The sequence below is a fragment of the Ectobacillus panaciterrae DSM 19096 genome, from assembly GCF_000430785.1.
Taxonomy (GTDB): domain Bacteria; phylum Bacillota; class Bacilli; order Bacillales; family Bacillaceae_G; genus Ectobacillus; species Ectobacillus panaciterrae.
Map to the genome: position 1 here is coordinate 1 of NZ_AUMR01000013.1, position 57,671 is coordinate 57,671.

The following is a 57,671-nucleotide window of genomic DNA, read 5'->3' on the forward strand; positions in this document are numbered from 1 at the left end:
AGAGAAGTACCCAAGTGGCTCAAGGGGCTCCCCTGCTAAGGGAGTAGATCGCTAACGCGGTGCGAGGGTTCGAATCCCTTCTTCTCTGCCACGGCCCGTTGGTCAAGCGGTTAAGACACCGCCCTTTCACGGCGGTAACACGGGTTCGAATCCCGTACGGGTCATTTCAAAAGCCAGCGATTCAATCGCTGGCTTTTTTATCATTTCAGCCCAGAAGACCTCTTCTTCAACTGCGTGAAGGACAGAGACGGGTCATCTATTGAAGATACTTCGGATTGGCGGTATAGCGTACTGCTCCTGTTGAACGGAGGAGGTTCTGGACTCTCTTGTCAGAGTTCAATTGTAAGAAAATCCTTATAGATTTTATAAGAAATTATATATGAGTGAATGATAAATTCGACATGTCCATGTGCTATGTGCAACCAAAAGGGAGTATGGTATGCTTCTTCTCTCTGGTTTACCCTTGTATGAACCACTACAAAGGTTTGACCGCTTCTGCACGTCGCCGGACGATCTCTCCCCACTATCAAAAGATGTTTTTTTTATTCACTTGTATATAGTTCTGTTAGCAGCGTAATAACAATTGTAATGAATTACATGTTTTTTTCTTCTTATATGTGTGAAAAAGTTCACATATCAATCACAATTTGTGACATTTTTCACATGTATGTTGTGCTACAATACAAGTATCAAGAGGTTGACAAACATTCTAAATTAAGAAAAAGAGAAATCATGCTTATGTAAACCATGACAACAAAGGAGAGCGAATCGACATGAAACAAAACATCAATCGTGTTGTTTTAGTAGGTACTGGAGCTGTCGGCTGCAGCTACGCTTATGCGATGATTAACCAAGGAGTAGCAGAAGAGCTTGTCTTGGTAGACGTAAATGAAGCAAAAGCAGAAGGAGAAGCAATGGACTTAAAACACGGTATCCCATTCGCGCCATCTCCAACAAAAATTTGGAGCGGAAGCTATGCCGACTGTAAAGATGCAGATCTTGTTGTTATTACTGCCGGTCTTCCGCAAAAACCAGGTGAAACTCGTCTTGACTTAGTAGAGAAAAATACAAAAATCTTTAAAGAAATTGTACGCGGCATTATGGATAACGGGTTTGACGGTATTTTCTTAATTGCTACAAATCCTGTTGATATTCTGACTTATGTAACTTGGAAAGAATCTGGCTTACCGAAGGAGCGTGTCATCGGTTCTGGCACTACTTTAGATACTGCACGTTTCCGTTATATGTTAAGCGACTACTTCGATGTAGATGCGCGAAATGTTCATGCTTACATTATCGGGGAACATGGCGATACAGAGCTTCCAGTTTGGAGCCATGTTTCTGTAGGTGTTCAAAAGCTGGAAAAATTCTTAAAAGATGAAGAACTCTATAAACAAGAAGAATTAGATGAAATCTTTACGAATGTACGCGATGCGGCATATCACATTATTAATCGAAAAGGTGCGACTTATTACGGAATTGGCATGTCTCTCGTACGTGTGACAAAGGCAATTTTAAATAATGAAAACTGTATTTTGACAGTGTCTGCGCATTTAGACGGTCAATACGGTCATAAAGATGTATACATTGGTGTTCCGGCTGTTATTAACCGCAATGGGGTTCGCGAAGTGATGGAACTTGAATTGCGTGATGATGAGCAGCAAAAATTTGAGCGCTCTGTAAAAGTATTAAAAGAAACAATGGCACCCGTTCTGTAAGCATTCAGAGCAACAGCTTCCTGCGGATTTTCCTATTATCCGCAGGGAGTTTTTTATTTGGTATTTTCTTGCATTTACAAAATATTTTCTTTTTTCTTACATATCCTTTACATTGTTATCTTAATATGAATGTAGCTTCTCTTTTGTATGAAAAATGCATCCTAAAATTTTAATAGGTTACATAATTTTTCTTATTTTTCGAAAAATTATAACGCTATTCTAAAATAAAGCGCTTACATTTAAACGTTCGTCAAAATTCGATATTTTACGTCGAAAACTCTGGATTCAATACATATTTCTCTATAAAAACCGTATGCTTTTTGTTTTTTTAAAAGGATTTTTAAGTTTTTTGTAGAATAATGATAAAGTGTTTTAAACCATGTGTATTTGCGAGGTGAAAGCTGTGATTGTAACTCATCCTACAGAGTATGAACTGCATCTGTTTCATGAGGGAAGTTTGTATGAAAGCTATAAAACATTAGGTGCTCACGTTACAGAAGAGAACGGCATACAGGGGACGCGGTTTACTGTTTGGGCTCCTCATGCTGCAAGAGTCAGCATAGTGGGGGATTTTAATAATTGGAGCGGTCATGAGCATGTAATGAAGAAGCTCAATGATGAGGGAATTTGGTCTGTATTTATTCCGCAAATAGGAGAACAGGAACTGTATAAGTACGAAATTGAGACTTCATATGGAAAAACGCTTTTAAAAGCCGATCCGTATGCATTTTATTCCGAACTGCGGCCTAATACAGCTTCTGTGGTTTACGATATAGGAAACTATAAATGGAATGATCAGAAGTGGTTGCGGAGTAAAAAGCGCAAGCCCATTTATGAAGAGCCTTTGGCAGTATACGAGCTTCATTTCGGTTCATGGAAAAAGAAAGAGGATGATTCGTTTTATACATACCGTGAGATGGCTGATGAGCTTATTCCTTACGTATTAGAGCATCATTTTACACATATTGAAATTATGCCGCTTGTTGAGCATCCGTATGACCGTTCTTGGGGCTATCAAGGGACAGGCTATTATTCTCCAACGAGCCGATACGGCAATCCGGAAGATTTAATGTACTTTATTGATCAATGCCATCAGCAGGGTCTTGGTGTCCTTTTGGACTGGGTGCCGGGACATTATTGTAAGGATGCGCACGGGCTATATATGTTTGATGGAGAGCCTGTATATGAATATATGAATGAACATGTACGGGAGAATTCTGTGTGGGGAACAGCCAACTTCGATTTAGGCAAGCCGGAAGTACAGAGCTTTCTTATTTCTAACGCTTTATTTTGGATGAAATACTATCATATAGATGGCTTTCGGGTTGATGCTGTCGCGAACATGCTCTATTGGAATACAGGCGGACAGCTTAGCAGGAACGACTATGCTGTCGCTTTTCTGCAAAAGCTCAATGAAGCCGTCTTTGAAGCGGATCCGCACATACTCATGATTGCTGAGGACTCAACAGATTGGCCTCTTGTTACAGCTCCTGTCTATGAAGGAGGCCTTGGTTTTAATTATAAATGGAATATGGGATGGATGAATGACATCTTGAAATATATGGAATGTGCGCCTGAATACCGCAAACACATTCACGATAAAGTTACATTTTCACTTTTATATGCTTATTCGGAAAATTTTATTCTTCCTTTGTCGCACGATGAAGTGGTACACGGCAAGAAATCTCTTTTAAACAAAATGCCGGGAGATTATTGGAGAAAGTTTGCACAGCTACGCTTATTATATGGCTATTTAATGGCACATCCCGGTAAAAAGCTGTTATTTATGGGTGGGGAATTTGGACAATTCGATGAATGGAAAGATTTAGAATATTTAGATTGGGATCTGCAAGACTTTGAGATGCACTGCCTTATGCAAGAGTATTTTAAAGAACTGATGGGGATTTATAAACGCTCTAAACCATTCTGGGAACTGGACCATACACAAGAAGGCTTTCAATGGATCGATGCGGATAACCGGGAGCAAAGCATCTTCACGTTTATCCGAAAAGGTAAAAAAGATGACGACTTACTCGTTGTTGTGTGCAATTTTACAGAGCATGTGTATCACAACTATAAAGTCGGGGTGCCTGCTTATTCGAATTACAATGAAATTCTGAACAGCGACGGGACGCAATACGGCGGCTCCGGGCAAATCAATAAGAAAAAGTTGAAAGCGGTTTTACAGCCTTACCATAATCAAGCAGCATATGTTGAAATGACAATACCGCCTTTTGGCGTTTCCATCTTACGGCCAGTGAAAACAAGGAAGGGGAATAAGAGCGATGGCAAAGAAAAAGAAGTGCGTAGCAATGTTATTGGCAGGGGGAAAAGGTAGCCGTTTAAGCGCCCTTACGCAAAATTTGGCAAAGCCGGCAGTGTCATTTGGAGGCAAATATCGCATTATTGATTTTACGTTAAGCAATTGCACAAACTCTGGTATCGAAACAGTAGGTGTGTTAACGCAGTATCAGCCGCTTTTTCTTCATTCATATATCGGCATTGGCAGCGCGTGGGATCTGGACAGAAGCAATGGAGGCGTAACCGTGCTTCCTCCGTACGCAGAAGCATCAGGCGTAAAATGGTATAAAGGAACAGCCAGCGCCATTTATCAAAACCTGAACTACTTAAAGCAATATGACCCGGAATATGTTTTGATTTTGTCCGGGGATCACATTTATAAGATGAACTATGCTAAAATGCTGGACTATCATATTGAAAAAGATGCAGATGTTTCTATTTCTGTTATTGAGGTTCCGTGGGAAGAGGCAAGCCGTTTTGGAATTATGAATACGAATGAAGAGATGGAAGTAACAGAGTTTGAAGAAAAACCGCAGTTTCCGCGAAGCAATTTAGCTTCTATGGGAATCTATATTTTTAAATGGTCCATATTAAAAGAATTCTTGGAAATGGATGCTCGCAATCCTGAATCCAGCAATGATTTTGGAAAAGATGTAATCCCTCTCTTGCTTGAAGAAAATAAAAAGCTTGTTGCATATCCATTTAAGGGGTATTGGAAAGATGTGGGTACAGTTAAGAGCTTGTGGGAAGCGAACATGGACTTATTGAACGAAGACTCAACTCTTAATTTATATGAACGTGACTGGCGCATTTGTTCTGTTAACCCGAATCATCCGCCGCAGTATATCGCACCTGCGGCAAATGTAGAAGAGTCGTTATTGAATGAAGGCTGCGTTGTAGAAGGAGATGTGAAGCATTCTGTCTTATTCCAGGGTGTTTCCGTCGGAGAGGGCAGCTGTATTACAGATTCTGTTATTATGCCGGGCGCCCGTATCGGGAAGAATGTAACGATTGAGCGTGCAATTGTTGCACCAGGTATGGTAATTGAAGATCATACTGTAATTCGTCCATTAAAAAATATAGAAGATGTTATTTTAGTTGCAGAGGAAAATTAAACACGCAAAGGAGACTGAGTGAGATGAATGAATCGATGTTAGGGATTATTAATGCAACAAGTGAGTTTGCTTCTTTAAAAGAATTAACACGGCATCGCTCTTTAGCGGCTCTTCCGTTTGGCGGCCGATACCGCTTGATCGATTTTATGCTGTCTAACATGGTGAATTCCGATATTCACAGTGTTGCCATCTTCACTGGTCATGAAAATCGTTCTCTTATGGATCATCTCGGATCTGGAAAGCAATGGGACTTAGATCGCAAGAGAGACGGATTGTTTGTGTTTACGCCAAATTCTCAATGTGAAAACGAAGATTTCGGTTCTTTCCGCCACTTTTCCAAAAATATTGACTATTTTTTAAGAAGCAAGCAAGAGTATGTGGTCATTACAATGTCTCATATTGTAGCTGCTATTAACTTTAAACAGATTTTAATGCGTCATATTGAAATGGAAGCGGACATTACAGAGGTTCGCCATGAGGGGCGTTCACTGCAAACGTATATTTTAAAAAAGGACTTATTAATGTCATTATTCAAGCAATACAAAGATGAAGGAGATTACAGCATTATTGACGTGGTTAAGGAAAAACGTCATTCTTTGCATATCCACCCTTATGAGTATACTGGATATGTGGCTATAATTAATTCTACAGAGAGTTATTACAAGAACAGCCTTGATATTTTAAAACCAGAGGTATGGAAACAGTTATTTCTATTAAGTGAACCCATTTATACAAAGATAAAAGATGAGCCGCCAACACGTTATGCCAAAGGTGCAAGGGTCAGCAATTCCATGGTGGCGAACGGCAGCATCATTGAAGGGGAAGTAGACAACAGCATCGTCTTCCGTGCTGTAAAAATTGGAAAAGGTTCTGTTATTCGAAACAGCATCATTATGCAGAAAACGCAAGTTGGCGAAAATTGTATCCTGGATGGCGTGATTTTGGATAAAGATGTTAAGATTGAAGATGGAACAGTGCTGACAGGATCGGTACAAGAAATGCCTCGTGTCGTAGAAAAAGGTACAGTGCAAGGAGCGTTGATGAATTCGTGAACATTTTATTTGCAGTATCCGAGTGCGTCCCATTCATTAAGTCCGGGGGACTTGCAGACGTAGCGGGCGCACTCCCAAAAGAATTGAAAAAGCTCGGACTGGATGTAAGAGTTGTGCTGCCAAACTACAGTTTAATTCCCGAACGCTTCCGGCAAAACAGCGAGCTGAAAAAAGTGATTCGCGTGCAGCTTGGATGGCGAAATCAATATTGCGGCATCTTAGAAACTGAGCATGAAGGAATCACATATTACTTGCTTGATAATGAGTACTATTTTAAGAGAGATTCGCTCTACGGTCATTATGATGACGGCGAAAGATTTTCATTTTTTTCTAAAGCTGTGCTAGAGTGCATTCCGCATCTGGATTTCGTTCCAGATGTTCTCCACTGCCATGATTGGCATACAGCGATGGTCAATTTTTTGCTGAAAGAGCAATACCAAGAGAATCCGATGTACGAGCATATAAAAACAGCTTTTACCATTCATAATCTTCAGTTTCAGGGCGTTTATCCACACGTGGTGATGCATGATTTGCTCGGTCTTGGAGATGAGTATTTTACAAGCGAGCAATTAGAATTCTACGGAAATATCAATTTCATGAAGGGCGGCATCATTGCTTCTGATGTGATTACGGCAGTGAGTCCGACGTATAAAGAGGAGATTCAATATCCATTCTTTGGAGAGCATCTCGATGGATTGCTTCGTTACCATCAGCATAAGCTTGTAGGTATTGTTAACGGCATTGATGATACTTTCTATAATCCGAACACGGATCCAGATATCGCGGTTCAATACGATGCAGTCTCTTTGCCTCTCAAACAAAAAAATAAATATGAATTGCAGCGATATTTTGGTCTTCCAGAAAAAGCAGATGTACCAGTCATTGCGATGGTGACTCGATTAACGAAGCAAAAGGGCATCGATTTAGTCCGTCACGTTTTCCATGAAATTATGCAGGAAGATGTACAGTTCATCGTGATTGGCTCCGGCGACAAGGAATACGAAGATTTCTTCCATCATATGGCCTATGAATATCCAGATAAGGTAAAGGTGTACATAGGATTTAACGAAACGTTGGCCCATCATGTTTATGCGGGGGCAGATCTTTTTCTTATGCCTTCCTTATTTGAGCCGTGCGGGCTTGGACAGCTTATCGCTTTACGATACGGCGTGCTGCCGATTGTACGGGAAACAGGCGGCTTAAATGATACGGTACAATCATACAATGAAGTGACAGGAGCAGGGAATGGCTTCAGCTTTGCAAACTTTAATGCGAATGATATGCTGCACACCATTCGCCGTGCTATTTCCTATTATTATCAGAAGGACATTTGGGATGCGTTAGTGAAAAAAGCGATGAGTCAAGATTATAGCTGGAGGCAGTCTGCAGTGAAATATAAAGAGCTGTATGAGGAGCTGACCGGTGTCATGAAGGAGTGAGGAGCATGTTTTCAAATAAAGAAAGCTTTAAATCTGCTTTCTTAGAAAAGTTGGAAACAATGTACGGAAAGAGCTTCAAAGACTCCGCTTTGCGGGATCAATATAACACACTTGGCCATATGGTGCGTGAATATATCAGCTCCCGCTGGATTGCGACAAACGAGAAAAACCGTACTGAAAACAATAAGCAAATGTATTATCTGTCCATTGAATTTTTGCTTGGCCGTCTTCTCGGCAGCAATTTGCTGAATTTAGGTATCCTGGATGTATGCAGAGAGGGATTAGATGAGCTTGGAATCAATTTGGATGAGCTTGAAGAAAATGAAGCGGATGCAGGTCTCGGGAACGGCGGACTGGGCCGTTTGGCTGCATGCTTTTTGGATTCATTAGCTTCTCTTGATTTGCCTGGACATGGCTGCGGCATCCGCTATAAGCATGGCTTGTTTGATCAAAAAATTGTGGACGGCTATCAAGTCGAACTACCTGAACAATGGCTGCGCCACGGCAACGTGTGGGAGCTGCGCCGGCATGATCAAGCAGTGGAAGTCGGCTTCTGGGGGCAAATCGAAGCATCTACAGCAAACGGAAGATTGGAGTTCCGTCATACAAAAGCAGAGACCATTATGGCTGTTCCTTATGACATACCTGTTGTCGGATATGAAACGAACACAGTGAATACACTTCGTCTTTGGAATGCAGAGCCGGTGCCGTTTCCTCCCAATAACAAAAATGTACTCGTCTATAAAAGAGAAACAGAAGCTGTATCTGAGTTTCTTTACCCGGATGATACGCATGATGAGGGGAAAATTTTACGCCTGAAGCAGCAATATTTCTTGGTATCTGCCAGCTTGCAAAACATCATCCGGCTGCATAGAGAACGTAATGGAAGTTTGCGGAATTTGCACGAAAAAGTTGCCATTCATATCAATGATACACATCCGGTTCTTGCAATTCCGGAACTCATGCGCATTTTGCTTGATGAAGAAAAAATGGACTGGGACGAGGCATGGAATATTACAGTTCATACAATTTCCTACACGAATCATACGACGCTGTCGGAAGCTTTGGAAAAATGGCCGACTCATATTTTTCAGCCGCTCTTGCCGCGCATTTTTATGATTGTCGAAGAGATTAATGAACGATTTTGCCGGGAATTATGGAACAAGTATACATATGACTGGAAACGTATTGAAGATATGGCTATTATCGCGCATGGTCTTGTGAAAATGGCGCACCTTGCGATTGTCGGCAGTCACAGCGTCAATGGTGTGGCGCACATTCATACGGAAATTTTAAAGCAACGGGAAATGCATCTGTTTCATGAATTTTATCCGGAAAAGTTCAACAATAAAACAAATGGTATTACACATAGAAGATGGCTGTTAAAGGCAAATCCGCAGCTGTCGAAACTTTTATGCGAGACAATCGGTACGGAGTGGATTGAGAATCCGGCAAAGCTGCAGGCTTTGTCTCATTACAAACAGGATGCTGCGTTTCAAGAGAAATTTTATGAGGTAAAACAGTTCCGAAAAGAATTGCTTGCTAAGCGCATAGAAGAACAAACTGGTATAAGGATAGATACCCATTCCTTGTTTGATGTCCAAGTGAAGCGTCTGCACGCTTATAAACGCCAGCTCTTAAACGTTCTTCATATTATGTACTTGTACAATCGTTTAAAGGAAGATTCCAGTTTTACCATTCAGCCGCGCACCTTTATTTTTGGAGCGAAAGCATCGCCAGGCTATTATTATGCAAAGAAAATCATCAAACTAATCAATGAATTGGCAGAGAAAGTGAATCATGATCCGCAAACAAATGCTTTCTTAAAAGTGATTTTCCTTGAAAATTATCGTGTTTCGTTAGCGGAAGAGATTTTTCCTGCAGCTGACGTTAGCGAACAAATTTCAACGGCCAGCAAGGAAGCTTCAGGTACGGGGAATATGAAGTTCATGATGAACGGAGCGCTTACGGTAGGAACACTGGACGGGGCCAATGTGGAAATTCGTGAAGAGGTGGGAGCAGAAAACATCTTCATTTTTGGTCTTACTGCTGAAGAAGTATCGAATTATTACCAAAACGGCGGATATCGGTCTGCAGACTACTATCATCACGATTGGCGCATTAAGAAGGCCGTAGATCAATTGGTAAACGGATTCTTTCCGGATGCAGGAGATGAATTTGAAGCTATTTATGACTCGCTTCTTATTCAAAACGATGAGTACTTTGTATTGCGGGATTTTGCACCTTACATCGACGTACAGGAAAAAATCGGAAGAGCTTATCAGAATCGTAATTATTGGCTGGACATGAGTATTTCCAATGTAGCACAATCAGGTTTTTTTACAAGCGATCGTACGATTTCTCAGTATGCAAAGGGGATTTGGAACATCAACCCAGTTCAAGTAGTTAGATAAAAAACAGGCGCCCTATGGTGCCTGTTTTTTCATAAGATAAGAAAATATAAAATCGAGGGAATGGCTCTAGCCATCTAAGAACTTCCGCCACCAAAAAGCACTTTTTTAGGGCAGAGAAGCTTAGGTTCTGCACCTGAACGAGCCGGTTCCGCTTTTCTTGGTGTCCAGCTCCACCGGCTAGGCGCTGCCACCAGAGAACCTCCACCGCATAAAGGCAAAAAGCGCCTTTAAGGGTGGAGAACCTCTGGTTCTGCGCCTGAACGAGCCGGTTCCGCTTTTCTTATGTCCATGCTGCAACTGCTGCTGTGTAGGTGGTTATATTGTGGTTCTTTACGATTGAACCGAGATTAGAAGTGAAGGTGAAGCTGTTTTTGACGTGGAAGTATTCCCACTCCTGCTGGGAGACTTTTTTAATTTTCACTTTGCGCGGAGGGAGCAGCGGAACTACGTCAAATAAGTTCACGAAGCGAAAGCTATTGGCGACTTGTAAATTATAGTAGTTCCGAAATGCGATGTCGCCTACTTTAGGGGCGCCAAACGTGTACAGCATATAGTCGGCAAATGATGTGTTTACTCGGGCATCAAGTATGTGGAGTACGGCAAGGGCGCCGCCGAGACTATGGCCAGTCGCAAGCAGCATTTTGTCAGAGGAGAGCTTGGTGAGTGTATTCATAATCGTATCTCTGCACGTCTCGTAAATGGACAAGAAGCCATGGTGTACATTTCCGCTGTTCGCTGTGTAGGGATACACCCGCTGGTTGACAAGAGAATCGGCAACCCAATCCGTATCGGACTGTGTGCCGCGGAATGCAACGATAACAACATCCTCCGATTCTAAAATGAATCCAAACCATTCTGGTTTTCCAAGTGATTTTGCTTGAAATCCCTGGACATATCGAAAGCCTTCAGGGACGGTAAATACGCCATTTTGATTAGCTTGTTCATAAGTCAACTCGCAACAGGCAGCTGACAAAACACCGAGCTCTTTGTTGACGGCTGTTGCTGAAAACAAGACAGGCCCCTCCCTAGTATAGTTTCATCTTAACTCCCGGATTAATAAGAGGAGTTTGAATACTATTCAATATATGAGAGGAGTGTTTGACCTGTTCCCAATAAGAAAAACGAGCACGGAAACGCCCGTGCTCAGTCCCTTTTTAGATGAGCATAGTGCCCATGCTGCGTGTAGTAATGGGCAACCCCTTTTATATATGAGTGAATGATAATTTCGACATGGCCATGTGCTTTTTCAAAAAAGAACAGCTCGAGGCTGTTCTTTTGGATTGGGTGAAATCCGCTGGAAAAGCGACCAGCGGATGTTCGTTGAACCTTATTCTATTCCATCAAATAGGCGGCCGATTCCGCCTAGTACACTGCCTTCTTCTGATTTTACTCCGGCAGCGCCGGCGATGCGCTGTGCCAATCGGCTCAATGTTAAGGATTGAATCCATACTGTACCCGGTCCTTCGAGTGTAGCGAAGAACAAGCCTTCGCCGCCAAAAAGAGCTGTTTTTACATTTCCTACAAATTGAATATCGTAGTTTACATCCTTTGTCATGGCTACAAGACAGCCTGTATCAATGCGCAGCTTTTCTCCTGGCTGAAGGTCTCGTTTACAAATTGTTCCTCCGGCGTGCATGAAGGCAAAGCCGTCACCTTCAAGCTTCTGCATGATAAAGCCTTCGCCGCCAAAGAACCCGGATCCCAGTTTCTTTGTAAATTCGATGCCTACCGATACGCCTTTTGCAGCACAAAGGAATGCATCCTTTTGACAAATGATCTTTTCGCCATATTGTCGTAAATCAACAGGAATGATTTTTCCGGGATAAGAAGCAGCAAAGGATACGCGGCGTTTTGTGTGACTTGTATTTGTAAATACAGTCATAAATAGGCTTTCGCCAGTTGCCATGCGTTTTCCGGCTCCGAGAAGCTTTCCGAATAAACCTTTTTGTCCGGAGCCGTCACCGAAAATAGTTTCCATTGTGATGCCATCCTCCATCATCATCAAGGCTCCTGCCTCTGCCATTACGCTTTCCTGCGGGTCTAGTTCGATTTCTACAAACTGCATATCATCGCCGTGCAATTGATAATCGATTTCGTGAGCGTTCATATTTTTCACCTCATTTAAAAAATTTACAGCCAAAATGGTATGTATAAATTTATTGTACTGAAAATAGAAAAGATAAGAAATAACCATTTTTTAAATTTTTCGAATACAATAGTTTTAGTTTGACGACCCAATCTTTTTCATGCTAAACTTAAGTAACTAATGAACTGCATAGAGTGGCACGGAAATAAGGCAGGTCTCTCATGTTGCACACATGCTCGTTTAGAACCACCCCTTTATCTTCCTCCTTCATATGTAGAGTAATTAGTTTCACTTTTTTTCCATTATTAGGAGGTAAGACAATGCAAGTTGGTAAAGTAAAATGGTTTAACAGCGAAAAAGGCTACGGATTTATTCAAGCAGAAGACGGAAACGATGTATTCGTACATTTCTCCGCAATTCAAGGCGACGGCTTCAAAACTTTAGAAGAAGGTCAAGAAGTTTCTTTCGAAATCGTTGAAGGCAACCGCGGACCTCAAGCTGCTAACGTAACTAAAAAGTAAGCAGATATCGAGCATTCCACCCGAGTGGAATGCTCTTTTTAGTTATAAATTCAGTTCATAAATCGTCCACGACAAATATGTCGCAATGGGTGTCCAACGTACGGCACAAGCAGGACTGCCGACATTACGGTTGATTTTTTCATCATGGTCCCATTATTATCTAGGTCTCATCTATATACATATGACAGCTTGTATAATATGGATTGTATATATAAGTCCACTTTGTTATTCCGACATATCTATCGTTTGCCACGTAGAACAAAAAGGAAACTGCGCTCGCTCCCTTTCTCTCTCCCTGCATGGGCCACGAAAAGGGTTTGACCGCTTCTATGCTTAGTCGGATGCTCTCTCCCCTCTAAAAGAAAAGTTTTTATGTCGATTTTTTTAGTTGTATTTATATAAAAAAAGCATCCCTGGTTTTGAGGAATGCTTTTCTTTAGATTAAGAGAGCATAAAATTTCTTGATGTCTATATACAAGTGAAAAAACATCTTTTTATAGTGGGGAGAGATCGTCCGGCGACGTGCAGAAGCGCTTAAACCTTTGTAGTGGTTCATGCAAGGGTAAACCAGAGAGAAGAAGCATACCATACTCCCTTTTCGTTGCACATAGCACATGAACATGTCGAATTTATCATTCACTCATATATAGCTCCACCGGCTAGGCGCTGCCACCAGAGAACCTCCACCGCATAAAGGCAAAAAGCGCCTTTAAGGGTGGAGAACCTCTGGTTCTGCGCCTGAACGAGCCGGTTCCGCTTTTCTTATGGACGAGGGTTATATTCATCCGGGTTCAGTTCGCCTTGAAAGGTGAGGGTTTCATAATAATCCAGCATGTCTTCGTATTCCTCATGTGCTTGCGTTGCATATACCTGCGGATTCTTTCCATACATGTCAGTGCCGATAAAGTTCTCAAATTCCTCGACATAACCGCGCGGTTCGTCGCCCTCATCATACATATGATTAAATTCTTTCGCATCGCGGCGCTCCAAATCAGATGGTGTCAGAGATGAGCCGTACCATGCTGCATCTTGCCAGGCATCTTCGGCATCGTATCCGACAGCGCTGTCCATATCATATTTGCCAAATGGCGGATCCAACAGCTCTTCCTCAATCGGACGTGCTCCCATTATAAGTTTGTTATGAGTATACTCGATACATGTTGTAGCAGTGGGTATGGCTTCTAAACGTTCTAGCGGAATCTCTTCTCCGGACACTTCGCAAATGCCGTATTGTCCGCTTTCTATACGTTCCAAGGCATGATTTACATCATCCAGCTGCTTATGCCAAAATTCCATAAGCCCCAAATCTTTTTCTCGTTCATATTGCTCTGTTCCCATATCTCCAGGGTGGTTATCATATAGGGAAAGCTCGCCTACGGAGTCACTCTCCGAAGCACGCTCATATTCCTCACGGTTTTGAATGGTTTGTTCCAGTTCTTTCTTTTGCTGTAACAAGATTGATTTAAACTGCTCTGATTGCTGCGGTGTAAGCATTGCATCCACCTCCCATTTCCAAGTTATCTCTAGTAGTATGAGCAACTTGTCCAAAAATATAAGATGGGTGCAAATAGAAAAAACGCGGTAAAAACCGCGTCTTAGAAGAAATAATCCAGCAATAATCCAATTGCGAATAAAAAACCAAAAATGGTATTTGTTTTGGCGGTGGCGACCATTGCCGGCATCATTTCTATCGGTGCAGATTTACCAATAAACCCTTTTACTGCCGCAATAGGCTTTGGTACGCTTAAAAAGACAATGAACAGCCAAAAAGATGCAATGCCTGTAAGTGCAAGAGCCACTGTCCAGCCGTAGGCAACAATAAACATAGCTGCCAGCAGGCGAATCGCATTATTGCGTCCAACGAGAATAGCCAGCGTTTTCCGTCCATTTTCTTTATCGCCATCCAAATCGCGTATGTTATTGGAAAGCAAAATAGCGCCAATTAGGATAGCTGCCGGAATGGATATGAAGATAATCTCAGGTAGCACAGATCCCGTTTGAATAAAGAAAGAAATTGCAATGATTACATATCCCATGAAAAAGCCGGCTGTCAGTTCGCCAAACGGCGTATACGCGATCGGGACAGGACCTCCTGTATAAAGATAACCCGCCGTCATGCTGATGAGTCCGACAAGCGCGATCCACCAGCTCGAATGCATACAGATATACACACCAAGTAGCATGGAAACAGCAAAGAAACTGTACCCTAAATAAAGCACTGTCTTTGGCGAAACACCTTCGCGTACAATGGTGCCGCCGATTCCCACTGATCCTTCGTGGTCCAAACCGCGTTTGTAATCAAAGTATTCGTTAAACATGTTCGTTGCTGCTTGTATGAGAATACAAGCGAGAAGCATCATAAAGAAAAGAGGAAGATCTATCTTTTGAGCACCCTCTACTTGCAGTGCATAAGCTGTTCCAATAAATACCGGAACGAAAGCCGCTGTCAGCGTATGGGGACGAAGCAAATTCCACCAAATCCGCCATTTCGGCTGTTTTGCCTTAAGTTCTGCAAAAGAGGAGTTCGTTTCTATTTTCATATGCATTTGAATCCTCCTGTTCACATAAAGTACACACTTAAGTGTAGGAAAAGCAGTATATAGTGTCAATGCTTATTTTTTAGGAATCCAATACATTTTTCACATAACTGCTAAAGATTGACACACCTTTCATTTGAGGTGTATCTTAAAATCAAGAGTAATTTTGACTATTTTCGCCTAAGTAAGGGGGAGATACGGGTGATTCGAACAAAGCAACAAGGATTGCATCAATCGCTCCTCACTGCTGTAGAAGCTAATACGGAAACAATTGTAAGTGCTGTAAAGAAAGTGGAGTGGATGGATCCACTGCTTTTTTATGCAGCCGGAAAGCAGCTGGGCTGCACGGAGCGATTCTATTGGTCAGACACATCACAGCGTGTAATCTTGGCAGGAGTCGGATCTGCTTTTACTATAGCAAATTCTTCGCAAAAGCGCTTTCAAGACGCTCGCGCTGTTTGGAATAAGCTTTTACGACATATGATTGTTCATCGTCCTGATTATGAATTTGGAACAGGACCGCTTCTGTTCGGAGGATTTGCCTTCGATCCGTTAAAGCAGAGAACGGAGCTTTGGAACACCTTTTCAGATACAGTTTTATGGCTGCCGTCTTTTATGCTGACATTAAAAGATGGAGAGGCTTGGCTTACCGTAAATCAATTGGTGGCAAAAGATGATGACGCGGAAGCTTTGCATGAAAAACTTTTGGAAACAGAACAATTGCTGATGCAGTACAGTAAACGCCCGCTTGCTGAGCAAGCTGTTTCCTTCTTAAGACAACATGAGATTGAACCGGAAGAATGGATGAAGTCCATTAAAAGCGTACAGGAAGAAATGGAGCAGGGCAAGGTGCAAAAGGTTGTGCTGGCTCGGGAAATGCAGCTTACTGCTGATGCAGAAGTGGATTCGGCATCTGTGCTGCAGGCACTGCGCATCGGACAGCCGGACTGCTATATTTTTTCCATCGATTATAAAGGATTATGCTTCTTAGGCGCCACACCGGAACGCCTCATTCAAAAAGAAAACAATGTATTTACATCTATGTGCCTGGCGGGCTCTATCGGACGCGGCAAAACGCCGGAGGAAGATAAGAAAAACGGGGAAGAGCTGCTTTATGATGAGAAAAATCTTGCAGAGCATGGATATGTAGTCAACATGATTCGGGGAGTTATGGATGAGCTATGCGAGGAAGTCAGTATCCCGTATAAGCCGGGGCTGATGAAAACGAAGCATTTACTTCATCTTCATACACCGGTAAAGGGAAAAGGCACATGCGATTTGTTAAAGATGGTAGAAGAGCTTCATCCAACGCCGGCGCTCGGCGGCACACCGCGCGATGAAGCGCTGCAGCTGATTCGAGACCATGAGCTGCTCGACCGGGGATTTTATGGTGCGCCGATCGGATGGATTGACTATGAAGGAAATGGAGAATTTGCAGTCGGTCTCCGTTCCGGACTGCTAAAAGGAACGAATGTATCCTTATTTGCCGGCTGCGGCATCGTAGAGGATTCCAAGCCAGAGTCCGAGTATGAAGAAACGAAGATGAAGTTCAAACCTATGCTCACTGCATTAGGAGGGAATACAACATGAGTTATACAGAAGCGTTATCTTATTATTTAGGGGCGTTTGTCGATGAGCTTGTACGTTTGAACGTGCAAGACGTCGTCATCAGCCCCGGCTCCCGCTCAACGCCGCTTGCTTTGTTAATGGCTGAGCATAGGGATGTTCAAACATATTTACATGTAGATGAGCGTTCAGCTGCTTTCTTTGCGCTTGGCATTGCAAAAGCAAAGAAGCGTCCTGTTGCTCTTCTTTGCACGTCTGGAACCGCTGCAGCGAACTATTTTCCGGCGGTGAGTGAAGCATTTCATTCCCGTATCCCGCTCCTTATTTTGACTGCTGACCGTCCGCATGAGCTGCGCGATGTCGGAGCCCCGCAAGCCATGAATCAGTTGCAGCTATTCGGTTCTTTTGCAAAGCAATTCATCGAAATGGCGCTGCCCGAAGCTTCTGAAGGGATGTATCGGTATGTAAGGACTACAGCAGCCCGCGCTGTTTCCGTAGCGTCAGAGACACCGAGAGGGCCTGTGCATATGAATTTTCCGCTTCGAGAGCCGCTAGTACCTGATTTTTCTCTTGAAGGTTTATGGGAAAAGGGCCGTTTGAACCGGACAGAGCAGTATACTGCAGTTCAAAGCGGAACTCGTCAAGCGGCACCTTCGTATATGCAGCAGCTTCGAGAACGTCTTTCTTCTATGGAAAAAGGGCTTATCGTTGTTGGAGATCAGACCGATGAAGCATTGGCTGAGGCTGTTATAGAGCTTGCAGAAGCACTGCAATATCCAGTACTCGCTGACCCGCTTTCCAAGCTGCGAAGCGGAAAGCATGACAAAATGTACGTTGCAGATTGTTACGACACGTTTTTGCGAAGTGACGTGATCCGGGATGGGTGGAAGCCTGAGGTGCTTATTCGTTTTGGCGCAATGCCGGTTTCCAAAGCGCTTACGCAATATATGCAAAAGCAAACAGACGCGCTGCATATTGTTGTGGATGAAGCTGGAGGATGGCGCGATCCGGCTTTAATCTCTTCAGAAATGGTATATGCCGACGAAGTGCAGTTTTGCAAAACGCTCGCAAGTTCTGTACAAAAGGAGCAGACGTCTTGGCTTCGTTCATGGCTTGAGATCAATCAATTTACGAAAACGCAGCTTCATCATATCCAGTCGTATGATGAAATATTTGAAGGCAAAGTGATAACAGAAATTGTGGAGCTGCTGCCGGACAATGCCGCACTATTTGTAAGTAACAGTATGCCGATTCGGGATACAGACACGTTCTTTTTTAATAATGATAAAGACGTTCAAGTGCTGGCAAATCGCGGAGTAAACGGAATTGATGGTATCATCTCCACCGCGCTGGGGGTAAGCGTAGCACAAGCGCCTCTTGTGCTGGTGACGGGGGATTTAGCGTTTTATCATGATTTGAACGGGCTGCTTGCTGCTAAGCTGCACAAGCTGCATGCGACTATTATTATTATCAACAATGACGGCGGCGGTATCTTCTCCTTCCTTCCTCAATACGGGGAGAAGAAGCATTTTGAAATGATGTTCGGAACGCCGCTCGGCTTGGATTATGAGCATGCTGTGAAAATGTATGAAGGCTCATTCAGCCGTCCGGAGTCTTGGGAGGATTTTCGTCGCCACGTTACTGCAGGTATGGAGACGGACGGTTTGCATGTGGTCGAAATACGGACAGACCGAGAATCTAACCTTCAAATGCATCGTTCTCTTTGGGCCTCTATTTCAGAAGCCATTACGAACAAGGTGAGGGAAGATGAAGATTGATTTGAACGGTGTTTTATATGAATACGAAGCAGCAGGAGAAGGAGAGCCGCTTCTTTTGCTGCACGGATTTACCGGAAGCATGGATACATGGCGGCCGTTTCTTGCATCATGGAGCCGCGAATATCAAGTGATCATGGTTGATTTACTCGGTCACGGCAAAACGGAGAGCCCTGCGAGTACAAAGCGTTTCCGTATTGAACAAGCAGCTTGTGATCTTGTTTCTTTGCTGGAACGGCTTGAAATTGAAAAAGTTCATGTACTTGGATACTCTATGGGAGGGAGGCTTGCGCTCTCATTCGCTTGCTTATATCCAGAACGAGTCAATTCCTTGCTTTTGGAAAATTGTACAGCAGGGCTTGTTTCAGAAGAAGAACGCGCCGCCCGAGTGCAGCAAGACCAAGCGCTCGCTTCCTTTATAGAACAAAAAGGCATTCCTGCTTTTATTGAGAAGTGGGAAAACATTTCGTTGTTTGCCTCGCAAAAGCAGCTGCCTGACGAGACACAAGAAGCAACGCGCAAGCAGCGGCTGCAAAATAGTCCTGTCGGTTTGGCAAACAGCTTGCGAGGAATGGGAACAGGTAGGCAGCCATCATGGTGGAACGAGCTGCATGAGCTTACCATGCCAGTGCTTCTTATAAGCGGAGAATACGATGAAAAGTTTTTTCGAATCCTATCTCGTATGAAGGAACTGATTCCGCGTGCGGATCTTGTACAAATTTCTGGTGCCGGGCATGCAATTCATGTGGAACAACCGGAAAAGTTTGATACAATAGTAAGGGGATTTTTGCAAAACCTAATATATATGGAATGAAGGAGGTACTATGATGACAAGAGAATGGATGCAAGAAGGCAAGTATGAAGATATCATTTACTCTACATACAACGGCATCGCGAAAATTTCTATTAACCGTCCAGAAGTGCATAACGCATTTCGTCCGAAAACAGTTATGGAATTAATCGACGCATTCGCACGTGCCCGTGATGACAAAAATGTGGGCGTTATCATTTTAACAGGTGAAGGCGGACGAGCATTCTGCTCCGGCGGCGATCAAAAGGTACGCGGTCATGGCGGATATGTAGGAGAAGACGAAGTGCCTCGCTTGAATGTATTGGATTTACAGCGCTTAATCCGCGTCATTCCGAAGCCGGTTATCGCAGCAGTTGCCGGATATGCAATCGGCGGCGGTCACGTTCTTCACATCGTATGTGATTTGACAATCGCAGCGGAAAACGCAGTATTCGGACAAACTGGACCAAAAGTGGGAAGCTTCGATGGCGGATATGGCGCAGGTTATTTAGCGCGTATTATCGGCCATAAGAAGGCTCGCGAAATTTGGTACTTATGCCGTCAATACGGTGCACAAGAAGCGCTTGATATGGGCTTAGTCAATAAAGTTGTTCCTCTTGAGCAGCTAGAAGACGAAACAGTGCAATGGGCAGAAGAAATTCTTGAGAAAAGCCCGATGGCACTCCGCTTCTTAAAAGCAGCGTTCAACGCCGATACAGACGGTCTTGCAGGTATTCAGCAATTGGCTGGAGATGCGACGTTATTATACTATACAACAGACGAAGCGAAAGAAGGACGCGATGCATTTAAAGAAAAACGCACGCCGGACTTCGGTCAATTCCCTCGTTTCCCGTGATTGCTTCGGGAGAGCCGGCACTCAGATGAGTGCCGGCTTTTTGAATTGTACGGCAAAGATTTCGTACCGAACGATCCTGATATTTATTGCAGTTCTGCTACCAGCAAGTATAAATAAGCAGACCTGATACAGATGCGTTGGGTCTTGTTTAACATTGGTATATAATAACTGTAGAAAAGTTTGAGAGAAAGCGGGAGATACAATGAATACGATGCCAAACTGGCTGAAGCAGCGTGCTTTTTTAACGCCGGAACGCGCGGCGCTGGAAACGGAAACGGTTCAGCTTACTTTTCGGGAATTGGACGAGCATGCGATGGCTGTAAGCGAGCGTTTGACACAAGCCGGGGTGAAAATGGGAGATCACGTTGCAGTGTTGATGCGCAATAGTATAGAGATGGTATACATCATTCACGCGTTATCTTATATTGGTGCGACCGCTGTATTATTAAATGTCCGTCTGTCACGAGAGGAACTTCTTTGGCAGATGGAGAACGCAGAGGCAGCTTTGCTGCTGGCGGAAGAGGATTTTCGCACGATGCTTGGAGAGGCAGCAATTCCCGCATATACAATGGATGAGCTGAAGAAACTGCCCCAAAAACCGTATGCCGTACAGGAAGAATTCAATTTGGACGATATCATGACCATTATTTATACATCCGGTACGACAGGAAAGCCTAAAGGCGTTATGCTAACATACGGCAACCATTGGTGGAGCGCAGTCGGTTCGGCATTGAACCTAGGGCTGCAAGAAAAGGATTGCTGGCTTGCCTGCCTTCCGTTTTTTCATGTCGGCGGCTTATCCATTTTAATGAAAAGTGCGATATATGGGATGCGTGTGTTGCTTCAGGAAAAAGTCAACCCGAGTCAATTGAATGATGCGATTGAGCATAAAGGTGTGACGATGGTGTCCGTCGTAACGAAGGTGCTGACAGATATGGTCAGGGAGCTCGGAGACAAAACATATCCAAAGACGCTTCGCTGTATACTTCTTGGCGGCGGACCGGCACCGAGACCACTGCTGGAAGCATGTGTACAAAAAGGCATACCTGTCTATCAAACGTACGGCATGACGGAAACCGCGTCGCAGATTTGTACGTTGGCACAAGACTATATGCTGGAGAAGGTCGGCTCGGCCGGAAAGCCTCTTTATCCATGCCAGCTGAAGATCGAAGCAAATGGTCAAACGATGAGGGAGAATCAGGCCGGAGAAATTGTAGTGAAAGGTCCAAACGTAACGAGCGGCTATTTCAAGCGGGAGGATGCAACAAGGGAAAGCATGCAAGACGGCTGGCTGCATACGGGAGATATCGGGTATTTAGATGAAGAGGGATTTTTATATGTTCTCGACCGCCGCAGCGACCTTATTATTTCAGGCGGAGAGAATATTTATCCTGCACAAATTGAAGAAGTGCTTCTGGCGCATCCATCCGTTTTAGAAGCTGGCGTAGTCGGAGAAGAGAATGAAGAATGGGGACAGGTGCCGGTTGCTTTTGTGAAAATAGAAAAAAAAGCGGCGGAAGAAGAGCTATTGGCATTTTGCGGCGAGCATCTGGCCCGATATAAAGTACCGAGACGTATCATATTTGTTGACGCCTTGCCTCGAAACGCATCCAATAAATTGCTGCGCAGAGAGTTAAAAGAGAAGCTGTGATGAGGATTCAAAAAGCAGTTCTGCATCGAACAAGCATGAAGCTTGTGTCTCCGTTCGCGACAAGTTACGGTGCTTACCATGATCGTGAAAGCATTATCGTAGAGCTTTATGATGAAGACGGACGTACGGGATGGGGGGAGGTTGTTGCCTTCTCGCAGCCTTGGTATACGGAAGAAACTGTCCAAACTGCATGGCATATGCTTATGGATTTTTTAGTACCAGCAGTGTTGGCGAGCGAAATTTCTCACCCGAATGAAGTGCCGAAGCTGTTCGCCGGCATAAAACGCAATAATATGGCGAAAGCAGGACTTGAGGGAGCTGTCTGGGATTTATATGCGCAGCGTACGGAACAATCGCTGGCGCGGGCTCTTGGAGGGCGTATAAACGAAATTGAAGTGGGCGTAGTAATCGGGCTGGATACTTTGCCGAATATGCTTCAAAAGATGGAACAGTATGCGGCAGACGGTTATAAACGCTTTAAAGTGAAAATTAAGCCTGAAAATGATTATGAACTCTTGTCGGGAATACGAAAAGTCTTTCCTGACATTCCGCTTATGGCGGACGCGAACTCAGCTTACACATTAGACGACATAGAGAAACTGAAGCGGCTTGATGAATGCAATCTGATGATGATTGAACAGCCCCTTGCGGACAACGATTTCATGGATCACGCAGTGCTTCAGAAAGAGCTTCATACGCCGGTTTGTCTGGATGAAAGCATTCACTCGCTTGAAGATGCGAGAGTGGCGATTCAACTTGGGAGCTGCCGTATTGTGAATATTAAAGCAGGGCGTGTCGGCGGATTGACAGAAGCGATTCGCATTCATGATTACTGTCAGGCACATCATGTACCTGTTTGGTGCGGCGGCATGATTGAGACAGGCATATCAAGAGGACAGAACGTAGCGCTCGCTTCGCTGCCGAACTTTACGATACCTGGCGATATTTCCGCGTCGTCTCGTCATTGGGAGCGTGATCTCATTACACCTGAAGTAACGCTTCAGAACGGAAAGGTGAAGGTTCAAAACGGAATTGGACTCGGATATAAGGTTGATAGAAGCTATTTGAAGCGAATTACGTTACAAACAAGCATTCTTACATAGAAAAGCGCATGACACTTTCGTCATGCGCTTTTCTATGTAAGAATTTCTTTTAAAAAAGAGAACAGCCATTGAAAGAGTTTTCGTTTAATGGGTTTTTGTATCAGTCCACAGCTCAAGCAGCTCCTGCTCCCGTTCAGGCGGCAGTCCAGCTTTTCGTTTGTTGTCTTGGCGTCCCTGCTCCCATTCCCAAATATCATAAATTGTTTCTTCTAATGGACGGAAGGACAATCCTTGTTGGACAGCTTTGTTGATACTGATATCAGAAGCGCCTTTCCATGGCTCCATTTCGCCGGGAAGTGCCGTATTTTCAGGAAGCCACAGCGGCATTTGCACCCATGGCACAACATCATTTTCTAACAAAAATTCCTCTTGCACCCATACAAATTCAGCATCGCTTTCTGTCACCTGTTTGCATGTCTCCAACAGCTGATTCATGGTGAGACTATAGTTCGGACCCGTTACGTTATAAGTGCCTGTTGTTCGCTCTTTGGCCATTTCAAGGATCCAGGTGGCCATATCCCTTACATCAATGAGTTGAACGCGTTTGTCTGGATTTCCAGGACACAGGATGCGTCCGCCCATAGCCACACGTTTTACCCAGTACGGAAGCCGGTCTGTATAGTCAAACGATCCTACAATTTGACCTGCCCGTACATTCAGCACCTTGCCGGGCATTTGTTGCTGAGCTTCCTGTTCGCACAGCGCCTTTAACGGACCGTAATACTCATAAACGGGTCCTGCCGTATCCTTTGTAACCTCGTCTGCCTCCTCGGCAGACATTGTTTGAACCGGATAGCTTTCCGTAATGCCGAGCGGAATCCAATCTTTGTACACAGAGATGCTCGAGATATATGTATAATGGTTGATGTTGTCTCCTAATACCTTAGCGGCCTTGGAGACAGTACGAGGAACAAAACCGCACGTATCAATGACCGCATCCCATTTCCGTCCTTTCAGCGCCTTTAGCGTACCATCCCGGTCCCCAAGTAATATCTCCACATTCCGAAATACTTCATTGTTATTTCCGCGATTGAATAAGGTAACCGCATATCCTCTTCTTAACGCTTCCTGTGCGATATGCCTTCCTAAAAAGCGGGTGCCGCCTAAAATAAGGATTTTCATTATATCCCTCCTTTTTCAAGTATATGAATCAATATACTTGAAAAATCTGTAATTTCCTGCATGTATATGAAAAAGAGAACACTGCGATAGCGTTCTCTTTCATGAAGCACTATTGTCTGAATAATTATGTGAATTAAAAATGAATGAGGCGTTTTTCTTGACTTTGATTTTCAATGGAGGGAACATTATAACAAAGAAGGAGGGTTATTATGAAATTATTGGAAGAAATTTTAACCTATAATAAAAGCTTTGTAGAAAATAAAGAATATGAATCCTTTAAAACAAATAAATATCCGGATAAGCGGCTTGTTATCATTTCCTGCATGGATACACGTCTTGTGGAACTTTTGCCAAAAGCGATGAACATGCGTAACGGAGACGTAAAAATTGTGAAGGTGGCAGGCGCTGTTGTTGCGCATCCGTTCGGCAGTATTATGCGGAGCGTGCTTGTAGCGGTATATGAGCTTGGCGCGGATGAGGTATGCGTAATTGGACATTATGATTGCGGCATGGCTAGTCTGCAAGCGAAAAACACAATCGAAAAAATGAAAGAACGCGGCATCTCAGAAGACAAATTAGCTACTCTTCATTATTCGGGGATAAATTTAGAGAAATTTCTTCATGGATTTTCCTGTGTAGAAGACAGCGTAAAGCATAGTGTAGAAATCATTCGCCATCATCCTCTTATGCCGGGTGATGTGCCGGTGCACGGACTTGTCATTGACCCGAAAACGGGCCGCTTGGATACCATTGCAGACGGATATCAAAACTAAACAGGATTGTCTTTTTTTTCAGGAACAGGATCAAAGCCTCCCGGATGAAAGGGATGACATTTCAAAATGCGTTTCATTGTCATCCATCCGCCTTTTAGAGTGCCATGAACGCGAATCGCTTCCATGCCGTAATGAGAGCATGTCGGGTAAAACCGGCATGACGGCGGCTTCAGCGGTGACAGAAATTTTTGGTAAAATCGAATCAAAGTCATAAAAATCCGCTTCATAAACAGACTCCTTCCTTACATATGTATAAAGTATCATAGCATAATTTGGCTGTGAAAATCACGTTGCATAAATCTTTACTATTAGAGGTATTCAGTATATCATATTAAATATATCGGAATTCCCGTTTTCACTAAAAGGGGTAGAGGGAGAGATGAATATGCCATCAGTAGAAAGCTTTGAATTAGATCATAATATTGTAAAAGCACCGTATGTAAGACATTGCGGCGTTCATAAAGTAGGAAGCGACGGCGTTGTAAATAAATTCGACATTCGTTTTTGCCAGCCGAATAAACAGGCAATGAAGCCGGATGTGATTCATACGCTTGAGCACTTACTAGCTTTTAACCTAAGAAAGTATGTGGTAAAGCATAGCCACTTTGATATTATTGATATTTCTCCGATGGGATGCCAAACAGGCTTTTATCTTGTAGTCAGCGGTACGCCGACAGTTCGTGAGATTATCGATCTTCTAGAAGATACAATACGCGACGCTGCACAAGTAACAGAAGTGCCGGCTGCCAATGAAACGCAGTGCGGACAGGCGAAGCTGCATGACCTTGACGGCGCTAAGCGTATGATGAATTACTGGTTATCCCAAGATAAAGATGAACTGGAAAAGGTATTCGGTTAATCTTCATCTGAAATTTTCTTATTTTCCTGCATATAAGGGCTATCTTCGGCACGATCTACAGAGTGCTTGTAAGAATAGCCCTTATTTATTGTCAAAACAGAAAGCAATAAAATAACAGTAACAACAATGACAGAGATGATTAATACAGTGAACATGTTTATACCCCCTTTGTTTTATATAAATGCAACTAAAAAATTAACATAAAAACTTTTCTTTTAGCGGGGAGAGAGCATCCGACTAAGCATAGAAGCGGTCAAACCCTTTTCGTGGTCCAAGCAGGGGTAAATCATAGAGAGGGAGCGAGCGCAGTTTCCCTTTTGTTCTACGTGGCCAACGATAGATCTGTCGGAATAACAAAGTGGACTTATATAATAGTACCACGGCAGAAGCGCCCTGCATATTTCTAACGGGTATGCACACAATGAAGATAAGGTACGAATCAGCAAGGGGGCTTATGATGGAAAAGAAAACGTATTATATTTCAGTTGCAGAAGGCGGTATTTCGCAGGTGAAAACAGCGAATACATATAGCTTTGCCATTCAAGCGAACGATGATGAAATTGTACAGCTGCGTGAAATTTTTGATGCAGCATATGTAGAAGACGTCCGTACGTTTTGGCGGGCGCATATTCCGTTTTTGGAATACCATCATGATCATTCGAATGACAAATATGATGAACGATTGCAGCGGGCCTATAAAATGATTTATGACCTTGGCGACAATAAAACGAAAGAATTAATTGCGCAGATGGGGATTATTGATGGACTGTAATATTAGGCAGGTTCTCTAGAATATGCTACAATTTGGGGTAAGAATCGGTTTCAAAGTAGGGGAGCAGGTGCATGTACACATTTACGGATTATTATCAAAATACGGTGCAGTTATCATTTGATGATCATCCATTTTCTCGCACACCAAAGCACGTTTGGGTGATTTGCCGCTATCATAATGAATGGCTGCTGACGCATCACCTTCGCCGCGGACTTGAGTTTCCAGGCGGTAAAGTAGAAGAAGGGGAGACATCGGAAGAAGCTGCGGTTCGCGAGGTTCGGGAAGAAACAGGCGGAGTTGTCTCTTATCTAAAATATATAGGGCAGTACAAGGTGTCAGGAAAGGATAAAATCATCATTAAAAACATTTACTTCGCTGAAATTAGTGATGTGTTAGAGCATACGCACTATAATGAAACGAAGGGACATGTACTGCTGCAGGAAATTCCAAAGAGTATAAAGGTAGACCGGCGTTTCAGCTTTATTATGCGCGATGATGTATTAGTGCATAGTCTGAAGCAGGTGCAAAAGAGCCTGCAGGAAATGAAATAAGAAAAAGACCAAGCCCAGAAGGTTTGGTCTTTTTCTTACTTTGCTTTCCGGGTAATTAGTTTTTCAAACCATTCTACAAGCACATACATAACTGTTGCGAACATACAGGTGAGCAGTACGCTCATTAATACGAGTGTAAAATTGAATACTTGAAAGCCGTAGCTTATTAGGTATCCGAGGCCCTGCTTGGATACGAGCAGCTCTCCGAAAATGACTCCTACCCATGATAATCCAACGTTAACCTTCAGTGTGGATACAATGGTTGGAAAAGAAGCGGGGAGTATTACCTGCTGATAGCTCTGCCATTTGCTGGCGCCAAACGTTTGCATGACCTTTATATAATTAGGATCTACCTCAAGAAATGCTGTGTAAATCACGAGAATGGTAATAATGACTGAAATAATAACGCCCATAGCTATAGATGAGGATATGTTTGGACCGAAAACGACAATGATGATAGGACCAAGCGCTACTTTTGGCATGGCATTTAACACAACTAAGTAGGGGTCTAATACGCGCGCTAAAAATGGAGTCCACCAAAGCAGGGTAGCAATTAATGTACCAAGAATCGTGCCGAGCAAAAATCCTGAAAATGTTTCCAACAGCGTGACCCATAAATGAGGAAGCAAGGAGCCGTCTTGCAGCTTGCTCCACAGCAGCTTTAAAATGCTGGACGGAGAACTGAACAGGAGCGGATCAATCCATGCGGCACGGCTGGCAATCTCCCAAAGAATAAAGAAAGCCAGAAGCAAGAACACTTGTAAAAGCGTGATAGCGCGCTTTTTCTTTTTCTCCTTTTTTACATAAGCACGATGAAGAAGCGACAGATTAAGATTTTTGTACTTCAAGACTCTCCAGCTCCTTCCAAATCAACTGAAACAGCTTTGTAAAAGCAGGATGCTGGCGAGCCTGAATTGGAGACATATTGCGAATTTCTTCAGGAACGGCAATCACTTTAGCGATATGCCCTGGTTTTGCACGAAGAAGAAATATACGGTCGCTCATGGCAATGGCTTCTTCAATATCATGTGTCACAAGAATAGAAGTTTTATGAAATTCTTTAAGGAGTGAGCAGACGAGTTCTTCTAATTTGATTTTTGTTTGGTAATCAAGAGCGGAGAATGGCTCATCCAGAAGCAGAATTTTCGGATTGGTAGCCAGCGTTCGAACAAGAGCGGCACGTTGACGCATTCCGCCTGAGAGCTGACGCGGGTAGAGTTGAACCGAGTCAGCCAATCCGACCTGTTCCAGCAATTTGAGCGCATACTGGCGAGTCTCGCGGCTGTAAGTGCCGGTAATACGCAAACCGGTTACGATATTTTCTTCAATTGTTTTCCAAGGAAACAAATAATCCTGCTGCAGCATATATCCGATTGCTGAGCTTGGCTCCGTGACAGCTTCTCCTTCAATTTCAACGCGCCCTTCTAAAGGCTGCAAAAGACCTGCAATTATAGAAAGCAGAGTCGTTTTTCCGCAGCCGCTTGGCCCTAGGAACGAGATAAACTCTCCTTCTTGCATTTCCAACTCAATATTGGCTAATGTGAGGCTGGCTTCTTTCTCAGTGAAAAAGCAGTGGTATACATTTTGGATTGTTAAGAAGCTCATGGGGGCCTCTACTGTTTAATAGCCTTTTCCGCAATGGAAGTATTCACTAAAGTGTCATGCTCTACTTCTTTTGGAAGTTCGCCAGCTTCCTTCATAATCTTTTGCAGGTTGTTCCATTCCTCTTCATCCAAAATCGGGTTTGTTGCATAGGAATTTTGGTTCTTGTAACGTTCAATGACCTTAATCATAATATCCTTTGGCGTATCTTTAAAAAATGGTTCTACGACCTTTGCGATCTCTTCTGGGCTATGTGTATCAACCCATTGCTGCGCTTTATACAAGGCTTTCGTAAACTTCTCTGCAACAGCTGCGTTCTTTTTCAAATAACTTTCCTTTGCCATAAAGGATGTGTAAGGAATCTTTCCAGACTCTGCTCCGAAAGAAGCAACGATATATCCTTTTCCTTCTTTTTCAAAAATGCTGGCCGTCGGTTCAAACAACTGGACATAATCTCCTGTACCGGAAGCAAAAGCATTTGCGATATTTGCAAACTCGATGCTTTGAATGAGATTCAAGTCTTTTTGCGGATTAATGCCGTGCTTCTTCAACACAAACTCGCCTGCCATTTGCGGCATGCCGCCTTTTCGCTGACCAAGAAACGTTGTGCCCTTCAAATCACTCCAATTAAAGGACTCCAGCTTTTTGCGTGATACAAGAAACGTTCCGTCTGTTTGCGTAAGCTGTGCAAAGTTAATGACAGGATCCTTTGCTCCTTGACTGTAGACATAAATTGTAGTTTCAGAACCAACAAGCGCAATATCGATTCCGTTTGATAAAAGAGCCGTCATCGTTTTGTCTCCGCCAGCAGTTGTTTGAAGATCGAGCTCTAATCCCTCTTCTTTAAAATATCCTTTGCCAATCGCTACATACAATGGTGCGTAAAAGAGAGAATGCGTTACTTCTCCAACGCGAACTTTTTGCAGCGCTTCTTTCTTATTACAAGCTGCGAACGTAAAAAAGCTCAACATGAAAACTGTAAATAAAATAAGCAGCTTTCTCAAGGATGCCCACCTCCTAAAAGTGAATCTGTTTTACTGTATGTATGCGAAAGCCCATGTGTGAATGCCTATAAGAAAAAAATGGGCTTTTTCATTACATGCTACTATTTTGTCGAAATATGTCGAGATGTTCCTCTTTCTGTATATAACCACATATACAAAAAACATGGTAATATATTTATAAGATATTTCGTTAAATTTTTAAATATTATAAAAATTATCGAAAGGCAAACCTGTTGAAAAGCAGGGACGCAAAGTCACGGGTCTAAGGTAGAAATACTACGATGGCTGGGCTGCTACTTACGGAGGTAGCTAAAGTTTATGGATCAAGCACAAGCAGTTGCGGTAAAAACAAACGAAGCCTATCTTGACAAGGAGTGGCTGCAATTAGTAACAGAGGCAATGGATATGGGAATATCACGTGAAGAAATCTGCGAGTTTCTTAAGAGTGCTTTTAAAGAAAGATGAAGACGTACATAAAATTGAATAGCGCATACACTAGGAGCAGTCATGTGAACTGCTCTTTTTAAATACAGAACGAAATAAGAGGATATCATCAGGTGTGATGATATCCTCTTTATAACGGTAATGAACATTTGCATTCCGGAGATGAACGAGCCGGTTCTGCTTTTCTTTTGTTATGTTATGCTAAAGGTCCGCCTAGTTTTACTGTTTCTTCGGAGACGTTTGTGAATTTTTTGAAGTTTTCTTTGAACTTGCCAGCAAGCTCCAATGCTTTTGCTTTGTAAGCTTCTTTGTCAGCCCAAGTTTTTTCAGGCGTTAATACTTCATCAGGAACGCCTGGAACGTGAAGCGGAATTTCAAGACCGAAGATATCGTCTTTCATTGTTTCAGCGTTGTTTAATTCGCCGTTAAGAGCTGCTTGCACCATTGCGCGAGTATAAGCAAGATTCATGCGTTTTCCTACGCCGTATTCGCCGCCCGTCCAGCCTGTATTCACTAGGAATACTTGTGCATTGTGCTTGTCGATTTTTTCACCGAGCATTTCCGCGTAACGAGATGCATCAAGCGGCAAGAACGGAGAACCGAAGCATGTGGAGAACGTAGCTTGCGGAGATGTTACGCCGCGCTCTGTTCCAGCCAGCTTGCTTGTGTAGCCGCTTAAGAAATGATACATAGCTTGTTCCTTGGATAGCTTGCTGATTGGAGGCAAGACGCCGAACGCATCAGCCGTCAAGAATACAATTGTGTTTGGATGTCCCGCTACGCTCGGTAGAACGATATTGTCGATTGCGTTAATCGGATACGCCGCACGCGTATTTTCAGTCAGAGATACATCGTTGTAATCTGCGATTCTAGTATTCTCATCAATTACAACGTTTTCCAGAACGGAGCCGAATGTAATCGCATCAAAGATTTGCGGTTCTTTTTCGCGGGAAAGGTTGACGCATTTCGCGTAGCAGCCGCCTTCAATGTTGAATACGCCGTTATCAGACCAGCCGTGCTCATCATCGCCGATCAGCTTGCGGTTCGGATCTGCAGACAAAGTCGTTTTTCCTGTTCCGGATAAGCCGAAGAACAGTGCTACATCACCCTCTTCTCCTACATTTGCAGAGCAGTGCATAGATAGGATGTCTTGCTCAGGAAGCAAGTAGTTCATAATAGAGAAGATAGATTTCTTCATTTCACCCGCGTACTCTGTTCCGCCGATTAAAACGATGCGCTTTTCAAAAGAAACGATGATAAACGTTTCAGAGTTCGTGCCGTCAAGAATCGGATCTGCTTTAAATGTCGGAGCAGATACAATGGTAAATTGCGCGTCATGCTTTGCTAAGTCGTCTTGTGTCGGACGAATAAACAATTGGTGTGCAAATAAATTGTGCCAAGCGTATTCGTTTACAACTTGAATAGGAAGACGGTAGCTGTGATCAGCGCCAGCAAAGCCTTTAAATACGAAAATTTCTTCTTTTTCTTTTAAGTATTCTAATACTTTCGTGTATAATTTATCAAAGTGCTCTTCAGAAATGGGTTGGTTTACAGCGCCCCAATCAATCTTGTTAGCAGTAGATGCTTCTTTTACAGTAAATTTATCTTTAGGAGAACGTCCTGTGTATTTGCCTGTTGCAACAGAAACAGCGCCGGTTGAAGTTAATTGTCCTTCTTCTCTCACTAATACTTTTTCTACCAATTGCGGAACGCTTAATTGAACCTGTGCATTGCTTCCGTTCAATAATTCATGTAATTCAATTTGGACATTCACAGTACTCATATACATACCATCCTTTGTTTATTTTATGAATATTCCTCGCATTACTTATAAAAAGTATAACATATTTACATAAATAATGTATACTATTTCTTGAAATTTGTTTGTGTTCTTGTAATGTATCAACATAATTATTTGAATCAACACAAACAAGAAAAATTATTGGTACAACCTACAAATATAGATTGACAAAATTGAGTTATTTCTATACTATATCATTTGGACGGATACTCTCTTATCCTGAGCTGGCGGAGGGACAGGCCCTATGAAGCCCAGCAACCTCACCGAAGGGTGAAAAGGTGCTGAACCTGTTGCAAGGCGCTCGAGCCTTGAACGATAAGAGTGAAAGGCAAACATGAGCAAATTCAACCTTTCCTCAAAGGGGAAGGTTTTTTATTTTGAGATATTGGGAATTTTAAAAATGTCAGATGACATCCAGAGAGATGAGTTCCGTACATATAATGAAAAGGGAGGTTTACCAATGACAAATAAGCGTCGTCTATTCACATCTGAGTCCGTAACTGAAGGACATCCTGATAAAATTTGTGACCAAATTTCTGACTCCATCTTAGATGCGATTTTAGAAAATGATCCTAATGCACGCGTAGCTTGTGAAACAACAGTAACAACTGGGTTAGTATTGGTAGCTGGAGAAATTACAACTTCTACGTATGTAGATATCCCAAAAATCGTTCGTGAAACAGTTCGCGAAATCGGTTATACTCGTGCAAAGTACGGCTTTGATGCGGAAACTAGTGCGGTATTGACTTCTATCGATGAGCAGTCTGCAGACATCGCAATGGGTGTTGACAAAGCGTTAGAAGCACGCGAAGGTTCTATGACAAATGAAGAAATTGAAGCAATTGGTGCGGGAGACCAAGGCTTAATGTTTGGTTACGCATGTAACGAAACAGAGGAGCTTATGCCTCTTCCAATCTCTCTTGCGCATAAACTGTCCCGCCGTTTAGCAGAAGTTCGCAAGGATGAAACATTAGCGTACTTGCGCCCAGACGGCAAAACGCAAGTAACGGTAGAGTATGATGAGAACAATAAGCCAGTGCGCATGGATACAATTGTTATCTCTACACAGCATGCTCCGGAAGTAACTCATGAACAAATCGAGCGTGATTTAAAAGAACACGTTATTAAACCAATCGTTCCAGCTGCATTAATTGATGACAACACAAAATACTTCATCAACCCGACAGGCCGTTTCGTAATCGGCGGACCTCAAGGCGATGTTGGTTTAACTGGACGCAAAATCATCGTTGATACGTACGGCGGATATGCTCGTCACGGCGGCGGTGCATTCTCCGGTAAAGATCCTACAAAAGTAGACCGCTCTGCAGCATATGCAGCTCGTTACGTTGCGAAAAACATCGTAGCAGCAGGCCTTGCTGATAAAGCAGAAGTACAGCTTGCATACGCAATCGGTGTAGCGCGGCCAGTATCTATCTCTGTTGATACATTCGGAACAGGCAAAGTGTCTGAAGAAGTATTAGTAGAGCTAGTACGCAACAACTTCGACCTTCGTCCGGCAGGCATCATCAAAATGCTTGATCTTCGCCGTCCGATTTACAAGCAAACAGCTGCTTACGGTCACTTCGGCCGCAACGAGCTTGATCTTACTTGGGAACGTACGGACAAAGCTGCAACTTTAAAAGAGCAAGCTGGTCTATAAGATAATAGAGGAAAGCCCTACGCGAAAGCGCAGGGCTTTTTTTGGCAAGAAATTATAAAATTCCGCGGCAATGCTTCTAATATGCAGGGTCGGACTCCAAGTTGTAATTTGTCGATAGAAGACGTTTTATAAGAACCTTTGACTGTTTAAGAAATTGGTGCAGGAAACAGCAGGATGCCGGACTAATATTAAATAAAGAGAAAAAACAAGTTTTGGGAGCGCAGCATCGACAGCAAGACAAGCACCTAGTTCAAAAATCGAACAGAAAGGTAGGAGTTGTACAGTGAATCGAGATATAACTTTACAGCAAATTGCTCAAGATATTCCTGCAGGCATTATTTATGCTACTGATAAAGAGCTGGAGGATTTGCAAAAAATCCTGCAAGAAGCCCTCAAGTTGCGGGAAGGACATAAAAATTTGCAGAAGCTTATTCAAAGCTTCACTGGAAAAGGAATGGCTGGATGAAATGTTTCTTCTATAAGCGTCTGCAGGCTGCTGATAAGATCAGCAGCTTTTTTATTGGAAAGAAGGTGTAAGCTTTGAGGAGAGATGTGTCCAGCTCCATCGGCTAAGCGCAGAGACCAAGGTTCTCTGCGCTTAGTCGGTTCTGCGTTTCTTCTGGAATTTTTTGAGAAAAACAGTTGCAATAATGACACATCTGTCATTATAATAAAAATGACAGATGTGTCATTTATTTTAAAAAAAGGAGGAAATGAAGGTGTCTCCTAAAATTTCCGATGAAGAAAAGCAGCAGCGCCGTCAGCAAATCATTCAAGCAGCGATGGAGGTATTTAAGAAAAAGGGATATGAGCCTGCTACTATGAGAGACATTGTAGAGGAAACCGGTATGAGCCGGGGATGGGTGTACTTATACTTTTCGAGCAAGGAAGAAATTTTCCGTGCAATGGTGGATGCGTTAGATGAACAAAATGATCAGCATGTGCAGCGTTTATTAGAGGAAACAGGTTCTGTATGGGAAGCATTGAATGTGATTCTTACTATACAGGAGCAAGAATTGGAAGGGAATATGGACCCAATGGTACCTGTTCTGTATGAGTATTTTGTGGGTGGATGGAGAGAAGAAACGCGCAGGGCATATTTAATGGAGCGTTACGAAAAACAAAGTAAAAGAATACATTCTTTCTTTCAAGAAGGGATTAAACGAGGAGAATTTCAGCCGGAGCTGGATATCGATTTAATCGCTAAATTTATTTTCGGTTACATGGAAGGTTTGCTTGTTCATGCGCAAGTGTTAGGTGGTAAAAACCTACGTGTAAAAGAACAGATGAATTTTCTTCGCCGCAATTTATACGATCTTTTGCACGTTCAACCCAAATAAAAAGGGGCGTCTTTATGAAAATCTTTAAAAATCAATTGTTTGCAAGATTGTTTTTTGCATCCTGTGCTTCACAGCTTGGCACAACAATTGGAAACATGGCATTTGCGTTTTACTTGCTGGATCGCTTCAGCAAGCAGCCGTACTTAGCGACGCTGGCAGAGCTTATGTATGCTTTACCGACATTGTTCGTATTTTTTGTGGTAGGAGTTGCGGCGGATCGGATGGACCGGAAAAAGATTGCAGAAAACTCTGATTGGATTCGCGCCGGCTTGACGGTGTTATTGCTTGCGGCGGTTTGGTTTCAATCCTTATTCTTTATCTTTCTCATTTTGTTTGTAAGAAGTGCAGTGGCGAAGTTTTTTGCACCTGCTGAGATGAGCTTGCTGCAGGGGATTTTGGATAAGGAGGAATATATGCAAGCTTCCGGGCTTAATCAAGCTGTTATGGGAATGTTCATGCTGTTTGGCATGGGACTTGGCGCATTGTCCTATCGTTATCTCGGTATGGAAGGAGCCATTGTTATTGATGGAGTAAGCTTCATTATCTCAGCAATTCTGATTCGCAGCTGCGCCATTCCAATGGAAGTGCGCCTGCCTAACGGCAAAACTCGTGTAAAAGACCTTGATTTGCGCAATGTGTTATCCGATTTCCGAAAAGGCATTGTATATGTCCTGAACTTTAAACTTCTTCTCGCTATTATCTTCGGCTTCTTCGTATTCGGTCTCGTTAACGGTGGATTTGCAGTTCTTCCGATTTTTACCATGAAATATAAATTGGCACCTGACAGCTATGAATTATATACCTCACTATTTTCTATTCTTCTTGGAATCGGCTTTATTACTGGAAGTGCAATCAGCAATAAACTCATTCAAAAGCTGCAGCCATACCGTGTTATCATCTTTGGTATTTTCTTAATGGGTGCTGGTACGGCTGTCCTAGGCTTTATTGCAAACATATGGCTTTATCTTGCCTTCGTATTAATAGTAGGAATTATCATCGCACCAGTAAACGTTGCGTTAAGCGGATGGATGAATGAACTTGTGGATCCGAAATTTATGGGCCGTGTTACGGCCTGGATTGATCCGTTTATGATGTTTGCGCATTCTTTGGCATTGGGTATTATCGCAGCGGTTTTCCCGAACTGGATCAGTGTAGATACCTTATATTACGCAATAGGAATTTCAATGGTTGGTATTTCCTTCTATTACTTAGCGGTGCTTCCTCGAATGGTACGTGCGGAGCAGCGTGCGAGCTTGCAAAATGAAATGCCGGTTTAAATAAAGAAGCACAAGCATAATTTGCTTGTGCTTCTTTTTATTTCAGGAATTAACTGTCAATGCCGTCACGGAAATATTTCACCCAGTGCTTATCTCCAAGATGTTCATGATCCTGAGCGGTTTGTTCAAGCACCTCGAGCAACAGGCGTTTTGCATCTCGAATATGGGCTTCAAATTCTTTCTCTTGCGCTCCGTCAATTTTACTTCCATGCAAAGCAAGTAGGGCCGTTTCTTTTTTATGAAGATCTAGCTTTACATCAAGAGCATAAAAAACATGCTCTACATACTTCACGATATCTTGATGTGAACTTCCTAAACGTTCCTTGAAAAGCTGCAGCTTCTCATTCATCGATACGCTCATTGGTTTCCCCCGCTTTTTAAAAGATGCAATACGATCATGAGTATAGCATGATGATATTATAAAAGAGGATTTTTTTGGATGGAACAGATGATAAAATATATGCTTTATTGATGATAAAATGTAATATTGTTTTATCCTTTTTACGACGTGAAGGTTTTCATGTGAAGAGACATTAACTTTTCGCCGCAGTTCAGGAAATACATGGTAAGATGATACTATATATGAGTGAATGATAATTTCGGCATTTCCATGTACGATGTGCAAAGAAAAGGGAGTACGGTATGCTTCTTCTCTCTGGTTTCCCCTTGCATGAACCACGACAAAGGTTTGACCGCTTCTGCACGTCTTTTAATCTCTCACCACTATCAACGGTTTTTTTATTAACTTGTATATAGCTTTTCTTTATGTATATAAGGAAGAATACTGTAAGCAAAACTGACTAAAGCAGGTGTTTTGTGAAAATTTCATTTCGTCAGATTTTTTATCATATATTCGTGTCTTTATTGTCTTTGCTCGCGTCCTTCATCATTATGGATTACTACGTTGATGATATCATAAGCCGTATGATTCCCTATGCTTCTGTGGCGGTGTTTTTACTCATTCGCTTTATCGGTGCGTCCGTGTTTTATTTTTTGTATGTTTGCATCGTGTCGTTAATGAAGCATAAGCGTATTCGCTTCTTTAAGCCTATCATGCTTTATTTCAGTCTCTTATATTTGGTTCTTTTGGGGGCCATGCTGTTTGCAAGAGAACCAGAGGCCGGAAATGTAAAGGATAATTATGTCCCGTTTCATACGATTATGCTGTATTTGAACAATAATGTGGCCCCTTTATATATTATTACGAATCTATTGGGAAATATCGTTTTGTTTATTCCGGTCGGCGCTTTTCTTTGTTACATACTGCGCAACAAGTATGTTGCCGCAATTTTTGCGATCCTTTGTATCAGCGGCATAGAAATTGCTCAGCAGCATAATACAATCGGCAGCTTTGACGTTGATGATATTTTACTTAACTTTTTAGGAGCATGCATAGGCATAATATGCTGTTCCGCTATATTAAAAAGAAAAGCAAAGGCGTGATGCCTTTGCTTTTTAAAAACGCTTCTCTGCCTCCAGCAGAGGCGCATCGCCATAAATTGCCTGTTCTCCATCCGAGGTGTGCAGAGTATAGCTCCTTACGGTAAACGTTTCTCCTTCTGCGCTTAGCTCATATTCTAATAAGATGCCGCTTTCAATTTTTCCTCATACAAAAACGGCTCTATTCATTCAGGTTTGTCACAATATAAGCAGGCGTTTCATCTTTCAAATAGCTCAGCAAGCAGAAGTAAAAAACGGTGAAAGGGAAAAAATAAGACACATATCCATAACGATGTGTGCCTCGACCCTATAGTTTAGGAGGGTAGCAGTATTACTATAAATAATTAATTCTAGTTTATTACTGATACAGGGTCCAAATTGTTATTGCATAGACTAGTATATCATATGAAACATGAATATTGTTTTATTTTTATAAATTTTCTGTTTTACGAAATATTCAAGATATAATTTCGGTAGAGAAGAAATTATGGTTTTTTATGCAAGTGGTTTCGATTTCAGATATAAAAAATTTCATTTCTAGTATTCTTAAATCAGGATAATTTTATGCAAAGTTTTATACAAGTTTACAAAGGAAAATAAAATAGACGGTGTAGCACTAGACATTAGTTACTTTGTAATCATCGGTAAATTGGCTGTATCCTACGAACCACCCGTTTCTGGGATTTTCTCGTGCATTAAACGCCATTCAGTTGGTTTAAATAACTAGAGCTTACGGTATTTAGATACAAAATATTATTTCCAATAATCTGGGTTATGTGAAAAAACCTCCTTCAGTTCAATATCTGAAGGGGGTTTTTATAGATTTATAGATACATTGACTACCGATAATACTGATTATATGAAGTTAAAACCTTATGGTTGATAGCCGTTCCTTATTCCACATTCCTTTCATTAACTAATAAAAAATAGCTAGTAGAACAACAAAACTGAAAGGGAAATGAATATGAAAAATATCAGTAATAAATTTTTATTTCTATTGATGCCTCCATTTTCAGGGTCAACAATGATAAGACAATTATTAATAACTAGTAACTCTGTTTCTGCTCTTCCGTGGGAGGGGCAGTTCTTGCCAGGTGCCAGGGAATTTCTTCGTAAGGAAAAAAGGATGTGGGACTCTAATTTAAAATCAATTGGAAATTAATAAAGGAAACTTTTTACGAAAATTGGGATTTTGATAAGCCGATATTATTCGAAAAAAGTCCCCCTCATTTAGTCAGAGCATTAAAAATAGAAAAAGTTTTTTCTCCAGCATATTTTCTTATTAGTATACGTAACCCATATGCCCATATAGAAGGTTTAATGAGAAGAAATTATAGTGACTCTCCAACTGTATGTGCTGAATTTTGGTTGAAATGTGCAAAGTTCCAAATTCATAACTTAAAACATCTAAAAAATACGTGCTTCTTCCGTTATGAAGATCTTACAGACGATACTGAAAAGACTATAGAAAAAATACAATCCTTTATTCCCGAAATTGGATACCTAAATAAAGATAAAACTTTTACGGCACATAATATTACTAAAAAACCTATTGAGGGAATAGTAAATTTAAATAATTTGAAAATCTCTTTACTCAAACAAGAAGTAATTGATGAGATTACTAAGACCTTACAAAAAGAAAAAGAGATTGTAAATTACTTCAACTATGAACTCATAAATTAATAAATATATGCAAATCGCAACTAATACTTTGGCATGGATAACGCCTAAATACGCTGGAGCACTTTTTCTGGAAACATATCGAGATGTACCAAAATTGACAAAACAGATTTTCGGATGTCCTACTATTTAGCATGAAACCGATTAACAATGACACTTTCAGCCAGCCCATCTACCAGAGAGTTTCACTAATGTTATAGAGTTATGCTTAAAGTAACACTAAAAAAATTGAAATGGCATATGTAAATCAGTACTTTTAGCATTTGAAGCACTGGTCTTTTTGTATCAAATTCTGGTAATGCTAATTATTATAATATAATACAAATACGATTAACATAGTGTTACGAAAACCCCCATCTGATAGAATGGAATTAATAGAAAAAAGGGTAGGATTATTATGATGGAAACCTTAATACTACTGATATTGCTTTTTATGTTATATGAACTGATTAAAACAAAAAATGAACTTAGGTTCTTTAGAAATGACGTAAAACATTTACTAGAAAAAGAGGACAAAGATATATAAATTTACTTCCGATAATGAATGTTATGTAAACAAAAAGGCTCGTCAGAACAAAAATCTGATGAGCCTTTTTTATAGAACGTTAGATTCCGTTATGTAAACCTCACATGCATACGATGTTCATAATTTTAGCTTCTTACATCTTTTAAAAATTCCTATTATAACAAACGTATGTTCTTGTTTTTTGTTTGTGTTTCGTTGATAATAATACATATAGAAAACGATTTGTATGAAGTGGAGGAATTTATATGAAACTTATTACAATGCCTGATCTTTCATCAAGACCATTTCATCTAACGGTAGAACGTTTGATGGATTCATCGCCCGACGTGCTTTTCCGAGCGTGGACGGAGCAGTTTGACCGTTGGTTTGCCGCGCCGGGATCGGTGCTGATGAAGGGTGAAGTCAACGCGGTCTTCTTTTTCGAGACGCATTATGAGGGAAAGCGTCATCCCCATTACGGACGATTTCTGAGGCTTAACCACAATCGTCTTGTCGAATTGACATGGGTTACCGGGAGCGGGGGGACAAAGGGAGCTGAAACGGTTGTCACGGTTGAACTCGAACCTCACGATAACGGTACGAAGCTGCGTCTTACACACGCGGGGTTTCCAGATGAAGAGTCAAAAAACCAGCACGAACAGGCATGGCCGATTGTACTTGAGCAACTTGACAAGCAGATGATGACACGTACTTGATAAACTTCAGCATCAATCTCCACCAAATTGTGACAATGTCTTTCTACTTGAGAGATTTCGACACAAACGAAAAGAAGCCTTTTTTATATACTGTTATCACTCCGAGTACGCTCTCAAAGTCTCTTCCCATTCTGCAGCAAAGTCACCGGGGCTTTTTTCATACATAATAGGGGCAGTACTACATCGCCATCAAGCTAAGTGAACTACCACGAACCTAAAGGTATCGTAGTTTTACGCCCACAAATATAAAATAAATACCCCGAAAACGAAAAAATACGCTATTCTTTCTGTATAACTTGTGGAAAGAATGGCGTATTTTTGTATGACTGTTTCTATATCTCAAGAGTTACAACTATTTGCAGAGTATTTAGTATAAGGGTCTCTCCTTCATTCAAACGTTCCTTTTATCAGCGGAACACCCTTTTCTACCATCACTTGCCCTCGTGCCATTACAGTGGAAATTGTCAATGTTTCCTTTTGCAACAATACGATATCAGCATCCCTCCCGGTTTGGATGCTGCCCTTGCTTGAAAGCTTCAGCACTTGTGCGGGATTCGTGGTGATGACCTCCAGTGCCGTTTCCAGCGGGATGCCTTCCTCTAAAACAGAATCGCGCACTTCGTGATATAGCGACGATACTTTTCCGACTTGAAGGCCTGCATACTCCCCATTGCTGTCAAAGAAGGGAAGGCTGGCCTGCCCGTCTGAAGAGAAGGTGATGTGCCCGACTGGAACTCCTTCTTCAAGCATTATGCGCAATGCCTTGCTGCACTTCACTTCGCCTTCCTCCAAAAACTGAGGAATGGTACTTGTAGTAAAGTCTACGTATCCGCCTCGCTTCGCGTAATCAACACCCGCCCTGAATAATTCTTCATTTCGATTGATATGTGTCGGATGGAGATGCCGAATTGGAATGTTGGTTTTATCTGCAATTTCATGCAGCAGTGAAAGCTTTCCATCTCCGTCCCCTACATGAACTTCTAATATGCCGGCTTTTCCTGACAGAATACCGCCATTGCGTGCCGCAGCGGCGATTTTAGCCAGTTCCTCAAATGTAGGTTCTGATGATCTATGGTCGGAGATTGCAATCTCCCCGACACCGATAATTTTGTCGATTAAAATAATATCGTCTTCGATTTTTCCCGTCAGTGTTTTTACTGGCACTTGATAGGAGCCTGTATGAATGAAGCAGGAAATACCCTCTTCTTCAAGCGCCCGTGCCTTGGCAAGCAGACTTTCCATTTTCCGCGTTGTCCCGTCCGTACCAAGTAAGCCGACTAGTGTTGTAATACCTGCAGTTGTAATATCAGTGAGTATCAGCTCGGGGGTGCGGGTTTTGAATCCGCCCTCACCGCCTCCGCCAATAATATGAACATGTGAATCGATAAATCCCGGAACAACCAAAAGATTTGCCGCATCAATGATTTGAATAGGGGCAAAGCTGTCAGGAATCGCGATTCTGTCATCTATGAATGCGATTTTATCATTTGCAATCAATATATCTTTCCGTCCTAGGTAACGTGGTGCGTATACTTCGCCATTTTTAATTAAAGTAAGCAATTCGTTTCTCCTCCTGTCAATACTTCCTGTCCTATATCAGAATGGACCATATCCAATAAAGTGAGCTGTGATGACCGCTATTAATCCGATGAGATATTGAATGAGCACCAGCGGCAGAATCCACTTCGCCCACTTTGTCCAAGGGATGCCTGCAATTGCCAAGCTCGCCATTAAAGTGGTCGCGGTCGGGAAAATCATATTTCCGATTCCGTCCGCAAAAGAGAAAGACAACACTGCAGTCTGGCGTGTAATATGCAATAAGTCTGCGAGCGGCACCATAATCGGCATTGTCAGCATCGCATGACCGCTGCCGGACGCTAGAATAAAATGAATAAGAGTTTGGAAGCTGTACATGCCGGCAACACTTAAATAGGCCGGAATATGCTGGATAGATTCAGCTACTTGATGCAGCATAGGATCGACGATATGTCCCTCATTCAATACAACAAGAATGGCGCGTGATACGCCGATTATTAAAGCACCGCCGAGCAAGGCCTCAGAACCCTTGATAAAGGAGTTGATAATGTGATCTGCAGACAGTTTTCCGATGATTCCAATTACAATTGTCAATACAACGAATAAGGCTGCGATTTCTGTAATGTACCATTGGAACTTGATGACACCAAACGCCAAGATGATATAGTTAATTAAAAAAGCGCCTAAGATGTACTTATGTCTCGCTGTTAACCTCGCACTTGATTGCAGCAGCTGGTTCGCTTCCTCTTTTTTATATTTTCCGTAGATTCCCATAGAAGGATTTTTCTTTACCTTCATTGCATAACGATAGATATAAGTAACAGAAACAAGGTAGACGACAACAAATAAAACAAGGCGGAATCCCATACCTGAGAACATCGGCAATTCTGCGACTCCTTGCGCAATTCCTACTGTGAAAGGATTCATGATGGCAGTCGTAAACCCTGACAATGCCCCTACTATGACGATGGCAGTTCCTGTAATTGCATCAAATCCCAGAGCCAACGCCAGCGGAATGACAAGAGGAACATAAGCCAGTGTTTCTTCCGCCATCCCCATTAAGGAGCCGCCTACAGCGAAAACGAGCATCACGACAGGAATCAATAGCTTTTCACGCGTCGCCAGCTTCCGAGCCATTGTGGCAATAAGCACGTCAATCGTACCTGTTGCGCGTAAGACACCGAAAAATCCTCCGATAATTAATAAGAAAAAGATAATATTTCCGGCTTCTACCATTCCTGTATGAACAGCTTTAATCATGTCAAAGAATCCGACCGGCGCTGATGCAATCCATTTGAATGAATCTGGATTTACTGTTGTGTGCCCATCTTTTTCAATATGCGCATATTCCCCGGCCGGCAAAATATAAGTTAATAAAGTTGCTATTGCGAGAATGCTGAACAGCAATACAAAAATATTGATTTTTCTCTCTTTTTTTCCCGCTGTTCCAAGTGGAATAGTCTTTTCTTGTAGTTGGCTCATAAGTGTCTCTCCTCTGTATTTAAAATAAATGCATGAAATTAAAACGCTTACAACATGGTTCCCACCTATAGACTATCTTCTTTTTTTCTCATATTCTGCTGTTTCCCTCCTTTTCAAATCCATGAACACTTCACTGCTTTATATAAGCAAAATCTGTGCCAATATGATTAGATTGATTTTCATGAGAATTTTATGGTTAGATTAGATTTTTAGGTTTTTATTGTTCTTTTTTGGTGATATAATAGAACCAATTTAAAGACAAGCAGGTGTTTTTATGTCAAAATCCTCACTTACACTTATAGCGGGAAGCTCAAAAACAAAGCAAGCCCTGCAGGAACAGCTGGAACAATTGCTTGGAGACTATGTGCATATTAAAAGCTATGCTACGGATGAGGGAATACCGCAGGCTCTGGAAGATACAATTATCTTGTATTCATCAGATGCCGCTTATGATAAAACAAACGGTATGTATAGCATGAATGCCGAGAAAATAATTGTGGGAAAGAGAACAGTTCATCATGAATATATTGACAAACTTTTAAGAATACCTGAAGGTTCAGCAGTTCTGGTGGTGAATGATGATGATGATGCAACTATAAGGCTTATTGAATCCTTATATCAGCTTGGTGTCGATCATGTTCAATTTATCCCTTTTCGGAAGGGGAATTTGTTTTATGAGGATGTTCAAATTGCTGTTTCACCAGGAGAAACACATCTTTGTCCTTCTTATATAAAAGAAGTAATCGATATAGGTGTGCGTCTTTTTGATATGACAACAATTCTGGAAGTTGTAGAATGCTGCGGTTTGAACAAGGATATATCCTCGAAGATTTCAGAAAGGTACATTAGCAATATCATTGAATTACAACGTAAGCTGCTATATGCAGAGCAAGAAGCAAAGCGGATGAGTGAACATATCCAAAATGTGGTAGGAACTGTTGATGATGGGATATTGGTCGTTAACCAGGAAGGACGGATTACGGTATTCAATCATCGACTTGCGGCATTGTTTCATGTTGTTGCACAAGATGTGGTTAATACGTATATAGAACATGCGATAAATCGCCGGGATATTACTGATTTCATCATGAACGGCAAGGATGAAAGCAAGTTCTTTGACATAGACGGCGTGGATGTCGTAATTTTTCGATTGCAAATGATAAAAGAAAATACAATTGTCGCAACTTTCAAGAGTGTGCATCAAGCCTTTGAAATTGAAAAGACAGCGCAAAGAGAAATGCGAAATAAAGGATTTCATACGAAATACGGTTTTCATGATATTATCGGCGAGCATGATGTAATGAAAGAGTGCAAGCAGATCGCCAAGAAGCTTGCCTTGTCGGAGCATCCGATTTTGATTCAGGGGGAGACAGGAACAGGAAAAGAACTGTTTGCGCATGCAATTCATGAGCATTCATTGCGGAAAAATGGACCGTTTCTGGCTGTGAACTGCAGCGCATTAACAGAAAGCCTGCTTGAAAGCGAATTGTTCGGCTACGAAGAAGGGACATTTACAGGAGCGCAAAGGGGAGGCAAGAAAGGTCTGTTTGAATTGGCGGATAACGGGACTATCTTTTTGGATGAAATCGGTGACATTAGTCTCACAGTTCAATCACATCTGCTGCGCGTTCTGCAGGAGGGGGAAATCCGCAGAATTGGCGGCAGAAGAATCATACCGATTAATGTTCGAGTGATTACCGCAACGAATAAAGATCTTCAAGGAAAGATGCGGGACGGTTCATTCAGAACAGACTTGTTTTACCGGCTGAATGTACTCAATCTCTGCATTCCGCCGCTCATTAAGAGAAGAGCGGATATTCCGCTTTTGGTTAAGCATCTCATCACAAAGAGCGGGAAGTGGGTAAAGGTAGAGCAAGACGTGCTGGAGCATTTCATGCAATATGAATGGCCCGGCAACATACGGGAACTGAAAAGCACAATTGATTACATGCTGACGGTTTGTGAGGGAAATATCGTGACGAAAAGAGACCTTCCGTCCATGCTGGGACAAGCGGGAGACAGTATGACATCCGAATATTCCGCATGTGAAAGTATGCTGGAAATGCAGGAGCGCGCTTTCATCTTGGGAGTAATCAAGCAATGCAACGAAAAAGGAAAAGCGGCAAGCAGAGAGCTGATTTCAAGCCAAAGCAAAGAATCGGACTTTGTCTTGTCCCCTCAGCAGATCCGTCGCCGCTTGGATATTTTAGAAAGCGAAGGATTCGTCGTCAAAGGCAGAGGACGGGCCGGCACGAAGATAACCGCTGCTGGAATAGAGTATTTATATTTTCTTAAGTCAAAGCATGCAGTGTATTGCTAAAGAAATCATTCCTGCATGGGGCTTTTGAATGAAAATGATATAATCAGCCACTACTAATAGGGGTAGTACGCCATGCCCATCAAGCTAATATTTTGAAGTAACCTAAAACGAAAATTTTATCTTTCACAATTGTCTATGAGAATTCAGCTCATTTTTTTCGTTTTGGGGAACAACGGATTTCTTAGCTTGATGGCGGTGGGGCGGTACCCCTACAGATTATAATCTGATAAGAAAATGATTATATAATAAATGAAAAACGCTTGGATTCGTTCAAGCGTTTTTTATCGGCGATTTCTAATAAAATCATGGCACAATTCCAATACTAATAAAAAAGAGGTGATTTTAATGGGAAAATGGAATAAACAGGCGGCACCGAATAATAATTTGCCACCTGACACAATCCGGTCATCTGAACTCCTATTAGGAAAGAAAGCAGACCATGAATTTTCAGAGGAGCTTTCCGATGGCGGAGAAAGAGATCAAAACATTCAGATACTCAAAAACAGTCCTAAATAGAAAAAACTGGTGGTGCAGCGGTGGCGATGAAAAAATCGTCACTATTTTTTTGCTTTGTACTCAACAATTTTTCCATCAAATTTTCTTAGAGCATAACATTTGCAATATGGTAACACTACGCTAAATATCATCTTTTAGACTTTAATTGCTAAATATTTTTGGTTGACGATATATAAAGGAAGGATTATTATTAAATCGACATTCATATCTTCAAATAATCAAAGATTCAAAAAGAAGGTGTACTCACGTGAAATGGAGAGGACGATTTGAAAGTTATAGCAAGGAAGCTTTCCGAAAAGATTGTATTTCTGGATTGATTGTTGGGGTTATTGCCATTCCTTTAGGTATGGCTTTTGCTATTAGTTCAGGGGTGAAGCCGGAATATGGTATTTACACTACAATCATTGCAGGGATCTTAATCTCTATGTTTGGAGGATCTAGATTTCAAATTGGAGGTCCTACCGGTGCCTTTATCCCCATATTGCTTTCAATTGTTATGCAATACGGGTATAGAAATCTGCTTATTGCAGGATTTTTAGCGGGGATTATGCTCATCTTAATGGGGATTTTTAAAATGGGGACGCTTATTCAGTTCATTCCTCGGCCTGTGACCATTGGATTTACTGCAGGGATTGCTGTCATTATCTTTACAGGACAAATCGCTAACTTCTTAGGACTTCAACACATTGAAAAACATGAATATTTTATATCTAACATGAAGGAAATTGGAATTCATATTGCTACTATAAACCTTTACAGTGTGTTAACAGCCTTTATTTCCCTTATTATTATTTTAGTAACACCTAAGGTATTTCCAAAGGTTCCTGGATCCTTAATTGGACTTACCATTTCCAGTATTGTTGCGTTCTTTCTGTTTAACGGAAAAGTTCCTACTATTGAGTCGACATTTGGTTCTATACCAAGTAGCCTCCCCGCATTTCATCTCCTCGAGATGGACTTTGGAAAAATTCAGGCACTTCTTGGGCCAGCTTTTGTTATTGCCATGCTAGGCGGAATTGAATCTCTTTTGTCTGCAGTTGTTGCAGATGGAATGACTGGAAGTAGGCATAACAGTAACAGAGAACTAATAGGCCAAGGCCTTGCTAATGTAGTTACACCTTTATTTGGAGGTATCCCAGCTACTGGTGCGATTGCCCGGACAGCTACTAATATTAAAAGCGGTGCGGTCTCACCTATGTCAGGGATTATTCACGGTATAGTCGTACTTATAGTGTTATTAGTGTTCGCTCCCTATGCCTCACATATACCGTTGGCAAGCATGGCTCCGGTTTTAATGATTGTGGCGTGGAATATGAGTGAGCGAAAAGAGTTTATCCATGTTCTTAAGACAAAAACAAGTGATGCCGTAGTATTGGCTATTACGTTTCTTCTAACTGTATTTCTAGATTTGACTACAGCTGTAGAGGTTGGTTTAATTCTTGCAGTGATTCTATTTGTAAAGAGAATGAGTGAAATTTTGACGGTCACTAAGGTACTACCTGATCCTTCAGTCAAACATCATAAATTAATGTCACACATGGTTAGCGAAGGTCATGACTGTCCGCAAATCAGTATTTATACTATCGAAGGACCTTTATTCTTTGGTGCTGCAAGCATGTTTGAAAAGTCTATTATGAGTACCATTCATTATACACCTGAGATTTTATTGTTACGTATGGGGAAGGTTCCCTTTATGGATACGACAGGTGAAACAAACTTAGCAGGTATAGTCAAACACTTTAAAAGTCATGGTGGATTAGTATTGCTCTCGGGTGTTCAAGCTCAACCTAAAGATGTGTTGAAACGCACTGGATTATATGAATTCATTGGAAAACAGAATTTCTTTGAACATACAGGGGAAGCACTTGCATATGCATTGACCCAAATCAAATATAACAAGTGTTTAGGCTGCAAGCATTTTGCATTTCAAGAATGTGCTATTCTTTCTCAACCAAAAGCTTCACATGCAAGTATAAATAGCTTTAACAAGCTGAATAAAAATAAGATTGAACCCTCTAGTTAATTGTTGAAGGTAACTTTGTATTGTCATTAATTTTAATGAATGTGAACGTCTCTATATAAAGAGGATCTATATAAATTCTGAGGGTAGTTTACTCTAAAACAGTAAAAAAGATTGGGGGATTTCTAATTGAATTTAGAACTACAGCAATTCAAAGCAGATTTTTTTAAAGCATTAAGTCATCCTTTGCGGATTCGTATTCTTGAGTTACTAGGTGAGGGCGATAAGAATGTAAATGAACTTCAAAGTCTGATTGGCAGTGAAGGATCTGCAGTTTCTCAACAACTTGCAATTTTACGAAATAAAAATATTGTATATGGAACCAAGGAAGGCAATAAGGTAACATATTCCCTTCGAGACCCAATGATTGTCGAGTTATTATCTGTTACTCGTCAAATATTTAACAATCACCTAGTAGATACCATTTCAATGTTAGATAAATTTAATGAAGATTAAAAGCGAGCGTTATAAAACGGAGGCGTTTGATGTCTATTAACAGAATCATTTCCCCCTTAGATGTCTTAAGAAAGGATAACAAGGCATGAATTCTTTTGACAAAGAACGTCTCATTACAAAAGAAGAACTTATTCAATTAGGGCTTCAATATCTGCAGGGAGTCGGTATTTCATATATCTGTAATGTGTGTATTTCAAATGGCGGTTCCTGTTGTATGCATTGCAGCGATTTAGAAGACGGAAAAGGCTGTCAACAAAGAAATACTAGCTGTACTGCTTGGTTATGTGGGTTTCTGAAGTTTATCTTCTATGAAGCAGGATTACTCGAGGAATGGGAGCAATTTTGGGAGCAAGTACCGGGTAGAGCCTTTAGAACGGATTATACCCCTTCTGTTGTTCCTATACAAAAAGGGATACAAATTCCCAATATCCAGTTTTTAGGTCGAGCTTTTGCAAAAGATTTAGCTTGTTTGACTAAGAAACATAATAATTGGGATTATATCATTACATTAAACAACGAATTAGATCGATATGTGACAAGGCTTTCTATATATAATGACTTTGAAACTTTAGAAGAAGCTAAGACAGAACTTGAGAAATTAACATGGGGTTTTTATTCTTTTCGGTTAGCTCTGCAAGATTATAGAAGTCGTTAATGTACTTTCATGACATGTTGAAGTATGAGGATATCATGATATTGATTGCAAAATTGATGGTATTGGAGCTATGCAATTAAAATCTGAATTTGTTAAAAAGGTTTAAATGGGGTTAGGGTTAGTTTGGTTAACAGAATGGTTTTTCTGATTTTGGATAGACTGATCCCGTAAATCAATCTGTTCTTTTTTGATCATATGCATGGCTTCTACTCCCGAAAGAATGGATGTAGCTGTTTCAAAAGACTTGAACCCTAACAAATGAAGTTTATAAACTACTAACAATTCGTTCCGCTGCCTGACGGGCTCCAGAAACATTACGAGCAATGGGTCCCATTTCAAACTCTGCTAACGCGCTTTACTACAGATAACGCTGATTATGTTAAGTAAACATCAGCTAAAAAAGAGAATAAATCTCAAGGTTTATTCAGGCTGTTGATGAAATATCAACAGCCTGAATCTATATTTTTTCGTAAAATATAGATTTTGCCCTTGTCCCTAAATCAATCCCAAATTGTCTCTTTTACTGCCACGACTCTAATTCGTTTATAATCAGCTACCCACTGATTGTCTTGATACAGATAAGGGCGTACCTTTTCTTTTATTTTTTTATATAAAATGATTTGATCTTCTTTTGTGAATTCAGGGAAAAAGTCGTCTGCAAAGCTGTCTAACCAATGATTTAATCCTTTGTCTCCATCTATTAATGGAGTAGGCCGATTATAGTGCTGAGCCAATGAAACCTTAAATCCATAACTTTCAAGTAGTGTGCTATACTCGCCAATGCTCGGAAAATACCATGGATTTCTGTTGGATGAATCAATTCTATATTCCTCTAATAGGATATCCGTTATTCCCTTAATAATAGTTTGAACATTTCCCTTTCCTCCAAATTCAGCTACGAAGCGTCCTCCAGATTTTAAAGCAAGATGAACAGATTCAATGACTTTTGGGGCTTGTTTCATCCAATGAAGAGCTGCGTTAGAGAAGATGGCATCATATTTTTCCTGTGTTCTAAAGTTTTCACCATTTCCAACCATAAAGGTTAACTGAGGATATTTTGCACATGCTTTTTCAATCATTTGATCAGAGAAATCCATTCCTATCACAGCAGCACCTGATTTTGAAATTTCATAGGCCAAATCCCCAGTTCCACAGCCTAAATCTAAAATTCGCTCTCCTGGCTGCGGCTGAAGAAGCTCCACTAATCCTTTCCCAAAAAGAGATACAAAACTTAACTTATTATCATATAAATCAGCATTCCATACATTTTGAGAACTCATAGATACTTCCTCCCTTGAAATGTAAATTCAGATTATATCTGAATGATTTAATCATAATATACCGATTCTTATTCGTCTAAGATATATAATCTATTATGTTGATAGTTACAGGCTATAAGGGGGGATTATTATGGAAATGAGGTTATTCGAGTATGTGTTAGAAGTATACCGAAAGCAAAGGCTTGATGCCTTTGCTTTTAAAAGCGCTGTTCTGCCTCCAGTAAAAGCGCATCGCCATAAATGGTCTGTTCTCCATCCGAGGTGAGCAAGGTACAGCTTCTTACGGCAAACGTTTCTCCTTCTGCACTTAGCTCATACTCCAATAAGATGCCGCTGTCTAACAGCTCTCCATTTGCATATGCATGTACATATTCACCTTGTGCCGCTTTCAATTTTTCCTCATGCAAAAAACGGCTCCATTCATTCCAGTTTGTCACAATATAAGCAGGCGTTCCATCTTTCAAATAGCCCAGCAAGCAGCCTTTATCGAAGATACGTCCGTTCACCTGCTTAGCAAGCAGAATTAAAAAACGGTGAATAGATGCGTATTGTTCGTAGGAAAGTTTTTCAGAGAATGAAATGATGATCTCTTTTGATTGTTCGTGCATGTCCGTTTCAACTAGCTTAGAGAGAGCGGGGGTCAAAATGTTTTTCAACATTGTCACAGGGTTTACATTTCGGTAAGAAACTCGTACTTTCAGCATTATGAAATCCTCCTTCTGTTTGACGTTATAAGTATGGCATACAGGTGATGAAGATTCTGTGAACACAGTCACAAAAAAGCAAAGAAATGTGATTTATTTCACATTTCTTTTTGTGCTGCTTTTATATGATGAAAGTGTAAAGAGCGCGTTCGAAATTGTAAAGTGCAGAGAGGAGAATGGATATGGTGACTGTTGTAAAACCCGCAGCAGGTCAGCAAATGGATAAAAAGAAGGGGCGAATCGGTTCCGATTGGAATCCTGAAAACCCAGCCTTTTGGGAGACAGAAGGAAAATATCACGCAAGACGCAATCTATGGATTTCTGTTCCGTCTCTTATGTTGGCTTTTATCGTCTGGCAAATTTGGTCTGTTGTGGCAGTACGATTAAATGACATCGGCTTTTCATTTTCACAAGAGCAATTATTTACATTAGCAGCGATTCCTGGGCTTGTCGGCGCGACCTTGCGCTTTGGCTATACATTTGGCGTCGGAGCAATTGGAGGACGAAATTGGACAGTGCTATCTACTGCGGTACTTGCGATACCGGCCGTCGGAATCGGGATAGCAGTGCAAAATCCTGATACGCCGTATTCTGTTATGCTCCTGCTTGCGGCACTTTGCGGACTTGGCGGAGGAAACTTCTCATCTTCTGTAGCGAACATCAGTTTTTTCTTCCCGAAAAAAGAAAAAGGAACCGCGCTTGGTATCAATGGCGGTTTAGGAAATATGGGTGTTTCTATTGTACAGTTCGTAACACCGCTTATTATTACAACGGGAACATTTGCGGCAATCGGCGGAGATGGACATGTGTTGGCAAGTGGTCAGCAGCTATGGCTGCAAAACGCGGCATTCATTTGGGTGATTCCTATTCTTATCTTAACTGTCGTCGCATTTTTCTGGATGGATAACATTCCAAATGCCAAGCAATCGGTATCTGAGCAATTTATCATCGTAAAACGTAAGCACACCTGGATTATGACTTGGCTGTATGTTGCAACGTTCGGTTCTTTTATCGGCTATTCTGCGGCATTTCCATTATTATTAAAGGCACAGTTTCCGAATTATGTAGCGCTTGCATTCTTAGGGGCTTTCGTGGCTGCCGCGTTCCGTCCGATCGGCGGATGGATTTCCGATAAGTTTGGAGGCGCCCGTGTAACAGCTGCGGCACTGATCGTTATGGCAGTTGGCGCAGGCGCTGTCATCATCTTCTTGCAGCATAAAAACTTTACCGGCTTCTTGGTTTCTTTCCTGGTATTATTCATGACGGCAGGTATCGGTTCAGGCTCTACCTTCCAAATGATTCCGAATATCTTCCCTGTTAAGGAAGCGGCATCGGTTCTCGGATTTACTGCAGCCTTTGCTGCATATGGTTCTTTCTTTATTCCAAAGCTGTTCGGCTGGTCTGTGAATACAACAGGAACGCCAGCAACAGCATTCTATTACTTTATCGGATTCTATATCGTGTCCTTCCTGTTGAATTGGTATTATTATCAACGTAAGAACGCAGAGGTGAAGTGTTAATATGAAGCATAGAAAGGAGCGCGCAGCATGAGGGAAACAAAACTGCGGGATATACACAGCCGCCCGCTTCGGGATTTGCGCATTTCCGTAACGGATCGCTGCAATTTTCGCTGTATTTACTGTATGCCGAACGATGAATTCAGAACGCAGCCCTGTTTTATGCCGCGAGAAGAATTGCTTACCTTTGAGGAAATCGTTCGTTTGGCGAAACTGTTTGTTGCTCTTGGCGTGGAGAAAATTCGTCTGACAGGCGGGGAGCCGCTTCTTCGCAAGGACTTGCCTTTGTTAATTTCCATGCTTTCGCAAATCGGAGTACCGGATATTTCGCTTACAACAAACGGGCTTCTTTTAAAGAAGTTCGCGCCTGCTTTAAAGCAAGCTGGAGTCGGTCGCGTGAATGTCAGTCTCGATGCATTGGACAATGAAATTTTCATGAAAATGAACGGGGTGGGCATCCAGGCGGAAACGATTATTGAGGGTATGGAAGCAGCGAGGGCGAACGGCATAGAAGTGAAGGTGAATATGGTCGTGAAAAAAGGCGTCAATGAATCGCAAATTCTTCCGATGGCGCGCTTCTTTAAAGAAAAAGGCATTATGCTTCGATATATTGAGTTTATGGATGCAGGCTCCAAAAATAACTGGAAGCTCGATGAAGTGGTTGCAAGCAAGGAGATTCATGACATGATTCATGAAGAAACACCGCTTGAGCCGCTGAATCCGCATTATCTTGGAGAAGTGGCGGAGCGTTATCAATATGTTGGAACAAACAAAGAGATAGGCTTCATTTCCTCCGTTTCCGCTGCATTTTGTTCCTCCTGTACGAGAGCACGGCTTTCGGCCGATGGACATTTTTATACTTGTTTATTTGCGGAAAAGGGAGCTTCATTAAAAGAACTCATTCGTTCTGAGGCATCCGATGAAGAGATACTCATATATTTACAGCAAGCGTGGGAAAAGAGGGACGATCGTTATTCCGAAGAGCGTTCTTCTTATTATGAGAAGGGCAAAGAAAGAAAAAGAATTGAAATGTCTTATATAGGCGGATAGATGTAAAAGGGCTGGTTCATGTGCGGATCGGCTCTTTTTATTTCATCAAGCGAAAAATGAAAGATCCGTGACAAATATCACATTTGGGGCGGTAGTGTGATGAACATCACACTTTTTTGTGCTTCAGTTCGTTATAGTGAGAGTAATAATATGAAGCTGTTATCAGGCTCAGGAGAGAATGTGCGAATTAGCGCATTTGTATCGTATTCTTGCAAGTGATGTTGTTATAATAGAAGGAGTACAAATCTTATGAAAATTGTGCGGGTCCGCAGGAATAGGTAAGGAGGAAATTTGCATGTATGATATCGTAACATCGCCCATTTCAATTGGAGCAGTAACTGAGCATGTTATGCATCGAAACGCGGGAGCGGTTGTCACATTTATTGGTACAGTGCGCGAATTAACAAACGAAAAATGTACGCTTTATTTGGAGTATGAGGCATACGTACCGATGGCAAAGAAAAAGTTAAAGCAAATCGGGGATGAAATTCAAGAGAATTGGCCGGGAACGAGATCAGCTATTGTGCACCGCGTCGGGCGTCTGGAAATTGGAGATGCGGCGGTTGTGATTGCCGTATCGTCTCCTCATCGGAATGATGCATATGAAGCGAATCGTCACGTGATTGAGCGTATCAAGGAGCTTGTGCCGATTTGGAAGAAAGAGCATTGGGAAGATGGAGAGCTGTGGATCGGCAATCAGCAGGGAACGATCTCTTATGAAAACGGCAAGCCGGAGGTAGAATGATGATTACAGTGTTATTGTTTGCGCATTTACAAGAACAAATTGGAGAGCGGGAATTGAAGCTTGCTGTGCCAGCGATGACAGTTGCGGAATTTAAGAGCATGATGGAAGCGGAATACGGTCTATCTGATGCAGGAACCATTATGATTGCAGTGAATGAAGAATTTGCGAACGACCATGATATGATAAACGATGGAGATACAGTTGCATGTATTCCTCCTGTAAGCGGCGGTTAAGAAAGGAAGATAGGCAATGAGTGAATTTACACATTTTAACGAACATGGAAAAGCACGCATGGTGGACATTTCTGAAAAAAATGAAACGGCACGGACGGCGCGGGCTGCTTCGAGTGTCATCGTTTCACAGGCTGTATATGAAAAAATGACAAAAGGCGAAGTGAAAAAAGGAGATGTATTGTCAGTTGCGCAAGTAGCAGGAATTATGGCGGCGAAAAAAACATCAGATATCATTCCTATGTGCCATCCTCTTGCATTAACAGGCGTTGATTTTTCTTTCCGCTGGGAGCCTAAAGAAGAAGAGTACGAACTGATGATTGAATCCTTTGTGAAAACGAAAGGAAGCACAGGGGTAGAGATGGAAGCTTTAACTGCAGTTTCTGTATGCGCGCTGACAATTTATGATATGTGCAAAGCAATCGATAAAAGCATTACCATTGGTCCGACTTATCTCATAACAAAGACAGGCGGCAAAAGCGGTGATTATAAACGGGCAGAGGCGTGAAAGATATGGAACGATACTCGCGGCAAATATTATTTCAGCCAATAGGAGAACAGGGGCAAGCAGAACTGCAGAATAAGCATGTTCTTATTGTTGGAGCAGGCGCGTTAGGCTGCGGCAATGCGGAAGTACTTACGCGGGCAGGTGTCGGGAGAATTACAATTATAGATCGTGATTATGTAGATTGGAGCAATCTCCAGCGTCAGCAGCTGTACACCGAAAAAGATGCGGCAGAGGGGATGCCTAAAGCAATTGCTGCTCAGGAGAGACTTAGAAGCATTAACAGTGATGTCGAGATTAAGGGCTATGTAATGGATTTGAATGCCGAACAGCTAGAGAAATTCTGTTCCGGCGGCATAGATGTGATAATAGACAGCACAGACAACTTTGAAACGCGCCTTCTTATTAATGATGCATCGCAAAAATACAGTATCCCTTGGGTATTTGGATCGTGCACAGGCAGCTACGGTCTTTCTATGGCCATTATACCAGGGAAAACGCCTTGTTTTCGCTGTTTGCTGCCAAAGCTGCCGGCATATAGTTTAACATGTGATACTGTAGGCGTCATTGGCCCTGCCATTACCATGACGATATCCTATCAAACGGCGGAAGCGCTGAAGCTGCTGACCGGAAATGAAAAAGCAGTTCGTCATTCTTTAGTTATATTTGACGTTTGGAATAACGATCATATGTTTTTGCGCACGGGCAAGATGAAGAATGAGGCGTGCCCGTCTTGCGGAGACATGCGTGCATATCCAGCTCTGTATGAAGAGGGCCAAAAGGCCGCGGTGTTATGCGGCAGAGATACGGTACAGCTTCGTCAATCCCATGCTTTTGACTTTGAGGAATTAAAGCAGCATATGGAGCGCATCAATCAGCCGATTCAAATGAATCCATATCTCGCCATTACACAATTAGAAGAGCATCGGGTTGTGCTTTTCCGAGACGGACGCGTACTTGTTCATGGAACAAAGGATAGTGTCAAGGCTCGATCTCTATATCAAAAATACTTCGGGTAGCAAGGGGGGGAACGAGATGCCAAATGTTTTAAGTGCTGAAAGTGTGGAGCACATTGCTAAGCTAGCCTATCAAACGGTCAAGGTGAAAAAAGGAACGTATTTGTTCCAGGAAGGACAGGATGGGGATAGATTTTTCGTTGTACTGAAAGGGAAATTTCAAATCAACAAGCTGTCCGGAGACGGAAAGCAGCTTTGTCTTAGACTATGCGGCGCCCATTCGATTATGGGAGAGTTGATGGTCTTCTCAGATAATGGAAAATACTTATTCAGCGCTTTGGCACTCGAAGACAGCGAAGTGCTCGTTATCAAAAATGAAGCGATTGAACGAGAAGTGACAGCAAATCCGAAATTTGCAGTAGAGTTTATGAAGGTGCTGACAGAGCATATCCGCAAGCAGCATACGAAATTTCGAGATCTCGTCCTGTACGGAAAAAAGGGTGCGCTATACTCCACTTTGATTCGCATGTCCAATAGCTACGGGGTGAAAACAGAAGCCGGTATCTTGTTAAATGCACAAGTGACAAACCAAGATTTGGCGAATTTCAGCTCTACGACACGAGAGAGTGTCAATCGCGCTTTAAACGATTTAAAACAGATGGGCATTCTTTCATTTCAAGGCCGGAAAATCATGATCCATGATTTAGATTACTTGAAAAGTGCAATCAATTGTGAAAATTGCCCTGTGTCCTACTGTAATATCGAGTAAGCAGCTATCATGCGATAGCTGTTTTTTGCAGTTGGCGGGATTATTACTCAAACTGGTCGAATTATTGTTATAGTTGGCCGGATTATCCTCTAAATTGGCCGAATTATTTCTCGTCCAAGCTGCTTCTATCTTCCCATGGAAAGAAGATGGGGGAAGTGGAATTGTTTCCGCTGTTCCTTCTCCTCTAATGACGCTCATCTCTTTTCTTTAAACGACTGCGCACTCTTCCTTCAATCAACAATTACAAATCAACAGTTAAGAGATTTTTTACACCTGTCCTCAGATTCAGTCGCAAAAAAATTGCTGATTGCAATGGATATGCCTTATACAGGCACAACGAAGGCAAGAAAATATCATCTGTCAATCGAAGAATGAATTACGTTTTTTCTATACCAGTCTATTTTGCTGTCTAACTCTAAGGTTCTGCACCTAAGCGAGCCGATTCCACTTTTCTTAAGTG

54 protein-coding genes, 2 tRNA genes, 1 pseudogene and 2 riboswitches are annotated in these 57,671 nt (G+C 41.9%); of the genes and pseudogenes, 40 read left to right on the forward strand and 17 right to left on the reverse strand.

The window, feature by feature from the left end:
- The 8 genes from H540_RS0104960 (at window position 1) to H540_RS0104995 (ending at window position 10,039) form a co-directional block, all read left to right on the forward strand.
- Window positions 1-91, forward strand: a tRNA-Ser gene (locus tag H540_RS0104960).
- Between the two features lies 1 nt (window position 92).
- Window positions 93-164, forward strand: a tRNA-Glu gene (locus H540_RS0104965).
- 609 nt (window positions 165-773) lie between these two features.
- Window positions 774-1,718 (forward strand): L-lactate dehydrogenase, encoded by a 945-nt coding sequence (locus H540_RS0104970; RefSeq protein ID WP_028399684.1) that lies wholly within the window; start codon window positions 774-776, stop codon window positions 1,716-1,718.
- A gap of 403 nt (window positions 1,719-2,121) precedes the next feature.
- Window positions 2,122-4,056: a 1,4-alpha-glucan branching enzyme gene (gene glgB, locus H540_RS0104975; protein ID WP_034670414.1), complete on the forward strand. Its 1,935-nt coding sequence runs from the start codon at window positions 2,122-2,124 to the stop codon at window positions 4,054-4,056.
- Window positions 4,004-5,134, forward strand: coding sequence for a glucose-1-phosphate adenylyltransferase (locus tag H540_RS0104980; RefSeq protein ID WP_028399686.1), 1,131 nt, complete (start codon window positions 4,004-4,006; stop codon window positions 5,132-5,134). The genes glgB and H540_RS0104980 overlap by 53 nt, the downstream gene beginning before the upstream one ends.
- A 23-nt stretch (window positions 5,135-5,157) precedes the next feature.
- Entirely contained in the window at window positions 5,158-6,186 is a 1,029-nt protein-coding gene (locus H540_RS0104985; protein ID WP_028399687.1) for a GlgC family sugar phosphate nucleotidyltransferase, read from the forward strand.
- On the forward strand, window positions 6,183-7,625 hold the full coding sequence (gene glgA / locus H540_RS0104990) for a glycogen synthase GlgA (protein ID WP_028399688.1): 1,443 nt from the start codon (window positions 6,183-6,185) through the stop codon (window positions 7,623-7,625). The genes H540_RS0104985 and glgA overlap by 4 nt, the downstream gene beginning before the upstream one ends.
- Window positions 7,626-7,630: 5 nt before the next feature.
- Window positions 7,631-10,039 carry a glycogen/starch/alpha-glucan phosphorylase gene (locus H540_RS0104995; RefSeq protein WP_028399689.1) on the forward strand — a complete coding sequence of 803 codons (2,409 nt, stop codon included), beginning with the start codon at window positions 7,631-7,633 and terminating at the stop codon, window positions 10,037-10,039.
- Window positions 10,040-10,319: 280 nt separating this feature from the next.
- On the opposite strand, the gene H540_RS0105005 is transcribed toward H540_RS0104995, so the two are convergent.
- Together H540_RS0105005 and H540_RS0105010 are read right to left on the reverse strand one after the other, a co-directional pair.
- Complete coding sequence (locus H540_RS0105005; protein ID WP_028399690.1) at window positions 10,320-11,051, reverse strand: lipase family protein; 732 nt, start codon at window positions 11,049-11,051, stop codon at window positions 10,320-10,322.
- A gap of 315 nt (window positions 11,052-11,366) precedes the next feature.
- Complete coding sequence (locus H540_RS0105010) at window positions 11,367-12,146, reverse strand: TIGR00266 family protein (protein ID WP_028399691.1); 780 nt, start codon at window positions 12,144-12,146, stop codon at window positions 11,367-11,369.
- 299 nt (window positions 12,147-12,445) lie between these two features.
- On the opposite strand from H540_RS0105010, the gene cspD reads away from it, so the two are divergent.
- Window positions 12,446-12,646, forward strand: coding sequence for a cold-shock protein CspD (gene cspD, locus H540_RS0105015; RefSeq protein ID WP_028399692.1), 201 nt, complete (start codon window positions 12,446-12,448; stop codon window positions 12,644-12,646).
- A gap of 762 nt (window positions 12,647-13,408) precedes the next feature.
- Here the strand turns inward: cspD and H540_RS0105020 are convergent.
- Both H540_RS0105020 and H540_RS0105025 read right to left on the reverse strand, forming a co-directional pair.
- On the reverse strand, window positions 13,409-14,140 hold the full coding sequence (locus H540_RS0105020) for a TraR/DksA C4-type zinc finger protein (RefSeq protein WP_028399693.1): 732 nt from the start codon (window positions 14,138-14,140) through the stop codon (window positions 13,409-13,411).
- A 101-nt stretch (window positions 14,141-14,241) separates the two neighbouring features.
- Entirely contained in the window at window positions 14,242-15,192 is a 951-nt protein-coding gene (locus tag H540_RS0105025) for a 1,4-dihydroxy-2-naphthoate polyprenyltransferase (protein ID WP_028399694.1), read from the reverse strand.
- Between the two features lie 192 nt (window positions 15,193-15,384).
- Between H540_RS0105025 and H540_RS0105030 the strand changes: the two genes are divergently transcribed.
- From H540_RS0105030 to menC, 6 genes are all read left to right on the forward strand, one after another.
- Window positions 15,385-16,773 (forward strand): isochorismate synthase, encoded by a 1,389-nt coding sequence (locus tag H540_RS0105030; RefSeq protein WP_028399695.1) that lies wholly within the window; start codon window positions 15,385-15,387, stop codon window positions 16,771-16,773.
- Window positions 16,770-18,527, forward strand: a complete 1,758-nt coding sequence (gene menD / locus H540_RS0105035) for a 2-succinyl-5-enolpyruvyl-6-hydroxy-3-cyclohexene-1-carboxylic-acid synthase (RefSeq protein ID WP_028399696.1) — start codon at window positions 16,770-16,772, stop codon at window positions 18,525-18,527. The genes H540_RS0105030 and menD overlap by 4 nt, the downstream gene beginning before the upstream one ends.
- On the forward strand, window positions 18,517-19,338 hold the full coding sequence (menH, locus tag H540_RS0105040) for a 2-succinyl-6-hydroxy-2,4-cyclohexadiene-1-carboxylate synthase (RefSeq protein ID WP_028399697.1): 822 nt from the start codon (window positions 18,517-18,519) through the stop codon (window positions 19,336-19,338). Before menD ends, menH begins: the two co-directional genes overlap by 11 nt.
- Before the next feature lie 13 nt (window positions 19,339-19,351).
- Window positions 19,352-20,170, forward strand: coding sequence for a 1,4-dihydroxy-2-naphthoyl-CoA synthase (menB, locus tag H540_RS0105045; RefSeq protein ID WP_028399698.1), 819 nt, complete (start codon window positions 19,352-19,354; stop codon window positions 20,168-20,170).
- 202 nt (window positions 20,171-20,372) lie between these two features.
- Window positions 20,373-21,821: an o-succinylbenzoate--CoA ligase gene (locus H540_RS0105050; RefSeq protein ID WP_028399699.1), complete on the forward strand. Its 1,449-nt coding sequence runs from the start codon at window positions 20,373-20,375 to the stop codon at window positions 21,819-21,821.
- A complete protein-coding gene (gene menC, locus H540_RS0105055) occupies window positions 21,821-22,924 on the forward strand; it encodes an o-succinylbenzoate synthase (RefSeq protein ID WP_028399700.1) in 1,104 nt (367 codons plus the stop codon). The genes H540_RS0105050 and menC overlap by 1 nt, the downstream gene beginning before the upstream one ends.
- Window positions 22,925-23,008: 84 nt before the next feature.
- On the opposite strand, the gene H540_RS0105060 is transcribed toward menC, so the two are convergent.
- Window positions 23,009-24,046 carry an NAD-dependent epimerase/dehydratase family protein gene (locus tag H540_RS0105060; protein WP_028399701.1) on the reverse strand — a complete coding sequence of 346 codons (1,038 nt, stop codon included), beginning with the start codon at window positions 24,044-24,046 and terminating at the stop codon, window positions 23,009-23,011.
- 209 nt (window positions 24,047-24,255) lie between these two features.
- Here H540_RS0105060 and H540_RS0105065 point away from each other — a divergent pair, with 209 nt between their 5' ends.
- Complete coding sequence (locus H540_RS0105065; protein WP_028399702.1) at window positions 24,256-24,819, forward strand: beta-class carbonic anhydrase; 564 nt, start codon at window positions 24,256-24,258, stop codon at window positions 24,817-24,819.
- On the opposite strand, the gene yidD is transcribed toward H540_RS0105065, so the two are convergent.
- The gene (yidD, locus tag H540_RS0105070) at window positions 24,816-25,046 is read right to left on the reverse strand and encodes a membrane protein insertion efficiency factor YidD (protein WP_028399703.1); all 231 of its coding nucleotides are present in this window, start codon (window positions 25,044-25,046) and stop codon (window positions 24,816-24,818) included. The two genes, H540_RS0105065 and yidD, sit on opposite strands and share 4 nt — an antisense overlap.
- Window positions 25,047-25,204: 158 nt before the next feature.
- On the opposite strand from yidD, the gene H540_RS0105075 reads away from it, so the two are divergent.
- Window positions 25,205-25,678: an S-ribosylhomocysteine lyase gene (locus tag H540_RS0105075; RefSeq protein ID WP_028399704.1), complete on the forward strand. Its 474-nt coding sequence runs from the start codon at window positions 25,205-25,207 to the stop codon at window positions 25,676-25,678.
- Here H540_RS0105075 and ytzI read toward each other — a convergent pair.
- Complete coding sequence (gene ytzI, locus H540_RS0105080; protein ID WP_028399705.1) at window positions 25,675-25,833, reverse strand: YtzI protein; 159 nt, start codon at window positions 25,831-25,833, stop codon at window positions 25,675-25,677. The two genes, H540_RS0105075 and ytzI, sit on opposite strands and share 4 nt — an antisense overlap.
- 299 nt (window positions 25,834-26,132) lie before the next feature.
- On the opposite strand from ytzI, the gene H540_RS0105085 reads away from it, so the two are divergent.
- Both H540_RS0105085 and ytkD read left to right on the forward strand, forming a co-directional pair.
- Window positions 26,133-26,450 carry a hypothetical protein gene (locus H540_RS0105085; RefSeq protein ID WP_028399706.1) on the forward strand — a complete coding sequence of 106 codons (318 nt, stop codon included), beginning with the start codon at window positions 26,133-26,135 and terminating at the stop codon, window positions 26,448-26,450.
- 71 nt (window positions 26,451-26,521) lie between these two features.
- Window positions 26,522-27,001 carry an RNA deprotection pyrophosphohydrolase gene (gene ytkD / locus H540_RS0105090; protein ID WP_028399707.1) on the forward strand — a complete coding sequence of 160 codons (480 nt, stop codon included), beginning with the start codon at window positions 26,522-26,524 and terminating at the stop codon, window positions 26,999-27,001.
- A 35-nt stretch (window positions 27,002-27,036) separates the two neighbouring features.
- Here ytkD and H540_RS0105095 read toward each other — a convergent pair whose 3' ends face one another.
- From H540_RS0105095 to H540_RS0105105, 3 genes are read right to left on the reverse strand one after another with little or no spacing between them, the layout of a single operon-like run.
- Complete coding sequence (locus H540_RS0105095) at window positions 27,037-27,849, reverse strand: ABC transporter permease (protein WP_028399708.1); 813 nt, start codon at window positions 27,847-27,849, stop codon at window positions 27,037-27,039.
- The gene (locus tag H540_RS0105100; protein WP_028399709.1) at window positions 27,830-28,606 is read right to left on the reverse strand and encodes an ABC transporter ATP-binding protein; all 777 of its coding nucleotides are present in this window, start codon (window positions 28,604-28,606) and stop codon (window positions 27,830-27,832) included. Before H540_RS0105100 ends, H540_RS0105095 begins: the two co-directional genes overlap by 20 nt.
- An 8-nt stretch (window positions 28,607-28,614) precedes the next feature.
- Window positions 28,615-29,574 (reverse strand): ABC transporter substrate-binding protein, encoded by a 960-nt coding sequence (locus H540_RS0105105; RefSeq protein ID WP_425388089.1) that lies wholly within the window; start codon window positions 29,572-29,574, stop codon window positions 28,615-28,617.
- 246 nt (window positions 29,575-29,820) lie between these two features.
- Window positions 29,821-29,905: riboswitch (cyclic di-GMP riboswitch) on the forward strand.
- Window positions 29,906-29,925: 20 nt separating this feature from the next.
- On the opposite strand from H540_RS0105105, the gene H540_RS31780 reads away from it, so the two are divergent.
- Entirely contained in the window at window positions 29,926-30,072 is a 147-nt protein-coding gene (locus H540_RS31780; RefSeq protein ID WP_081415017.1) for an anti-repressor SinI family protein, read from the forward strand.
- A 175-nt stretch (window positions 30,073-30,247) separates the two neighbouring features.
- Here the strand turns inward: H540_RS31780 and pckA are convergent, their stop codons facing one another.
- Window positions 30,248-31,834 carry a phosphoenolpyruvate carboxykinase (ATP) gene (gene pckA, locus H540_RS0105115; RefSeq protein ID WP_028399711.1) on the reverse strand — a complete coding sequence of 529 codons (1,587 nt, stop codon included), beginning with the start codon at window positions 31,832-31,834 and terminating at the stop codon, window positions 30,248-30,250.
- 229 nt (window positions 31,835-32,063) lie between these two features.
- Window positions 32,064-32,174: riboswitch (SAM riboswitch) on the forward strand.
- Window positions 32,175-32,312: 138 nt separating this feature from the next.
- Between pckA and metK the strand changes: the two genes are divergently transcribed.
- From metK to H540_RS29025, 4 genes are all read left to right on the forward strand, one after another.
- Complete coding sequence (metK, locus tag H540_RS0105120; protein WP_028399712.1) at window positions 32,313-33,512, forward strand: methionine adenosyltransferase; 1,200 nt, start codon at window positions 32,313-32,315, stop codon at window positions 33,510-33,512.
- Window positions 33,513-33,795: 283 nt separating this feature from the next.
- On the forward strand, window positions 33,796-33,978 hold the full coding sequence (locus H540_RS0105125) for a hypothetical protein (RefSeq protein WP_028399713.1): 183 nt from the start codon (window positions 33,796-33,798) through the stop codon (window positions 33,976-33,978).
- A gap of 253 nt (window positions 33,979-34,231) precedes the next feature.
- A complete protein-coding gene (locus H540_RS0105135) occupies window positions 34,232-34,852 on the forward strand; it encodes a TetR/AcrR family transcriptional regulator (RefSeq protein WP_028399715.1) in 621 nt (206 codons plus the stop codon).
- Window positions 34,853-34,866: 14 nt separating this feature from the next.
- Window positions 34,867-36,129: an MFS transporter gene (locus tag H540_RS29025; RefSeq protein WP_051316999.1), complete on the forward strand. Its 1,263-nt coding sequence runs from the start codon at window positions 34,867-34,869 to the stop codon at window positions 36,127-36,129.
- A 49-nt stretch (window positions 36,130-36,178) separates the two neighbouring features.
- On the opposite strand, the gene H540_RS0105145 is transcribed toward H540_RS29025, so the two are convergent.
- On the reverse strand, window positions 36,179-36,490 hold the full coding sequence (locus H540_RS0105145) for a histone H1/H5 family protein (RefSeq protein ID WP_028399716.1): 312 nt from the start codon (window positions 36,488-36,490) through the stop codon (window positions 36,179-36,181).
- A gap of 455 nt (window positions 36,491-36,945) precedes the next feature.
- Between H540_RS0105145 and H540_RS31320 the strand changes: the two genes are divergently transcribed.
- The 3 genes from H540_RS31320 (at window position 36,946) to H540_RS0105170 (ending at window position 40,470) form a co-directional block, all read left to right on the forward strand.
- The gene (locus H540_RS31320; RefSeq protein ID WP_051317000.1) at window positions 36,946-37,572 is read left to right on the forward strand and encodes a VanZ family protein; all 627 of its coding nucleotides are present in this window, start codon (window positions 36,946-36,948) and stop codon (window positions 37,570-37,572) included.
- A gap of 1,158 nt (window positions 37,573-38,730) precedes the next feature.
- Window positions 38,731-39,252, forward strand: a complete 522-nt coding sequence (locus tag H540_RS0105160; protein ID WP_281172464.1) for a sulfotransferase — start codon at window positions 38,731-38,733, stop codon at window positions 39,250-39,252.
- Between the two features lie 768 nt (window positions 39,253-40,020).
- Window positions 40,021-40,470, forward strand: a complete 450-nt coding sequence (locus tag H540_RS0105170) for an SRPBCC family protein (RefSeq protein ID WP_028399719.1) — start codon at window positions 40,021-40,023, stop codon at window positions 40,468-40,470.
- 387 nt (window positions 40,471-40,857) lie between these two features.
- On the opposite strand, the gene iadA is transcribed toward H540_RS0105170, so the two are convergent.
- Window positions 40,858-42,030, reverse strand: coding sequence for a beta-aspartyl-peptidase (gene iadA / locus H540_RS0105175; RefSeq protein ID WP_028399720.1), 1,173 nt, complete (start codon window positions 42,028-42,030; stop codon window positions 40,858-40,860).
- A gap of 36 nt (window positions 42,031-42,066) precedes the next feature.
- Entirely contained in the window at window positions 42,067-43,488 is a 1,422-nt protein-coding gene (locus tag H540_RS0105180) for a YfcC family protein (protein ID WP_028399721.1), read from the reverse strand.
- Between the two features lie 274 nt (window positions 43,489-43,762).
- On the opposite strand from H540_RS0105180, the gene H540_RS0105185 reads away from it, so the two are divergent.
- From H540_RS0105185 to H540_RS31785, 6 genes and pseudogenes are all read left to right on the forward strand, one after another.
- On the forward strand, window positions 43,763-45,808 hold the full coding sequence (locus H540_RS0105185) for a sigma 54-interacting transcriptional regulator (RefSeq protein ID WP_028399722.1): 2,046 nt from the start codon (window positions 43,763-43,765) through the stop codon (window positions 45,806-45,808).
- 345 nt (window positions 45,809-46,153) lie between these two features.
- Window positions 46,154-46,324 (forward strand): hypothetical protein, encoded by a 171-nt coding sequence (locus H540_RS33985; RefSeq protein ID WP_169729566.1) that lies wholly within the window; start codon window positions 46,154-46,156, stop codon window positions 46,322-46,324.
- A 247-nt stretch (window positions 46,325-46,571) separates the two neighbouring features.
- Complete coding sequence (locus H540_RS0105195) at window positions 46,572-48,347, forward strand: SulP family inorganic anion transporter (protein WP_028399723.1); 1,776 nt, start codon at window positions 46,572-46,574, stop codon at window positions 48,345-48,347.
- Window positions 48,348-48,473: 126 nt separating this feature from the next.
- Window positions 48,474-48,800, forward strand: coding sequence for an ArsR/SmtB family transcription factor (locus H540_RS0105200; RefSeq protein WP_028399724.1), 327 nt, complete (start codon window positions 48,474-48,476; stop codon window positions 48,798-48,800).
- Between the two features lie 85 nt (window positions 48,801-48,885).
- Window positions 48,886-49,455 (forward strand): hypothetical protein, encoded by a 570-nt coding sequence (locus H540_RS31325; protein WP_051317001.1) that lies wholly within the window; start codon window positions 48,886-48,888, stop codon window positions 49,453-49,455.
- Window positions 49,456-49,483: 28 nt separating this feature from the next.
- Window positions 49,484-49,561: pseudogene (locus tag H540_RS31785) on the forward strand (PhnA domain-containing protein); the annotation flags it as partial.
- Here H540_RS31785 and H540_RS31790 read toward each other — a convergent pair.
- From H540_RS31790 to H540_RS0105215, 3 genes are all read right to left on the reverse strand, one after another.
- Window positions 49,558-49,737, reverse strand: a complete 180-nt coding sequence (locus tag H540_RS31790) for a hypothetical protein (RefSeq protein WP_155890952.1) — start codon at window positions 49,735-49,737, stop codon at window positions 49,558-49,560. The pseudogene H540_RS31785 and the gene H540_RS31790 sit on opposite strands and share 4 nt — an antisense overlap.
- A gap of 218 nt (window positions 49,738-49,955) precedes the next feature.
- Window positions 49,956-50,735, reverse strand: coding sequence for a class I SAM-dependent methyltransferase (locus H540_RS0105210; RefSeq protein WP_028399725.1), 780 nt, complete (start codon window positions 50,733-50,735; stop codon window positions 49,956-49,958).
- 197 nt (window positions 50,736-50,932) lie between these two features.
- Window positions 50,933-51,439, reverse strand: a complete 507-nt coding sequence (locus H540_RS0105215; RefSeq protein ID WP_028399726.1) for a hypothetical protein — start codon at window positions 51,437-51,439, stop codon at window positions 50,933-50,935.
- Between the two features lie 218 nt (window positions 51,440-51,657).
- Here H540_RS0105215 and H540_RS0105220 point away from each other — a divergent pair, with 218 nt between their 5' ends.
- From H540_RS0105220 to H540_RS0105250, 7 genes are all read left to right on the forward strand, one after another.
- Window positions 51,658-52,959 (forward strand): NarK family nitrate/nitrite MFS transporter, encoded by a 1,302-nt coding sequence (locus H540_RS0105220; protein WP_028399727.1) that lies wholly within the window; start codon window positions 51,658-51,660, stop codon window positions 52,957-52,959.
- A 27-nt stretch (window positions 52,960-52,986) separates the two neighbouring features.
- Complete coding sequence (moaA, locus tag H540_RS0105225) at window positions 52,987-54,006, forward strand: GTP 3',8-cyclase MoaA (RefSeq protein ID WP_028399728.1); 1,020 nt, start codon at window positions 52,987-52,989, stop codon at window positions 54,004-54,006.
- A gap of 295 nt (window positions 54,007-54,301) precedes the next feature.
- Entirely contained in the window at window positions 54,302-54,751 is a 450-nt protein-coding gene (locus H540_RS0105230; RefSeq protein ID WP_028399729.1) for a molybdenum cofactor biosynthesis protein MoaE, read from the forward strand.
- Window positions 54,751-54,984: a molybdopterin converting factor subunit 1 gene (gene moaD, locus H540_RS0105235; protein ID WP_028399730.1), complete on the forward strand. Its 234-nt coding sequence runs from the start codon at window positions 54,751-54,753 to the stop codon at window positions 54,982-54,984. The genes H540_RS0105230 and moaD overlap by 1 nt, the downstream gene beginning before the upstream one ends.
- A 16-nt stretch (window positions 54,985-55,000) precedes the next feature.
- On the forward strand, window positions 55,001-55,489 hold the full coding sequence (moaC, locus tag H540_RS0105240; protein WP_028399731.1) for a cyclic pyranopterin monophosphate synthase MoaC: 489 nt from the start codon (window positions 55,001-55,003) through the stop codon (window positions 55,487-55,489).
- 5 nt (window positions 55,490-55,494) lie between these two features.
- Window positions 55,495-56,505, forward strand: coding sequence for a ThiF family adenylyltransferase (locus tag H540_RS0105245; RefSeq protein WP_028399732.1), 1,011 nt, complete (start codon window positions 55,495-55,497; stop codon window positions 56,503-56,505).
- A 16-nt stretch (window positions 56,506-56,521) separates the two neighbouring features.
- Window positions 56,522-57,211, forward strand: a complete 690-nt coding sequence (locus tag H540_RS0105250; protein WP_028399733.1) for a Crp/Fnr family transcriptional regulator — start codon at window positions 56,522-56,524, stop codon at window positions 57,209-57,211.
- Window positions 57,212-57,671: the final 460 nt, after the last annotated feature.

Excerpts from the sequence above, each read along its gene's own strand:
- menH (WP_028399697.1), top strand. The coding sequence starts at position 18,517 with ATGAAGATTGATTTGAACGGTGTTTTATATGAATACGAAGCAGCAGGA.
- H540_RS0105085 (WP_028399706.1), top strand. The coding sequence starts at position 26,133 with ATGATGGAAAAGAAAACGTATTATATTTCAGTTGCAGAAGGCGGTATT.
- moaC (WP_028399731.1), top strand. The coding sequence starts at position 55,001 with ATGAGTGAATTTACACATTTTAACGAACATGGAAAAGCACGCATGGTG.
- moaD (WP_028399730.1), top strand. The coding sequence starts at position 54,751 with ATGATTACAGTGTTATTGTTTGCGCATTTACAAGAACAAATTGGAGAG.
- H540_RS29025 (WP_051316999.1), top strand. The coding sequence starts at position 34,867 with ATGAAAATCTTTAAAAATCAATTGTTTGCAAGATTGTTTTTTGCATCC.
- H540_RS0105010 (WP_028399691.1), bottom strand. The coding sequence starts at position 12,146 with ATGAACGCTCACGAAATCGATTATCAATTGCACGGCGATGATATGCAG.
- ytkD (WP_028399707.1), top strand. The coding sequence starts at position 26,522 with ATGTACACATTTACGGATTATTATCAAAATACGGTGCAGTTATCATTT.
- H540_RS0104985 (WP_028399687.1), top strand. The coding sequence starts at position 5,158 with ATGAATGAATCGATGTTAGGGATTATTAATGCAACAAGTGAGTTTGCT.
- pckA (WP_028399711.1), bottom strand. The coding sequence starts at position 31,834 with ATGAGTACTGTGAATGTCCAAATTGAATTACATGAATTATTGAACGGA.
- H540_RS0105100 (WP_028399709.1), bottom strand. The coding sequence starts at position 28,606 with ATGAGCTTCTTAACAATCCAAAATGTATACCACTGCTTTTTCACTGAG.
- H540_RS0105215 (WP_028399726.1), bottom strand. The coding sequence starts at position 51,439 with ATGCTGAAAGTACGAGTTTCTTACCGAAATGTAAACCCTGTGACAATG.
- H540_RS0104980 (WP_028399686.1), top strand. The coding sequence starts at position 4,004 with ATGGCAAAGAAAAAGAAGTGCGTAGCAATGTTATTGGCAGGGGGAAAA.
- metK (WP_028399712.1), top strand. The coding sequence starts at position 32,313 with ATGACAAATAAGCGTCGTCTATTCACATCTGAGTCCGTAACTGAAGGA.
- H540_RS0105180 (WP_028399721.1), bottom strand. The coding sequence starts at position 43,488 with ATGAGCCAACTACAAGAAAAGACTATTCCACTTGGAACAGCGGGAAAA.
- H540_RS0105185 (WP_028399722.1), top strand. The coding sequence starts at position 43,763 with ATGTCAAAATCCTCACTTACACTTATAGCGGGAAGCTCAAAAACAAAG.
- H540_RS0105105 (WP_425388089.1), bottom strand. The coding sequence starts at position 29,574 with ATGTTGAGCTTTTTTACGTTCGCAGCTTGTAATAAGAAAGAAGCGCTG.
- H540_RS0104970 (WP_028399684.1), top strand. The coding sequence starts at position 774 with ATGAAACAAAACATCAATCGTGTTGTTTTAGTAGGTACTGGAGCTGTC.
- H540_RS0105065 (WP_028399702.1), top strand. The coding sequence starts at position 24,256 with ATGAAATTATTGGAAGAAATTTTAACCTATAATAAAAGCTTTGTAGAA.
- H540_RS0104995 (WP_028399689.1), top strand. The coding sequence starts at position 7,631 with ATGTTTTCAAATAAAGAAAGCTTTAAATCTGCTTTCTTAGAAAAGTTG.
- menB (WP_028399698.1), top strand. The coding sequence starts at position 19,352 with ATGACAAGAGAATGGATGCAAGAAGGCAAGTATGAAGATATCATTTAC.
- H540_RS0105020 (WP_028399693.1), bottom strand. The coding sequence starts at position 14,140 with ATGCTTACACCGCAGCAATCAGAGCAGTTTAAATCAATCTTGTTACAG.
- H540_RS0105075 (WP_028399704.1), top strand. The coding sequence starts at position 25,205 with ATGCCATCAGTAGAAAGCTTTGAATTAGATCATAATATTGTAAAAGCA.
- yidD (WP_028399703.1), bottom strand. The coding sequence starts at position 25,046 with ATGAAGCGGATTTTTATGACTTTGATTCGATTTTACCAAAAATTTCTG.
- ytzI (WP_028399705.1), bottom strand. The coding sequence starts at position 25,833 with ATGTTCACTGTATTAATCATCTCTGTCATTGTTGTTACTGTTATTTTA.
- menD (WP_028399696.1), top strand. The coding sequence starts at position 16,770 with ATGAGTTATACAGAAGCGTTATCTTATTATTTAGGGGCGTTTGTCGAT.
- H540_RS0105050 (WP_028399699.1), top strand. The coding sequence starts at position 20,373 with ATGAATACGATGCCAAACTGGCTGAAGCAGCGTGCTTTTTTAACGCCG.
- cspD (WP_028399692.1), top strand. The coding sequence starts at position 12,446 with ATGCAAGTTGGTAAAGTAAAATGGTTTAACAGCGAAAAAGGCTACGGA.
- H540_RS0105025 (WP_028399694.1), bottom strand. The coding sequence starts at position 15,192 with ATGCATATGAAAATAGAAACGAACTCCTCTTTTGCAGAACTTAAGGCA.
- H540_RS0105170 (WP_028399719.1), top strand. The coding sequence starts at position 40,021 with ATGAAACTTATTACAATGCCTGATCTTTCATCAAGACCATTTCATCTA.
- H540_RS0105210 (WP_028399725.1), bottom strand. The coding sequence starts at position 50,735 with ATGAGTTCTCAAAATGTATGGAATGCTGATTTATATGATAATAAGTTA.
- H540_RS33985 (WP_169729566.1), top strand. The coding sequence starts at position 46,154 with ATGGGAAAATGGAATAAACAGGCGGCACCGAATAATAATTTGCCACCT.
- H540_RS0105145 (WP_028399716.1), bottom strand. The coding sequence starts at position 36,490 with ATGAGCGTATCGATGAATGAGAAGCTGCAGCTTTTCAAGGAACGTTTA.
- H540_RS0105250 (WP_028399733.1), top strand. The coding sequence starts at position 56,522 with ATGCCAAATGTTTTAAGTGCTGAAAGTGTGGAGCACATTGCTAAGCTA.
- menC (WP_028399700.1), top strand. The coding sequence starts at position 21,821 with ATGAGGATTCAAAAAGCAGTTCTGCATCGAACAAGCATGAAGCTTGTG.
- H540_RS0105245 (WP_028399732.1), top strand. The coding sequence starts at position 55,495 with ATGGAACGATACTCGCGGCAAATATTATTTCAGCCAATAGGAGAACAG.
- H540_RS0105060 (WP_028399701.1), bottom strand. The coding sequence starts at position 24,046 with ATGAAAATCCTTATTTTAGGCGGCACCCGCTTTTTAGGAAGGCATATC.
- moaA (WP_028399728.1), top strand. The coding sequence starts at position 52,987 with ATGAGGGAAACAAAACTGCGGGATATACACAGCCGCCCGCTTCGGGAT.
- H540_RS0105230 (WP_028399729.1), top strand. The coding sequence starts at position 54,302 with ATGTATGATATCGTAACATCGCCCATTTCAATTGGAGCAGTAACTGAG.
- H540_RS31325 (WP_051317001.1), top strand. The coding sequence starts at position 48,886 with ATGAATTCTTTTGACAAAGAACGTCTCATTACAAAAGAAGAACTTATT.
- H540_RS0105220 (WP_028399727.1), top strand. The coding sequence starts at position 51,658 with ATGGATAAAAAGAAGGGGCGAATCGGTTCCGATTGGAATCCTGAAAAC.
- H540_RS31780 (WP_081415017.1), top strand. The coding sequence starts at position 29,926 with ATGGATCAAGCACAAGCAGTTGCGGTAAAAACAAACGAAGCCTATCTT.